Genomic DNA, 55612 nt, shown 5'->3' on the forward strand with positions numbered 1-55612 from the left:
GTTCGTCGACGTGGACATCCCGCCCGCGCTCGCCTTCCACGTCCTGGACGACGCCGGGCGGCTCACCACACACTTCCGCACCGTGGTCTGACCGCCCGATAGCGTGCCACGGTACGCCGATCCGAGCGAAGGGGGCCGCTCATGTTCGAACGACGCCGGCAGGACCCGGGGGGCACGGACGGGGTCGGTTTCACGGCGGGCCCGGTGCGGGTGGTCGCGGCGGCGGGCAGCGTGGTCGGCACCCGGTATCGGGCCAACTTCGACGTGTTCGGCCTGGACCCGGACCTGCGCCTGGCCGCCGTGGTCGACGGCATGGGCGACGGACCCGGGAGCACGGCGGCCGGACGGATCGCGATGACCGGGTTCACCGAGGCGGTCCGCCGCGCCGTGCGCGGGGGCGGCGCGGCAGGCCCCGCGGCGCTGCGGGCGGGCGTGGCCGGCATCCAGGACCGGGTGCTGGCCGCGGCCCGCGACCTGGACGGGGTCACCGGGTGCACGCTCACCGCGCTGGTCGCCAACGCGGGCGCGGGCAGCGACCCCGAGGCCGCCGCGTGGCTGGTCCAGATCGGTGATTCGCGTGTGTATCGCCTGCGGGCCGGATACCTCGAGTTGCTGACGGGAGATCACACCGAGGCGTGGTTGGGCGCGGTCTACGGCTGGTACGCGGCCGACTCGCCGCAGGCCGCCGCCGCGCGCTATCGGCTCGGCCGCTATCTCGGGCATCCGGGTCGGCCCGAACCGGACGTGCTCAACGTGACGTTGCGGCCGGGCGACGTGTACCTGCTGTGCACCGACGGTGTCGCCGAGCAGGTGGACTACCGCACGCTCGGGCGACTGCTCGCCGCGCCGGGGGCGCCGGCGGGCATCGTCGACCGCCTGCTCACCGCGACGCTGGACGCGGGCGGCCACGACAACGCGACCGCGGTCGTGCTCCGCGTGCGGGAGTCGGCGGCGGGGTCGACGCCCTGACCGAGCGGCGGCGCGAGGGTTGCCGTCGGCACCGGATCCGGCGCGGATTCGTGCGAGGATTCCCGGACATGCGGTAGTCGCCCCCGAGCGAAGGACGAACTCCCATGCACGACGACAAGATCGGCGAATATCTGGACCGCCTCGCCGACCGGGTGCCGGCCCCCGGCGGCGGAGCGGCGGCCGCGCTGCACGTCGCGCAGGCCACCGCGCTGCTCGGGATGGTGGCCCGCTACACCACGGGCGACCGGTACACCGAGCACGCCACGTCGATCGCCGAGGTGATCTCGCTGACCGACGAACTGCGTTCCAGGGCAGTGCGGTTGGCCGAGGCGGACGCGGCGGCGTTCACCGCGGTGACGGAGGCGTACAAGCTGCCCCGGGAGAGCGCCAAGGAGGTCTCCGACCGGTCGGCGACCGTGGCCCTCGCGCTGGTCCGCGCGGCCAAGCCGCCGGCCGAGGTGATCGTACTGGCCTCGGCGTGTGTCGAACTGGCCGAGAAACTGCTGCCGATCGCCAATCGAACGGTGGTCACGGACCTGGCCGCGGCGGTCGAGGCGGCGCGGGCGGCGGCGACCACGTCCAGGGTGAACATCGAGGTCAACCTCAACAGCATCAGGGACGAGCAGGTCCGCGCCGAACTCACCGCGCAGACCGCCCGCGTGGACGACATCACGACCCGCGCCGACGAGGTCACCAAGGCGGTGCGGGCGGCGGTATCGGGCTGAGCCGCGACCGGGGCGGGGTCGATTCCGGCTCCGCCCCGCGCACCTCACCACCTCGCGACGCGGCGTCCCTCGTACTCGTGCCAGCGGCCCGGGAGGTCGATGATCTCGGCGCCGGCGGTGATGAACCGGTCCGCGATGGCGCGGGCGCGCTCGGGGTCGAGCGAGAAGACCCACAGGCCGGGGATCAGGACGATACGGACCGCGCCGGCCAGCACATGGGCCAGCAGCTGTTCGAGGGCGGGCCGCTCCTCGCGCGAGGAGACGCCGTTGTCCAGACACACCACCGGCCGGCTCAGCCCGATGCCCTGCGCGTACGCCGTCAGCGCGTTGCGGTGGGCGGCCATCTCCCACGGGTCACGCGGGTAGCACCGCAGGTAGGCGACCGGCGCGCCGACGTGCGGAGGGGAGACGGTCGTCATGGCGACTGATTCCTTTCCGGCGATCGGCACGGACCCGCGGTCCCGCCTGAGCGCAAGTCAACACCGTCCCACCCCCAGAGGTCTATACCAATATTGTCATTCCTGGGTAACTCCCGGGCATCGGCCCACCCCGGCGGCCGTTGCGGCGGCCCCGTCGTCCCGCCCCGACACGTCGTACCGTGAAGGCATGAGCACCAACGACCCGGACGGCCCGGGTCCCGGGGGTGCCACCCCCGACGGGCCGGTCCCGTCCCAGCGCCGCCGCCGCAAGCGCTACTTCGTGATGATGGGCGTGTGCCTGCTGCTGTTCCTGCTCGCCGGCACGGTGGTCTACCGCTGGTCGTTCCCGGCCGCCGCCGGCATGACGATCGTCGCGATGGCGATCCCCCCGTTCGCCGCGATCGTGGCCAACCGCCGCGAGCGGGGCGACCGCTGGTGGGACGAGTGACGCACCCCGTCGGTCACGGAACGGTCCCGACGCGGTGACAACCCGGAAGGCGACGAACCATCGCCCCCTCCCGGTCCGTCCCTCCCGACGACCCGCGAACGCGCGGGGTGCGGGGGGAAGGGCGGAGATGGCCGGCAACGCGGGCGCACAGGCGGCACGAGGGGGCGGGACGACGCTCCGGGACGACCCGCTCGACCGAACGATCCCCGGCAGCCGAGGGATCCTCGGCGAGCGCGTCGACCCGGGCGCGGCGCGCCGACTCGGCCGCGCCGCCCGACAGGGGCTGCTCCTGCTGCTCCTCGTCGTGGTCGCGGCGGGCCTCGCCGCCGTGTACCCGGACCAGGCGCACCTGGCGTTCGACCGATCCCGCCCGGTCCTGGACCTGATGCTCGGCCCGCTCGGCGACGTGCGCTGAACCGGGCGCGCCGCATGGGCGTGGTTCGGCGGGAGAGCGGCAACCGCGCAGTAGGGTCGGTGGCCGAGCGGCCGGGCCGGGCCCGACCGCGCGAGTCGGGAGAGGACGTCGTCATGGCACCAGTCATCGCGGTCACCGGAGCGAGCGGGCAGATCGGCAACCGGGTCGCCCGGCGGCTCGCCGAGGCCGGCGCGACGCAACGATTGGTGGGACGCGATCCGTCCCGACTGCCCGAACTGCCCGGCGCCACCCCGGCACCGCCGGCGACCTACGCCGACGGCGAGGCGATGCGCCGGGCGCTGGACGGCGCGACCGTACTGTTCCTGGTCTCCGCCCGGGAGAGCGCCGATCGGGTCCGCGAGCACATCTCGGTCGTGGACGCCGCGGTCGCCGCCGGGGTCCGCCGCATCGTCTACGTGTCCTTCCTGGGCGCCGCCCCCGACGCCACCTTCACCTTCGCCCGCGACCACTGGCACACCGAGCAGCACATCCGCGACTCCGGCCTGCGCCACACCTTCCTGCGCGACAGTCTGTACCTGGCCGGCCTACCCGCCATGGTCGGACCCGACGGGATCATCCGCGGCCCGGCCGGCGACGGTCGGGTCTCGGCGGTGGCGCACGCCGACATCGCGGACGCCGCCGCGGCGGTCCTGCTCGGCGGCGACGCGCACGACGACCTCACCTACGACCTCACCGGCCCCGAGGCGATCACCCTGGCCGAGGCCGCGGCGGTGCTCACCCGCTTCGCCGGCCGGCCGATCGGCTACGAGCCCGAGACCCGCGACGAGGCCTACGCCTCACGCGCCCACTACAACGCGCCCGCGTGGGAGATGGCCGGGTGGGTGACCTCCTACGAGGCGATCGCGACCGGCGAGATGAGCAAGGTCTCCAACGCGGTACCGATGCTCACGGGCCGCCCGGCGCAGAACCTGGCCGGCTGGCTGACCACCCACCCGCAGTCCTGGAGCCACCTCGAGCCCTGAAGGCGGCCGCACCGGCGCCGTGCCGCGTCCGCTCCCCCGACCGGCCGTAGCCCGGGTGCGCGGCACCGGGGAGACGGGTCTGCTGGGGCTATGCACCCCACACACCCAATCATCGAGCTGACCGAGCTATTGATGCGCGAGACCGATCTGCCCCAGGATCGCGCGAACGCTCTCGTACGCCGCATCTGGGACGCGGGCGTGGCCGAGGGCACCCGGCGGATGATGGACGACCTCGCCGCCGCCAACCGCGAAAACGAGGAACTGCGCCGCGCCCTCGACGGCGAGTGAGCCCGCCGGCCCCGAGGGCGTGGTGTCCCCGCTCGGGGCCGGACCGGGACACCACGCCCGCCCGTGACGCGGGCGACGCGCCTACAGCGGCAGCGTGCCCGCGAGCTGGTTGACCTGGTTCAGGTTGTTGAGGCCGTCGGGATAGACCGAACTGGGCACCCCGGCGACCCGGCCGGTGTTCGGGGTGGGCTCCTGCGCCGAGGCGGCGGACGCGCCGAAGGTCACGGCAAGGGCGGTGCCCGCCAGAGCGGCGGCGGTGATGCGCTTGATCATGTCCCGCCCAACGAGGGGCCCGCCCCCTTGGTCACCGCGCCGCGCACCGGCGGCCCCCGGTTCACCTGTTCGGCGTCGGTAGCCCGTTGCCGAGGGGGAACCCGAGCACGGACACGGAGGAGGAGGGCCGATGCCGGCGGCGCACACGACCCACCCGGAACTGGCCGGATGGTGGCAGGACACCATGATCCGCGAGGGCCGGCTGCCGATGGCCCTGGCGTTCGCGTCGCTGCTGCTCACCTTCCTGATCACGCGCACCATCACCCGGCTGATCCGGGCCGGGCGCGGGCCGTTTCGCAACCTCGACAGCGGTGGGGTGCACATCCACCACGTGGTCCCGGGCATCGTGCTCGCCCTGTTCGGCGGCTTCGTCGGCGTCGGGACCGGCGAACACCTGGTCGGCCGCGCGGTCGCGGGGGTGCTGCTCGGGATCGGCGCGGGGCTGGTCCTGGACGAGTTCGGGATGATCGTGCACCTGGCCGACGTGTACTGGTCCGAGCAGGGCCGGATCTCGATCGAGGCCACCGTGTTGACGATCGCCGCGGTCGGCCTGGCGGCGAGCGGATTCGTGCCCTTCGACGCGCGGCCCGAGGGCGACACCGTCGACGATCGGGCGGTGTGGCTGGTCGCGCTGCTCCTGGACGTCATGATGGCCGCGATCACGTTCGCCAAGGGCAAGGTGGCCACCGGCGTGATCGGCGTGTTCATCCCGGTCGTCAACATCGTCGCGGCGATCCGGTTGGCCCGCCCAGGCTCCCCGTGGGCCCGCCGGCGCTACCGCGACCGCCCGCGAAGGCTGCGCCGGGCCGAGGCCCGGGCCGCGCGCCACGACGCCCGGTGGGGCCCGATCCGCCGCCGCTTCGAGGACACCATCGCGGGCAGCCTGCTCCCGACCCCGCCCACCCTCGCGCCGCCCCGAGAACCCCGCCGGCGGGTCACGGTGACCGGCACCCGGCACACCTGGAAGCGCCCGGCCACCGACCCGAACCGACGCCCGCCGCACACCGGTTGCTCCCGGCCGGCGGGGGACGTCTAGGTCCTGTCCGGGGCCGACGGGCGTCTGCGGGCGGCCAGGACCGCGATGTCGTCCTCCGGCTTGTCGGTGATCATCCGGGCGATCACCGTGTCCACCAGGCGCACCAGCGGGGTCTCAGCGGTCAGCCCCACCCGGGTCAGCCGCTGCAACGATTCGCCGATGTCCTCGCCCCTGCGCTCGACCAGACCGTCGGTGTACATCACCAGGACCCGGTCCGGATCGCTGCGCCGGCGCACCGAGCCGTAGCCGCCGAAGCCGGTGCCCAGCGGCGGTCCGACCGGCACGTCGACCAGTTCGGCCGCGTCGCCCGGGCCGACCAGCAGCGGCGGCAGATGGCCGGCGCTGGCGAAGGTGACCGTGTCCGTCGCCGGGTCGACCAGGACCAGCAGGCAGCTGGCCACGCGTTCGATGCCCGCCTTGGTGCTGGTGCGGTCCACCGCCGCCAGGATCTCGTGCGGCTCCAGGTCGGAGCGGGCCTGTACCCGCAGCAGCGCCCGGAACTGGCTCATCTCCACCGCGGCCTGCACGCCGTGTCCCATCACGTCGCCGACCGCGAGCAGGGTGCGGCCCCCGCTCAGCGCGACCGCGTCGTACCAGTCGCCGCCCACCTCGACGCTGCTGCCCGCGGGCCGGTAGCGCGAGGCCAGCTCGATGTCCGGGTGCGGCGCGTCGGGCGCGGCGAGCAGCGCGTGCTGGAGGGCGAGCGCGATGTCGTGCTCGTGCGCGTAGCGGCGGGCGTTGTCCACGCTGATCGCCCCGCGCCGGGCCAGGTCGCGGGCCAGGATCACGTCCTCGGGGGAGAACTCGTCGGCCGCGCCGTGCCGCGACATCGTGACCATGCCGATCGCGCTGCCCCGGGCGACCAGCGGCAGCGCCACCACCGAGTGCAGGCCCACCGAGCGGAACACGGCGAGGCGGTCGGGGCTGGACACCTGCCGGGCCATCTCCTCGTCGGCCGCCCGGTTGACCACCACGGGGCTGCGTTCGCTGAGCGCGCGCGGCACCATCGAGCCCTGCTGGTAGTCCACGTTCTCGCCGGGTTGGCGCAGGATCGCCGCCTGTTCGGACATCCCCGGCCGGTGCGACAGCGCGGCGCGCCACATCCGGACCATGTCGAGCGGCTGGTGCGGGGCGCCGTTGGCGCCCTCGACGGCGAACACGTCCACGGTCGCCACGTCGCTCAGCTCGGCGACGAACAACTCCGCCAACTCCTCGCAGGTCTCTACCAGATCGAGGGTGGTGCCGACCCGGGTGGCGGCGGCGTCCAGGACCGCGAGCCGGCGCCGGGCCGCGTCCAGCTCCAGCTGGGTGCGCCGGGACTCGGACACCTCCAGGAGCACGGCCGCCAGACCGACCACCTCGCCCTCGTGCTCCAGCCGGTGATAGGCGCCGTGCCACCAGCGGCGGCCGGGCGGGCCCGCGTGCGTGGTGCCGGAGGAGGTGGCCTCCCGGGGCACGCCGTCGCGCAGCACCGCCCGGAGCACGTCCTCCTTCGCGTCCAGGTCGGGCAGCACCTCGCCGATGGTGCGGCCCAGGTGCACCTCGGCCGGCAGGCCGTTCATCCGGGCCAGCGCCGGATTGACATAGAGGTAGCGCATGGTCGGGCTCATCACCCCCACCGCCGCCGGCGTGCCGTCGAGCAGGCCCTGCAATACCGCGTAGGCGCCGACATCGCGCACATCCCCCGCGTGTGTACCCACCAGTCGTGCCACGGCGCCGGTCACGGCGTCGACCTCCGGCACCATCATCGGCGGGTCCGTGTACTCGTCCAGCGCCACGCCTGTCCTCTCCGGCCCCGAGGCCGATCGGGCGCCCGGCCCCCGAAGCCGTCCCATCGGCTTCCAGTCTGGGCCACGGCGACCCGAACGCGCGAGCGGCAGGCCGCACTGCGTTACCTCATCGTGGCCAGGATCTCCTCGACCATCGCCATCGAGGTACCCGGGTGCAGGAACGCGAAGCGGGCCACGGTCTCCCCCTCCCAACCGGTCGGGGTGACGAAACCGACCTGGCCGGCCAACAGCCGCCGGGACCAGTCGAGGTAGTCGTCCGGACCCCAACCGGTGCGCCGGAACAGCACCGCGGACAGCTCCGGGTCGCGGATCAACTCCAGGTCGGGGGTGGCCCGGATCAGCTCGGCGGTGTCCCGGGCCAGGGTCAGCGCGGTCTCGATGGCCTCGGTGTACGCGTCGGTGCCGTGCACCGCGAGCGAGAACCACAGCGGCAGGCCGCGGGCGCGCCGGGTGAGGTGGTACGCGTAGTCGGTCGGGTTCCACTCCTCGGGCGCGTCGGTGTGCAGGACGTCGAGGTAGGACGCGTCCTGGGTGTGCACGCCGCGGGCCGGGCCCGGGTTGCGGTAGATCAGCGCCGCGCAGTCGAACGGCGCGAACAGCCACTTGTGCGGGTCGACGACGAACGAGTCGGCGAGTTCGATCCCGTCGTAGCGGGCGCGCACGCTCGGCGCGAGCAGCCCGGCGCCGCCGTACGCGCCGTCCACGTGGAACCACAGGTCGCGCTCGCGGGCCACCGCGCCGATCCCGGCCAGGTCGTCGATGATGCCCGCGTTGGTGGTACCGGCGGTGGCCACCACGCCGACCACGTCGTGCGCCTCGGGGTCGGCGGCCAGCGCGGCGCGCAACGCCTCGCCGGTCAGGCGGTGGTCGGTGGTCTTCACCACGAGTGCGTCCATGCCGATGATCCGCAGCGTGTTGCCGATCGAGGAGTGCGCCTGGTCGCTGACCGCGATCCGCAGCCGGTCCCGCGCGCCGGTGCCGGTGCGCCGCCGGCCCATGTCCCGGGCCACCACGAGCGCGGACAGGTTGCCCGCCGAGCCGCCGCTGACGAAGCAGCCGCCGGCGCTCGCGGGCAGCCCGGCCAGGTCGGCGATCAGCCGCAACACCTGGTTCTCCGCGGCCACCGCGCCGGCCGCCTCCAGCCACGAGATGCCCTGGAGCGACGCGCACGAGACGACCATGTCGAACAGCAGCGCGGCCTTGGTCGGCGCGGCCGGGATGAAGGAGAGGAAGCGCGGGCTGTCGCAGGAGATGACCGCCGGGGCGAGTTGGTCGGCGTAGATCGCCAGCACCTCGCCCGGGTCGTTGCCCCGCGCGCCGATCAGGCCGTCGAGCGCGCGGTCGAGCTTGTCCTTGCGGCCGGGGTGGTCGAGCGGGACCGGGTCCAGGGCGAGCCGTTCGCGCATGTAGTCGAAGACCAGGTCGGCGAGCGCCGGGTCGTACCGGTGCATGGACATGGACATGGGCGTGGGGGTGCTCGGCGTCGGCATGGCGGTGCTCGGCATTCTCTCGGCGCGGTCGCGGGGCGTCCCCGCCCGGGGGCGGCGGGGACGCTACGACGGATTTCGGGGCGCCGGGGGTCCGCACCGGCAGCTCTCACACTACGTACGGGTGTGCGATCCGGCCAAGAGCGTGATCATGCGTGTTCGCGGCGATCTATTGCGTCTCCACTCCCTGCCACGTCGTTCCATTGCGCCTGACCAGCCGGGAAAGCACGACACAGCTCTTGGAGCGCACCACGAAGGGCTCCGCCGCGATCCGCTCCAGGACCCGTTCGAAGTGTTGGACATCGGCCGCGAGCAGGTGGATCACCGCGTCGGCGTCGCCGGTGACGGTGCTGGCCGAGACCACCTCGGGGAACTTGGCCAGCGCGCGCCCGATCTCGCTGGGCGAGGTGCGCCCGACGCAGTACAGCTCGACGAACGCCTCGGTGGTCCACCCGAGTGCGGCGGGTTCGACCGACGCGGAGAAGCCGGTGATCACGCCGGCGGCGAGGAGGCGGTCCACCCGGCGCTTGACCGCGGACGCGGACAGGCCGACCCGGGTGCCGATCTCGGCGTAGGTCGAACGGGCGTCCTCGATGAGCGCGGTGATGATCCGGCTGTCCAGCGGGTCCAACGCCATCGGTGGCTCTCCTCGGTGCGGTCGAAGGGGTGGGGGTCGGGGGGTACGGGTGGGCGGCTCGGGGCGGGACTCGGGGGTGGGGAGGGTCGGGTTCGCTCGGCTCGCTCGGGAGTGCGGGCCCCGGTCCGGTGGGCCGGGCACAGTGACCGTAGCCCACGTGGGTGTCCGGATCCGATTCGTTCGCGGTAGCCGTTCGCCGCGGTCGACGCGGGCACGCCGGGGCTCGCCCGCGGCCGGTCGTCGGCGCGCCGCCGGCCCGAGCTCTCGTCGAGGCGCAATTGCCTTCCGGCGTGCGGCAGTTCACTTCACGGACGCACCGATGCGCATGGATCGAGGTCGGCTCGGGGTGCGATGCGACGGCATGGGCGAGGTGTTCGCGTGTCCGGGCGTCGATGCGGACGCCTTCCGCACGGTGGCCGAACACCGCTGGTCACTACTGCCTCGGCGGTCGACGGACAGGGGCGCCGGAGGTGGCGCGGGGAGTCCGCTTCGTGGCGTGAACGGCCATCAGCACGACGGTGCGCCCGCGCCTAGCGTGAAGTGGCCGGCAGCGCGTACGTGTGCCGGTTGATCATGAACTGGCCGGCAGATCGGGAAGGCACCGGCTTTTCCGGACATCCGATACGGGGAGACGACATGAGCATCAAGGTCACCGTGATCTATCACGACACCGACACGTGCGTACGCGCGCTGGCCGACGCGGTCGCCGCGGTCGCCTGGAACACCGGCGCCGACATCCGGCTGCGCAGATTGCCCGAGGCCGAACCGGCCGCGCCACGGGACGGGACCAAGGCCGACCCGCTCGCCACGGTGGGCGACCTGACCTGGCCCGACGTGGTGATCCTGGGCGCACCGGCACGCGACGGCGACGTCGTCGCGCTGCTGCACCGCCTCACCCGCTCGGCAACCGCGTCGGCGACCGACGCGGCCGCCCGGGACATGCGCGACTCCTGGCAGCGGCGATCCTGCGAACAGGTCTTCGGCGTCTTCGTCACCACTCCGGCCCCCGACACCCGCCACGGCGGCCTGATGCGCGACTTCGCGATCATCCGCCCCCGGTCCGCGACGGACGACGACCCCCACCCACGCCCGTCGATCGCCACCCTCACCGAACTCACCGCCCGCACATCCGCCACGGCCGACCCGACCCTGCTCTCCCTCGACCTGGCCAGAATCCAAACCCGCCGCTGCGTCGAGATGGCCGCCCTGCTCCGGGCCGAACGAGTCCTGGTGGCCTGAGACGCGAACGGGCGGCCCCGGCCGGTCGGTTGGATCCGCGAACGGCCGCCGGACGGCCCGGTCTTCGGTGTGGGACCGGGCCGCCTGCCCGCCTCCCTGCGGCGGGCTCGACCGGTCGCAGACTACGGCCGCCTCACATGATGGCCGATCGGTCCGACATCGGCGCCGGCGGACCCGGGGAAGCGGGTTCAGGCGCCGAAGAGCGAAGGCAGGTTGTCGGGTGGTTGTGGGGAAGTGACGTGATAGCGGCCGCAGTTCATGGACCAGTCGAGGTTGCCGCGGATCCAGGCGCCCATCCCGCGCACATAGCGGGCCAGGCGGGCGTCGCCCGATTCCAGGAGCGGGCGGGCCAGTCGGTCGAAGCGGCGCATCTGGTCCTCGTACATGGACACCGCCCTGCGCAGCGCCTCGTCGAGGGGGCAGTAGTAGTGGTCGGCGAGCACGGTGATCAGGTTGGTGTGGCCGGGCCAGTACAACTCGCGCATCCCGGAGAGGATGTCGTGGGTGTACGCGATGGCCCGGGCGGCGGCCTGTTCGCAGCGACGAACCTCGCGGCCGGCCCAGATCGGGCCCGGCAGGTAGCAGTCGTCGGCCAGTTCGATGACGACGAAGCACATGCCGCGCATCAGGATCGTGGACTCGCGCAGCCGCACGTACTGCCCCAGGCTCGGGGTGATGCCGCGGGCCCGATAGATCGCCTCCGCCGCCACCGCGCCCAGGTAGCGGTTGAAGCCGTCGGCGAAGCGCTCCACCTGTTCCGCGTTCGCGGCCATCCGGACGAGCCTGGCACGCAGGTCGATCAGGGCTTCCAGATACGGTTCGGGCACCGCCTCGATCCGACCGTGCAGGACGCGCTGCGACCACAGGATGTGTTCGGCCAGGTCCTCCAACCGGCCCTGTGCGGGCGCCAGTTCGGAGAAGCGGTCGTCCTGGAGGAACAGCCACACCATCAACTGCGCGGCCAACACCGCTCCTTCCGCGTCGCCGTGCGGATAGGTCAGCGCACCCAGTTCGCCGAACTGCGCGGCGCGCGCGGCGGCTTCCTCGGTGCGCGTGGTGATGTAGCCGAACCGCCGCATCCACGCGACCGTACGCTCGGTCACCTCGCGCGCGTCGGGGTGGCGGGCCGGCTCGACCGGGCACCACAGGTGCGGCACGGTGAGCCGGGCCGCCGGGTGCGCCGGGTCAGTCGCCGTCGGGGGATGGGGCCTCGGCGCGGGCGGCGGGGTGGACAGGGCAGTGGAGCGTCGCGGATTCGTCGGTCCGTGCATCGGCCGCCTCCTCGGGTGCCTGGGTCCGCGTACCGCGCGGCTCTACCGTCAACTCCAGGGGGACCGGGGAGAGCGTCATGCGCAGCAGGGGCCTCGGCGTGGGGGCGCCGGGTATCCGGGCCAGCGAGACCCTGGACATGATGCCCGCGGCGGCCAGCGTCGCCTCGGTGATTCCGTAGGCGTCGCCGATGCACTTGCGGGTGCCGGATCCGAACGGGATGAACGCCTCGCGCTGCGCCTGGGTCACCGCGCCCGGCAACCAGCGGTCCGGGTCGAAGCGTTCGGGGTCGGGGAACACGCTCGCGTCCCGGTGCAGGCAGTAGGGACTGAACATCACCTCGTCGCCCGGAGACAGGTGGATACCGTCGAGGGTGATGTAGTCGGTGACCCGGCGGCTGAGCACCGACACCGACGGGTACAGGCGCAGCGTCTCGGTCAGGACGCGGCTCAGCAGCGGCAGGCGCGAGATGTCGTCGTAGCCGGGCACCCGGCCGGCCAGTGCGGTGTCCACCTCGTCGTGCAGGCGCCGCTCCAGTGGGCCGTTGTGCGCCAGGACGCCGAAGGTCCAGGCCAACAGGTCGGCGGTGGCCGGGATTCCGCCGATCATCAAGGTGGCGATCTGGTCGCACACCTCGTCGTCGGTGAACGCGCGACCGTGCTCGTCCTCGGCGGCCATGATCGTGGACAGGCCGTCGGCCGGGTCGGCGCCGCGCACGCGGTAGGCCTCGACCATGCGCTTGATCAGCGAACGGGCCTGGACGCGGGCCGTTTCGAAGCGGCGGTTGGCCGGGGTGGGCGCCCTGTGCACGAGGGCGACGGGGATCACCATCTGCCACCACATGCCGGGCATCAGCACGGTGTACGCCTCTTCGATCCGGGCGGTCAGCTGCGCCTGGGCCGGATCGGAGAACAGCGTGCGGGTCAGCGCCCGGCCGGCGAGCAAACGCATCTCCCGGCATACGTCGACGACTTGGCCCGGTTGCCACGCGTCGACCACGTCCTGCGCACATGCGGTCATGGCGGAGGTGTAGGAGACGATGCTCGGCTGCCGGAACGCCTGGTTCATCAGGGGCCGCTGGTAGCGGTGGTCGGCCGCGGAGCAGGTGCCGAGGCCGTCGCCGATCAGGGTGCGGGCGGTGTCGACGAAGGGGCCGCCCTTGTCGAACCGGTGCTGCTCGGTGACCAGCGCCTTGCGGACCAGGTCGGGCCGGGTGATGAGGTAGGCGACCTTCGGGCCGAGCCGCAACCGTACGACCGGGGCGAGCGCGTGCTGCTCCAGCAGGAACGCCATCGGGTCGCGCCACATGGGCAGGGTGTGTCCGAGGATCGGGAGCCCTCTGCCGGCCACGGGTGGGACGCCGGGTGGGGTGAGGGTGGTCATGAAGCCCTCCTTGGTGATGCGTTCGCTTTCGGGTGGTGCCGGTGCCGGGGCAGGCGGGGGCGGTGGTGTGCGCAGGGGTTTCGGGAGCGGTCCGCGTGCTCGCCGCTTCATGCTTAGCGTTCGCCCGGCACGGCCGGTAAGGGCGCGCGAGTAGCGAACGCACGGCGCGAGGAGGCCGGTTGGGTGCACCCTGCCCAACCGGCGATCACCTCGGCACAGTGGTGGGGGTCACCGGCAGCCTGGTCCGACGTGAAGGGATGGCGTGTGCGCACCATCGAGGACGTACCCACCGCACCGGGCGCTCTGCCCGGCGTAGGACACCTCCACCGTCTGGCCGGTCAGCGGCTGCGCTTTCTCGAATCACTGCCCGGGGTGGGGCCGTTGGTCCGGATCAGACTGGGCACCGCGCCGGTGTACGTGGTGACGGACCCCGTTCTGGTCCATCAGGTGCAGTCGTCCAAGGGCCGCAGCTTCGGCCGGGGCAAACAGTTCGAACGCATGATCCCGCTCCTTGGACACGGCGTGATCACCTCCGACGGCGAGCTGTACCACCGCCAACGGCGGGTCATCCAGCAGGCGTTCACCCCGGCGCACATCGAGCGGCACGCTGCCTCGATCCGGCGGCGCACGCGGGAATTGTGCGCCGACTGGACGCCGGGTCGGCCGGTGGACGTCCTGGAGGTGATGAAGGCGCTCTCGGTGGCCGTGACGGCGGAGACCCTGTTCTCCAACCGTATGCCCGACGGCGTCCTGGCCCAGTTGCACCGGGTGTTGCCGGTGATCGAGCGGGCGGCGGTGGAGCGGCCGATGTTGCCGAAGGTGGTGGATCGGCTGCCGCTGCCGTTTGTCCGGCGCGGCGACGAGGCCGTGGCCCGGATGCGTGCGTTGGTGGGCGAGGCCGTCGCCGCGTGCCGCGAGCGGTCCCCGGAGGGCGACGGCGACGTGGTGGCGTGCCTGCTCGCCGCCCACGACCCGGACACGGGGCGGCCGTTGGCCGACGAGCTGATCTGCGACGAGGTCATCGCCATGCTGATCGGCGGGGTGGCGAACGTCCCGACCACGCTGTCCTGGGCGTGGTACCACCTGGCCCTGCGCCCGGGAGCGGAACGCCGGATGCTCGCCGAGATCGCCGAGTCCGCCGAACCGGGCGACGCCGTACCGACATCGACCGATCCGCAGGCGCTGCCGTACACGCGGGCGGTGATGTACGAGACGATGCGCCTGCACTCGGTACAGCTGGTGACCCAACGCACCACGGCCGCGGTGGAGTTGGGCGATGTCATGCTGCCGAGTGGCACCGATACCGCGTACAGCCAGCACTCCCTGCACACCGACCCGCACTTCTGCCACCGGCCCGAGGCCTTCTCCCCCGAACGCTGGCTCCCGGACAGCGGCTGGAAACCGCCGCGGCACGCCTTCGTGCCCTTCGGCGGCGGCCGGTTCAAGTGCGTCGGCGACAACTTCGCCCTCGCCGAGATGCTGGCCACGCTGGTGGCGGTGGGCAGTTCGTGGCGCCTGACCCTGCAACCCGACGCACGAGTGCGGACATCCGTACGAGAGCCCATCCCCGGCCCGAGGGGACTGATGCTGATCCCGAAGCCGATCTGACCCGCCACGGGCCGGCGGCTTCGCCGCCAGGTGTCGGCCCGGGGCCGGTGTTCGGCGGCGCCGGCCTGCCGTCGAAGAACGGCGAGCGTTGCCGCGCGGCAACGTCGTCGGTGCCGGGGAGCGACACGGAAGCGCTGCGGCATCGGTCGGGCCGGTAAACCGAACGGCCGCGTGGGCCGGTTCGTTTACCGGCCCGACGCCCCGCCGCCCGCGTGGGCGAGGGCGCTGGGGGTGCGGCAGCCGACGATCGCCGGGGCTTCCCGGACGAGTTCGTCGTCGGTGAGCGCCGTCACCATGAACAGGGCGAAGTCCACCCGGCGGGTGCGGTCGCTGGCCAGCACCGGATCGCCCACGTGCCGGCTCCATACGGGCAGGCCCTCGCCGTCCCCCTCCCTCAGCGTGCTGCCGCGCACCACCGTCCATCGGGTGTTGCTGTCGAACACCCGTCGGCACGCCTCGATCTGGTCGTCGATCTCCACGGCCCGGACGAGCCTGCCCAGCACGGCGGCGACCCGCACACCCAGGGTGAACAGCCGCGAGTAGCGGTCCTTGCCGTCGCGTGTGATGTGCCAACCGCAGGAGAAGATCAGCCGCGCGCCCGGTCGGGCGTGGTCGAGCACCGCCTGCGCCGTGCCGGACGCGTACTGCCGCACGCCCCACGGCACCAGCACCGTCAACACCCCGTCGCACCCGTCGACCGCCCGCCCAATCACGTCCGGATCGTTCGTGGGCCCGGGGACGACGGTCATCCTGCCCTCGAACGCGGCCAGCTTCGGCACACTCTGCTCCCGGCACACGCCGACCACCTCGTAGCCGCGCTCCAGGCACTGCCGGACCATGTACTGCCCGAGCTTGCCCGAGGCCCCGACGACGCAGACCTTCCTCATGCCTTCCGTACCCATGGCGCGGCCCTTCATCGGAATATCAACCTTATCTTGTAAGGCAAGTTAGCCTTATGTCGTAAGGTGGTCAATGGGAACGATCAAGGAGGGTGCATGAGCGAGGCAGCCAAGCGCCGCCGCGGCGGCTCGGCCCGCACGCCGCTCAGTCGCGAGCGGGTGATCGCCACGGCGATGGCGGTGGCCGACGAGAAGGGCACGGCCGCCCTCACCATGCGGGCCATCGCCGAACCCCTGGGCGTGGAGGCGATGTCCCTCTACCACCACGTCGCGGGCCGGGAGGAGGTCTTGGACGGCATGGTGGACGCGGTCTTCGCCGAGATCGAGCTACCGCCGCCCGGCACCGAGTGGAAGATCGCGATGCACCGCCGGGCGGCCTCGGCCCGCACCGCGTTGCGTCGCCACCCCTGGGCGGTGGCCCTCCTCGACTCGCGCGCCCACCCCGGACCCGCGACCCTGCGCCACCACGACGCCGTCGTCGGCGCCCTGCGCACGGCGGGCTTCTCCATCGCGATGACCGCGCACGCCGTGTCCCTGATCGACAGCTACGTCTACGGCTACGTCATCCAGGAACTGAGCCTGCCGTTCACCGGCACGGCGGACCTGACCGAGATCACCGACGAGTTCCTGCACGACCTCCCCACCGACACCTACCCCCACCTGACCGAACTGGCCAGGGAACTGGCCCGAACCCCCGACTACGACCCGGCCGAGGCATTCACCTTCGGCCTGACCCTGATCCTCGACGCCCTACACCCGACCGGCGCGTGCCCGGTCGTCGGCGTCGCCGACCAGTAGGGGGAGGAAGATCTCGTCGACGATCTCCTCGAGGGCCCGGTCGGGGGCGGCGGCGAAGGTGGTCAGGAATTCGTGGCGCAGCAGGTCGAATGGTAGGGACTTGATCCGCTCGGTGAGCCGCCCCGGGTCGATCTCGCCGCGTTCCACGGCTCGGTCGAAGAGGACGTCGACGGCCTCCTTGCGGCCGGTCACGAGCGGGTCGGTGATATCGCCGGGGCGGATTCCGGTCGCCTGGTAGTGGGCGGCCAGGTGTGCGATCACGATGGTGGCCAACTCGGCCCGGGTGCTGTTGATCTCGCGCATCAGGGTCAGCACGTCCTCGCGCAGGCTTCCCGTGTCGGGGATGGCCAGGCGGGCTTCCTTCATGGTGTGCGCGATGGTGGCCCGGACCAGTTCGTCGCGGTCCGACCAGCGGCGATACAGCACCGGCGGGCTGGTGCCGGCCCGCTTGACCACGGCGTCCATGGTGAATTTGGCGTAGCCGTGGAGGGTGAGTTCCGCCCAGGCCGCGTCCAGGAGCGCCTTCTCCAGTGCCGCCCCGCGGCGCCGCTCGGCCATCCGCGACCTCCTCTTCCTTCTCGGTCTTCCTCGTTTCCCATTGGATAGGTTGCCTATCTTATCGCGGCGCCCTACTCTGGCGATCGTAAGATAGAGAGCCTTTCTTAAGGAGTCGTCCATGACCGCCTCGGGCGCTCAGTCGCCACCCGCCGCCGCAGACCCCGACCGCATCGACCCGGCCCTGCGGCGCCTGACCTTCACCCTGATCATCGGCGCGCTCGCGGTCATGTTCGACGCCACGATCATGAGCGTCGCCATCGACGACCTCGCCGGGCAGATGCACGCCTCGGTGTCCACCGTCCAGTGGGTGAGCACGGCCTACCTGCTGGCCCTGGCCACCGTGATGCCGGCCGTCGGCTGGCTCCAGGCGGCCCTGGGCGGCAAACGCCTGTGGATCGCGGCGCTGGGTGTGTTCCTCGTCGGCTCGCTGCTGTGCGCCGCGGCCTGGAACGCGCCGAGCCTGATCGCCTTCCGGGTGGTCCAGGGCTTCGGCGGCGGCATCATGATGGTGCTGATGACCACGCTGATCATGCAGGCCGCCAAGGGCCGCAACATCGGCCGGGTCATGGCCTTGATCACCGTACCCACCGCCATGGGGCCGATACTCGGCCCGGTGCTCGGCGGCGTCATCCTGCACCTGGGCGACTGGCGCTGGATCTTCCTGTTCAACGTGCCCTTCTGCGTCGTCGGCGCCTGGCTCGCCGCCCGTGACCTGCCCCGGGACCGGCCCGTTTCCCGTCCCCGGCTCGACGTCGTCGGCATGCTGCTGCTCTCGCCCGGCGTCGCCGCCGTCATCTACGGCCTGTCCCGGATCGGCGGCTCGCAGGGGCCGGCCGACCCCACGGTATGGCTGCCCCTGGCCGCCGGGCTCGCCCTCCTGCTCGGCTACCTCGGCTGGGCGCTGCGGCGCGGACGGCGCGCCCTGGTCGACATCGGACTGTTCCGCCACCGCGCCCTGGCCTCGTCGTCGGTGCTGGTGTTCCTGTCCGGCGCGTCCCTGTACGGCACGATGCTGCTGCTGCCGCTGTACTGGCAGCAGGTACGCGGTGAGGACGCGCTCGGCGCCGCGCTGCTCCTGATCCCGCAGGGCGTGGGCACCCTCGTCTCGCGCACGCTCGCCGGGCGGTACATGGACCGCTTCGGCGCCCGCCCCGTCGCCGTCGTCGCGTGCGCTCTGGCCTGCGCGGCCACCGTGCCGTTCGCCTTCGTCACCGCGTCCACCGGCAATCTCGTGCTGATGGCCGTGCTGTTCGTGCGCGGCGTGGGACTCGGTGGCGCGATGACCACGATCCTGGGCGCCGCCTACATCGGACTCGCGCCCGAGGAGATCCCGCAGGGCTCCGGCATCAGCCGCCTCGCCCAGCAGATCGGCGGCTCGGCGGGCACCGCGCTGCTCGCCATGATCCTGCAGCGTGCCTCCGCCGACGCCCACACGCCGGCCGCCCTGGCCTCGGGATTCGGCGACGCCTTCTGGTGGGCCACCGCGTTCACCGCCGCCGCCGTCCCGCTGTGCCTGCTCCTGCCCGGCCGCCCCGCCGACCCGCCGTCGCGGGAGCGGGACGCCGCACCCGCCGGGGAACCCAGCGCGGTCTGAGCGATTCGCCCCCGAGGAGCCCGCCCGGAGCCCGGGTTGTTCGGGGCGGGCTCGGGACGGGCTCGACGGGGCCGGTCAGTGCGTGCCGACCCAGCGGAGCCTGGCCGTGGCGAACCGCTTCGTGGCCTCGGCCGGTTCGTCCGCCGCGTGCGCGGCCCAGATGACGATGCCGTCGGGACGTACCAGCAGGCTCGGCCGATCCGGCTCCGCGGTCGGGTCGGCGACGTGCACGATCCGGTCGTCGAGCAGCCGGACCGCGTCCGCGAAGCGACCGTCGGCCGAGCGGTCGATCAGGACGAAGCGGCCGTCGTGCGCGAAGTCGGCCAGGCGGCGGCCGGACGTCAGGAGGACGTCGCCCACGATGGACCCGACGGGCGCGGCCGCGTCGTCCGCGACGTCGTAGTGCTGCATGATGCCCGAGGACAGGGCGACCATACGGTTCGTCGCGCCCGGTACGGCGAACAGTTCGTCGCCGACGACCGCGCGCAGCTGCCTGGTCCGCTCGTCGCCGCGCATGAGGGCGACCTGGGCCCGGGTCCAGTCGAGCACCCAGTCGGCGATCGGGGCGCGCTCCGCGTGGTAGGTGTCCAGCAGGCCGGCCGGCGCCCAGCCCTGGATCGTCGCGGCCAGCTTCCACCCCAGGTTCACCGCGTCCCCGAAGCCGAGGTTCAGGCCCTGCGCGCTGAACGGCGAGTGCACGTGGGCGGCGTCGCCGGCGAAGAGCACCCGGCCGTGGCGGTAGCGTCCGACCCGGCGGGCGTTGTCGGACCAGCGCGTCGCCCGCCCCTGTATCCCCTTCAGGGTCACGTTCGTGCCGGTGACCTCGCGCACCGCCTCCTGGAGTTCGGCCAGGGTGACGGGCGCGTCGCGGTCCTCGGGCTGTGCGCCGAAGCGGGCGACGAGGATCCGGCCGGCGACGGGGCCGTAGGCGTAGACACCGGTGGGCGTCCAGTTCCACCCGTGCGCCAGACCGGTCGCGTCGAAGTCGGCGATGGCCTGGTAGCCGACCAACTCCGGGGCGGTGCCGATGAATTCGACGCCCAGCTGCTTGCGGATCGCACTGCGTCCGCCGTCGGCCGCGACGACCCAGTCGGCGCTCCACTCGCCCGCGTCCGTGTCGACGATGACGGCACCGTCGCCGTGGCCGCCGTCGCCGTCGCCGTCGCCGAGTATGTCGCCGCGCACGCCCTGCACCGTGACGCCCCGGCGCACGACGACCCCCAGCCGGGCGCAGCGCTCGGCGAGCAGCAGTTCCAGGTCGTACTGCGGCACCGCGATCCCCCCGGCCACCGCCGTGTGCGAGGCCAGCACCGGGTCAGCCTGGTCGACCAGGTCGTTGCGGAACATGATGCCCGCGAAGTGGCCCATCACCGGAAAGCGCGGGGCGCTGTCCTCGAACGCGCCGACCAGCCCGCGGGTGACGGCGGTACCGCCACCGGCGGTGAACCGCCCCGCGGCGGCCATCCGCCGGCGCTGAATCTCCTCCGCCGCCGGCAGCAGGCCGCGCCGGTCGAGGATCTCGGCGCTGGCCACGTTGATCGAGCCGGACTTGATGGTCGGGTCCGGCTCGGCGAGGCGTTCGAGCACGGTCACCCGTACGCCCTGAACGGCCAGTTCGCCGGCGAGCAGGAGCCCGGTGGGCCCGGCGCCGACGACGATCACATCGCTCCGCTGCTGCATGGTGCACCCCTTGGACTGAGTCCCTCGACTGTCTCGGTAGCCTTACTCAGCAAACTCACCGAGTAGATTGACCCAGTAGCCTTACCGAGTAAGCCTTACCCGGTAAATGTAACACGAGAGGTGGGCATGCCGAACCGAGGAGACCGAGGCGGCGCGAAAACACGCGCCCGGATCGCGGAGGTCGCGACGCGGATGTTCCTGGAGCGGGGCTTCGACGAGGTCACGGTCGCCCAGGTCGCGACCGCGGCAGGCGTCTCGAAGGTGACGGTTTTCTCGCACTTCGAGCGCAAGGAGGATCTCCTGCTCGACCGGCTTCCGGCCGCGATGGACACCCTGCGCACCGCGATCCGCGAGCGCGCCGAGGGTGTCGGCCCGGTGCAGGCGTTTCGTACCCTCGCCGTCACCCTCGCGGAACAGCGGCGCGCCCTGACCGGGCTCGGTGACGGCATCGAGCCGGTGCTGCGCACGGTCGCCGGCTCCCCCGCCCTCCTCGCCCGGCTCCGGGATTTCGAGCACGAGGTCGAGGCGGCGCTGGCGGACGACCTGCGCGAGGATCCGCGCTTCACCGGCAATGCGGACCTGGTCGCGGCGCTGATGGTCGCCGCCTATCGCACGGTCGCCGTGGGCACGGCCCGGCGCCGGCTCGCCGGGGACGATCGTGCCGAGATCGTCGCCGCGCACCTCGCACGACTCGACGAGGCGTTCGACGCGGTCGAACACGGGATCACGCCCGGCTGACCCCGGGCTCCTCGGCGTCGGGGGCGGTCGCCGAACCGTCCCCGACGCCCGGCGGGCCGGTCGACCGTCGCCGGGCGGGCACGGCGACCGGTGATCCCGTGCACCGGAACCGGGTTCGAGCTACCCGACCCGCCGCGCCAGCAGATAGCCGCGCCGCGTCTGCGCCTCCTCCGGATAGTGCGACCGCTCCAACCGCGCCTCCGGGGTGAAGCCCGCCGCGCTCAACTGCTCGACCACCGCCTCGATTTCGAGGTAGTGGAAGTCCATATCGACCTCCCGCCCCCACCACTGCGCCAGGTGCCGCACCTCGACGCCCAGGTGGAACGCCAGGAGCAGCCGCGCCCCGGGACGCAGCACGCGGTGCAACTCGACGAAGGCGGGCAGCAGTTCGCCGGCATCGAGGTGGATGATCGAGTAGAACGCGATCGCGGCACCGAACTCGCCGTCGGACGCGGGCAGACGCAGGAAGTCGCCCTCGCGGAACTCCGCCTTCGGGTGCTCGCGCCCGGCGATGGCGACCATGGCCGGCGAGAGGTCGATCCCGACCGCCCGCACGCCGCGCTCGGCGAGCCATCCGGTGATGTGTCCGGGGCCGCAGCCCACGTCCGCCATCGGCGCGTCGGGATCGCTCTGCTCGATCAGCGCGCTCAACAGCGCCCGATCCAGCGGCTTGTGGGCGAGTTCGTCGCCGATCCGCTCTCGATACTCCTCCGCCACGACGTCGTAGCTCCGCCGTACACGGCCGTGATCATTCGCATGGGACATGCCCGCCAGCATTCCACGCGGCCGAAACCCACGAACCGGTTCGCCCGGCCGACCACACGCTCGTCACCGCCGGCGGGACGCGGTGTCCCGGTCGCCCGGCCGTCCCCGCGCGGAGGCGATAATGCGGGCCATGGCGCGAAGTCCGTACGAAGGGGGAGTCGTGACCGAGGCCGAGCACGGCGGCACGCCCGCCGCCGACCGCGTCCTGTCCCGACACGCGGCGCTGTTGGCCCGCCTGTTGCCCACCGACCCCCCGGCCGCGTTGACGGTGCGTCAGGGCCAGTTCCACGACGTGGTGATGGGCGCGTCACGGGTGGTCTGCTTCGCCCGCACCGAGGCGGCCGAACGGCGGCTGCCCCGGCGCGCCGCGCTGATCCGGCTGCTCGGCGGGTTGTCGCTCGGCGTACGCACCCCCCGCTTGCTCGGCACGGGCAACGATCCGGGATACCTGCTGCTGGACCGGCTCCCGGGCGTTCCGCTCGCTCCCGACGCGGCCGTACCCGCCGGTGCCGCCGCGCAGTACGCGGCGCTGCTCACCGCCCTGTCCCGGGCCGCCGCGAACCCCGAGGTCCGCGCGGCATTCGCGACCGACGAGACCGAAGTGCCCGTGCCCGCCGCATGGACCGTCTTCGCCACCGACGTCCGCGCCGAGTTGTACCCGCTCATGTCGCCGACCGGGCGCAGCCGCGCCGACGCCGAACTCGCCGCCGTACAAGCCCTGTCCCCGGTGGTCTCCGCCCTGGTGCACGGCGACCTCGGCGGCGACAACCTGCTGTGGACGACCGTCGACGGTACGCGGCGGCTGAGCGGGGTCCTGGACTGGGACGAGGCCTCGCTCGGCGATCCGGCCGAGGACCTGGCCTCGATCGCCGCCACCCACGGCGACACCCTCGTCGCGGACGTCCTCGATCGGATGGGCCGGCGCGACGCCGCCACGGTGACCCGAATCGCCGCGATCCGGGGCACGTTCGCCTTACAGCAGGCGCTGTCCGCGCTCCGGGACGGCGATGGTGCCGAGTTGGCCGACGGGTTGAGCGCATACCGCTGATGCCCCACCGGGCCGCAACCGGTGCGAAACCACGCGATGGTGGGGACTGGAAGCACACGATCCCCGTTCGGGGTGGACGCACGCCGGCGTGATGCTTCCGCACTCGACTGTCGGTGACCGGTCGAGGTCTGTTGGGTTGGTCCGGGCGCCGACAAGTGCCCGCATCATGCGTCGCCCCCACCGCGCCTCGGCGTCGCGAGGCGGCGTGCCGGGGGCGACACAGGGGGTTCGCAAGCCGTGACCGAGACGACACCGCAGGTTTCCTCGACGACGCCGGCAGAGCAGTCGGGCCGGCAGGCGCATACGGCGACGTCGCCGCACAAACGTCGCCCGGGCCAACGGGCGCGCGCGGCAGGCGCGGTCGCCCCCGCACCCGGCCCGTACGAGCTGTGTGATCGCCCGGTGGTGGACGTACCGACCGTGCTGGCCGCCGAGTTCGCCCGCCGCTGGCCGAGCGACGCGGACGGGATGGACGCGGTGCACCGCTACGCGCTGCTGCCCACGGGGAAGTTGCTGCGGCCCGCGCTGGTGATGTACGCGGCGCTGGCGGTGGGCGGCGAGGTCGAGCACGCGCTGCCGGCCGCGGTGGGCATGGAGTGCGTGCACACCGGGAGCCTTGTCCATGACGACATCATCGACGCCGACGAGGAGCGGCGCGGACGGCCCGCGGTTCACCGGGCGTACGGCCCCGAGCGGGCCGTCATCGCGGGCAGCGGCCTGTATTTCGCCTGGTTCGGCACCCTCGCCGAGTGTGCCCGCAACGGGGTGTCGGCCGAGCGGATCGCGCGGGCGATGGCGGCCCAGGCCGAGGGCGGATACGCGATGTGCCGGGGCGTGTTCGACGAGTTGGGCTTCGCCGGGGACCTGGACTGCCCGGTCGAGGACTATCTCGCCATGGCCGGCGGCAAGACCGGCGCGCTGCTGGCCACATCGTGCCGGGTGGGGGCGATCCTGGGCGGCGGGGACGACGCGGCGGTGGAGGCGTTGAACGCGTTCGGACGCCATGTCGGGCTTGCCTTCCAGATCCGCGACGACCTGCTCCCCTACGCCGACGCCTCGGCCGCGACGATGGGCAAGCCCGCCGACAGCGACGTGTGCAACCACCGGCCGACCCTTCCGGTACTGCTCGCCCACGAGCGCGGCACCCTCGACCAGCGCGCCGCGATCCGACACGCGCTGCTGCACGAGCGCAACCCGGAGGTCGCGCTGACCCGCATGCGCACACTGGTCGAGGCGACCGGCGCGGCCGCCGACGCGCGGGCACTTGCCGAAAGCTACGAGCAGAGCGCCCGGGACGCGATCTCCTGGCTTCCGGTCAACCCGTACACGGAGGTCCTGCGCCGCTGGTCCCGGCGCGACCCGACGCCGCCCACCGGCGCCTGACCCCGCTCCCCGCACACCGTGCGCGTCTCCTCCGCGTCGCTGCGTCACCGAAAGTACGCTCCGGCATGGCGAAAGCGGCGTCGCGAACGCCCCTTCCCGGGTAGGTTGTACCGCGCCGACCGAGGTACGGACCGGCTTGAACAGGGCAATCGGGTGCATCCGGCCCGAAGTACCGTGATCGGCGCGGGAGTCGAAAGGTTGACCTACGTGACGAACCTGCCCGAACCGACTGCGCACCCGGTCGCCGGCGCGCCCAGGCGACCACCGGTCGCGGATCCGGGCGGCGGTCCGGACCCGAGCCGACTGCGGCTGCGGACCCGGGTCCTGATCCGGCTCGCCGACGACCGGCCGGCCGTGCGCGAGCGCCTGGCCGCGCTGATCGGCGCGTGCGCCGACATGGAGGTGATGGTCGACGGCGACGGGCGCGCAGCGCAGGTGGTGGTGACGGACGGGCGCGCACTCGGCCCGGACGGCGCCCCCGAGAGTCCCGCCGACGTCCTCGCCCGGCATCCGGGCGCCGCGTTGCTCGTGGTGTCCGCCGCCGCATCCGACCCGGCCGCACCCGGCGGCGCGTACGGCCGCCTGGCCGAGGACGCGAGCGGCGAGCGGATCGCGACGGCGATCCGGGACGCCGCACGCGGGCGGGCCGCGATCGACCCGGCGACGGTGGGACGCCCACGCCGTCGCACCGGGCACCCGGATCGGCTCACCGATCGCGAGGTGGAGGTGTTGTGCCTGATCGCGTCCGGTCTGAACAACGCGGAGATCGCCGCGACCCTGCGGATCGGCGCGGCGACGGTCAAGACGCACATCAACAACACGTTCGCCAAGATCAACGCCCGCAACCGCGGCGACGCGGTGCACTACGTCGACCGCCAGGGCCTGTCGCGCGGCTGAGAGCCGGGCCGAGGGGCCGAAGAGCCGACGGCGGCACCTGCCGGCGTACGGCGCCTATGCGGCCAGCGGCGCGAACACCGGCGACTCCGGCCGATCCGGGTCGTCGGCCACCGCGAGCAGGGGCGAGGTGATCACGAAGTCGGCGGTCGCCCGGTTGCAGGCCACCGGGATGTCCGCGAGCACCGCGAGGCGCAGCAGCGCCCGCACGTCGGGCTCGTGCGGCTGGGGGCTGAGCGGGTCCCAGAAGAACACCAGCAGGTCCACGTCGCCCTCGGCGATCCGCGAGCCGATCTGCTGGTCGCCGCCCAGGGGACCGCTGCGGAACCGGATGATCTCCAGGTCGAGTTCGTCGGCGAGGATGCCGCCGGTGGTTCCGGTCGCGTACAGGCGGTGCCGGGTCAGCGTCTCGCGGTGCGTCCGGGCCCAGGCGAGCATCTCCGGCTTGCACCGGTCGTGCGCCACCAGGGCGATGCCGCGCTCGCGCGGCTCCCGGGCCGCCTCGGGGGCTTCGCGCGGTTCGTGGTGCCTCGGGTCGAGCAGGTCGTTCGGTCGGGTCACAGGCATCTCCGATGTGTCGGTGTTTCGCATGCCCTCAGTCTGACCGGCCCGTGTTGCCGCGCCGTGGCCACGACATGACGACCACGAGAAGTCGCCCGGATCACGAGACACCGCACGCGCGGACTCACCGCCCCCGAGTCCCCGACGCCCGACGAGGGCCGGGCCCTGATGCCACCGCCGCCCGCCTTCGCACATCGCCCGCGCCCACCGTCGTGCCGGCCGGGATGGGCGGCGCCGGGACGGGCGGGGCACATACCGGCAGCCGGGGAAGGCATCCGCGTGTGTCGCGGCGGTCGGCGGCGAGGAGCGCTTGGCCGAGGATGCCTTCCGCCGGCGCGCACGCCTGTCCGGTACCGGGTCCTGGAACACCCGGTGGCCGGCGCCGCGCAGCCGACCGTACAGTCCCTGGTGATCCGCAACGGGGTGGTCGGGCCGCGCTTCGTGACCCGCGCGGGCGACGGGAGGCGGCCGGATCGTGCGGGTCGACCGGCGCGGCAACGACACGGTGTGCCGTCAGGTGCCGACGTACCCGGAGTACGCGAGGTCACCTCGATCGCACGGCCCCTCGGTCCCGCGGGGTCCGCGCGGCCCGTCGAGCGCGCCCGGCGCGCACCGGGGCCTCGGCGGGCTCACCGCCGGCGGCGGTGACCACCCGCACCGCCGGCCCCTCCGGAAGCGTGCGCAGCGCGCGGATCGGCGAGCAGAACACCGGCAGGAAGGCCAGCGCCATGCACACGGCGCCGACCCACATCGCCGCGTGCACCCCCGCGAACTCGCCGATCAGCGCCGCCGCCACCGCCCCGATCGCCGCCGCGCCGGTGAGCAGGCAGCGGAAGGTCGCGTTCATCCGCCCGAGCAGCGCGTCGGGGGTCAACCGCTGCCGCAGACTCACCCCGAGCACGTTGTCCACGCCCATCCGGGCCGTGCACAGGAACCACCCGACGCCCGCGACTCCCAGCCACGGCCCACGATCGAGCAGGGGGATCACCAGCGCGGCCGGCGCCAGGCACAGTCCGGCCAGACCCATCGTGCGGCCGTAGCCGAACCGGTGCGAGATCGGCCGGGCGGACCGCGCGCCGACCAGGATGCCCACCCCGCCGATCGCCAGGAACAGCCCCAACGCACCGGAAGGAAGGTCGAGTTCGCGAACGAAGAGCACCGGAAGCAACACGGTGACCAGTTGTGAGCCGAAGTTGGTCAGCGCCGCCGTGCACATCAGCGCGCGCAGTTCCCGACCGCGCCACACGTGCCGCAGCCCCTCCCCGATCTCGGCGCGCAACCGGCGGGCGGGGCCGTCGGCGGCGGCCGGGGCGCCGTCGGTACGGATCCGGGCCAGCCCCAGCCCGGACGCGAGGTAGCCGACGACGGTGGACACCACCGCGAACGGCGCCGCGACCACCTGCACCAGGAACCCGCCCGCGCCGCGCCCGGCGATGTTGGCCGTGGCCATCAGGCTGACGATGGCGGCATTGGCCGGCACCAACGCCTCGCGGCCGACCAGGTGGGGGACGAAGCTCTGCGAGCCGACGTCGAAGAAGACCGTCGCGCACCCGTTGAGCAGGACCACCGCGTACAGCTGGGGCAGCGTCAAAACGTCCAGCCACCACGCGAGCGGGATCGAGCCGATCAGCGCGGCGCGGACCAGGTCGGCGACCATCATCACCCGGCGCCGCCGCATGCGGTCCACCCAGGCGCCGGCGGGCAGGCCGATCAGCAGGAACGCCACCGTGCCGAGCGCGGCCAGCGCGCCGACCTGGCCGGGGCTCGCGTCCAGGGCCTCGACGGCGATCAGCGGGATGGCGACGTAGCCGATGTTGGTGCCCAGTTCGCTGAGCGCCGCCGCGGTGAACAGCGTGCGGAAGTCGGCGACCCGCCAGGGAGAGTGCGCGTGGCTCATGCCGGCAGCCTGCCTGGCTCCCGCACCGACACCGCAATGATTTAGCCGGAGCTGAATCCTCGTCGGATTCTTCGGCCGAGTCCTCGGCTCGCTCCCCGGCCGATCCCTTGCCGCCGCGGGTAGCCTGAACCGGGTGATCGAGATCGAGTTCACCCCGGAGGACGTGGCCCGCACCCGCTTCGCGATCTCCCCGCTGTGGGAGGTCGTGGCGAGCGTCCGCGTCCTCAAGGGCGCCGACGAGCAGGGCATCCACCGGGTCTGGACCGAGCAGGTGCGCGACCGGCTGGCCGCCGCGAAGGTCGACCTGACCCCGCTCACCGACCTGATCCCGGTCCCGACCCTGGCGCTCGCGGGTTTTCTGGCCCCGCCGCCGACCACCCCGCTGACCTCGCTGGACGTCGAACTGGCGGCGCTGCGCGCGACGCCGCCGGAACTGCTGCGCACGTCCTCCGCGATCACGCCGCAACGCGTCGCCGAGATCCGCGCCGACCCGGATCGTGAGCTGGGCCGGCTCTCGGAAACCATCCAGGCGTATTGGGAGGTGGCGCTCGCGCCGTACTGGCCGCGCATCCTCGCCTTCCTGGAGGGCGACATCCTCTTCCGGGCCGGCCGACTCGTCGAGGGCGGCGCCCGCGGCCTGTTCCACGACCTGGACCCGCAGGTCGCCTGGGACACGGGCACGCTCCAGGTGCAGACCCGGTTCTGTCGCGATCGACGCACGCTCGGCGGTCGGGGGCTGCTGCTCGTACCGTCGGCGTTCGTCTGGCCGCGCGTGTTCTCCGTGCTGGACGGGCGCTGGCAGCCCACGCTGCGTTATCCGCCGCGCGGCATCGGCACGCTGTGGTCGGCCGCGCCGGCGCCTTTGGCGGTGCCCGACGCGCTCGCCGGCGTACTGGGCCGCTCCCGCGCCACGCTGGTGGCCGAACTCACCACGCCGGCCTCGACCACGGACCTGGCCCGGCGTACCGGATTGACCCCGGGCGGCGTTTCGCAACACCTGTCCGCGCTGCGCGCGGCGGGCCTGGTCGGCGCGCATCGGGCCGGGCGGGTGGTGCTGTACGCCCGCACACAGGCGGCGGAAACGCTGCTGGCGGCGGCCGGTTCGGCGTAGGACCCGCCCCGACACGCGATCGGTGCGCGGATCCATCGCGGCCATCCCCTCGCCGTAAGCGCGTCCCGCGCTAGGGGGTACCCGATGCGGTCGTCGCGATGCCGCCGTCCACCGGGATGATGGCGCCCGTGAGGTAGGCCCCGGCCCGGCCGGCGAGAAACACGGCGATACCCGCCATGTCGTCGTCGCGACCGATCCGGCGCAGAGGGGTGGCCGCCGCGATCGTGTCGCCAATGGCATCGAGCGTGGACGCCATCATCTGCGACGGGAACACTCCCGGTGCGACCGCGTTCACCGTGATGTGCTGTGGGCCCAGTTCCCTGGCGAGCACTCTGGTGAGTTGATGGAGTGCCGCTTTGCTGCCGGCGTACGAGTAGTTGGGCGCCTGGGCGACGTGGATGGCGGCGATACTGCCGATGTTGATGATCCGCGCGGGATCATCGGCGGTGCCCGCTGTGCGAAGTGCGGGGAGCAGCGCCTGCACCAGCCGGAACGGAGCCTTGAGGTTGAGGTCGATCACCGCGTCCCAGCCCTCGTCCGGGAAGGTCGCCAGCGGCTCGCGCCACATCGCTCCCGCATTGTTGACAAGAATGTCCAGGCATTCCGAGTCGGCCTTGACCAGATCGGCGAGGCGCACACACTCGTCGCGCCTGGACAGGTCGGCGGGAATTGCTCGAACGTCGCCGAATTCGGACAGCAGACGCTGTGCCTTTGCACACGCGTCCGCCGTGCGTGAGCTGATCACGACGCGGGCGCCCGCCTGGAGAAGGCCGCGCGCCATCATCATCCCGATGCCCTTGGTACCGCCCGTGACAAGGGCGTACTTTCCACTCAGATCGAATAGTTCTCGATGAGTGGTGAATTGCTTGTCCGCCATTGGTCTCCGTCGTTTCTGTTTTCGGCGCTTTCGACTCGACCAGGCTGACAGGGGTTCGAGACGTCCGGGAGATCCTGGTGACACAGGTACCGTGAGAACCCCCTCGCCGGTGGTTCGCCAAGCCACGGGCCGAGACCGAGTCGGAGGAAGCGCAGCGATGAACGAGCCGGGGGATGCCGTCGTGGTGGTGGAAGGCGGGAGTTCGGGCGGAGGGTCGCACGAGCCCTCGAAGGAGGCGCCGCGCGAGTTCGTCGAGGACATCGTCGTCGTCCACGAGGGCGGCGGCATGGTGCACTTCCTGTTGATCACGTACGCACCCGGCGACTCGGCCAACGCCGCGGGGTACGTCTTCCGGCGCCCCGTCGGCAGCGACGAGCCGGCCGAGAACATCCTGGCGACCAACGACACGCTCCGCGAACTGTGGTGCTCGCCGCAGGGCCATGTGTGGGCGCGAGCAGCACCGGTCTGGTCTGGACGAGCGCACCCGTGCCCTGGACGGACACCATGCCGCCGGACCTGGAGTTCGACACGCCCGAAGGCGGGGTGACCTGGCGCCACACCGCGCTGCCCACACAGGCGCACAACGACGGTCGGCCGAACCCCTCGGCCGTGTGGGGGACTTCGGACGACGACGTCCACATCGCCACCTTCGGCGGCGTGCTCTACCACTGGAACGGCGCCGACTGGTCGCAGTTCCACTCGGGGATCGGCGCGCCGATCGGCGCCGTCCGAGGCCGCGCGGCGAACGACGTCTACGCCGCCGGCCACAACGGCACCCTGCTGCACTTCGACGGCACCGCATGGACACGGATCGCCGATCCGGACGGCCCCGACACGACCGACCTGCTGACGGGCATCGCCTTCGACGCCGACGGCGACGTGTACGTCACCGGCAGATCGCGCGGCGGCCGCGTACTTCGCGGCTCCGCGCGACGCGGCTTCACGGTGGCCGTACGCGACCGGGTCGCCGCCCTCGGCGTGGCGTTCGTCGAGGGACGGCTGTTGTGTGCCGTGGGGAAGGGCGGCGTCGTGGAACCGACCGCCCAGGGCCCGAAGACGCTGCGCGACGACATCGCGGCCTGGTCGATCGCCGAGGGCGAGGGCCGCGTCTACGTGACGGAGACACCGGGAGAGGCCGCGTACTCCGAACTCGACCTCGCCACCGGGCAGTGGCACCGCCGCTACTACTGACCACCGTCCCGCGCGGCCCCGACCATGACGTCACCGCCGGGCAGGTGGGATTCGCTCGGACATGTGCCGGCGGTTCACTCAGTGGATCGGACGCTGTCCGGACGTCCCCCGGCCGTGTCACGCTCGGAACCGCTCGCGGTGCGTGCCGAACCACACACGCACCGCGAGCAAGGCATCCGAAAGCGAAAGGAACTCCCGTGAGATTTCCATCGTTTCGCCGTGACGCGACCGCCTTGCGGCGTGGCGCGCGCACGTTACCCCGCCTGGCGGGCCTGGCGGTCGCCGTCGGGTTGATCGCCGGGTTCCAGCCGGCCGTCGCGGCGTCGGCCGCGACCTCGGCCGACGCCGCCGTCGTCGCGGTCCCCTCGGACGCGAACGCGGCGGCGACCACCAAGGCCGCCGCGGCCCTGGGTGTACCGGGCGGCGGGGTCGCCCTCGCGAAGCAGGCGGACAACGTCCTCACCGCCGTGTTCATCGACACCGACGGCGCCCTCAACGTCGCGTGGGAGGTGAACAACGGCGCCTGGAACGCACCCGTCAGGATCAGCGACTCGGTGGGCGTACCGGGTGGCGGGGTCGCCCTGTCGAGGCAGAACGCCAACAGGTTCACCGCCGCGTTCGTCGACAAGTGGGGCAGGCTGAACGTGGCCTGGCTCGACAACGGCAAACCCTGGAGCGCGCCCCAGCCCATCAGCGACCCGATCGCCAAGCCGGGCGGATCCGTCGCCTTGGCCCAGCACTTCGACCGCGAACTGACCGCCGCCTTCGTCGACACCCAGGGTGCGCTGCGCATCTCCACGGCGGTGGGCAACGACTGGTGGACCTACCCGACGGCGATCAGCGGCTCGGTCGGCGTCTCGGGTTCCCCGGTCGCGCTGGCCCGATTCGGCAACTCGATGTACGCCGGGATCATCGACACCTCCGGAAGGCTCGACATCGCCTTCCAGTCGTACTTCGGGGCGGCGTGGACCTCGCCCTTCGGGGTCGGCAACCCGGTGACCGTCGCGGGCGGGGGCGTGGCCCTCGCGCAGCAGAACGACAACACGTTGACGGCCTCGATCCCCGGGAACGGATCGACCTGGGTGGCGTGGATCAACAACGGTGGCCCCTGGAACGGGCCCGTCGACATCGGCGGGTGGGGCGCCGCGCCCGGCGCCGGGGTCGCGATGTCCAAGCAGACCGGCGACATCCTGGTCTCGGTCGCCGTCGACCGATGGGGTGTCTTCACCGTCGCCTGGGTCGTGGACGGGGCCGCCTGGCACCCGCCGGTCCAGGTCGGTGGCGTCCTGGCCCCGAACGGCGCCCGCGTCGCGGTGGCCAAACAGGACAACACCATCCTCACCGCGGCGTTCCTCGGCAACGACGGCAAGCTGAACGTCTCCTGGGTCGAGGGCACCGGCGGTTGGCGAGGGCCCGTACCGATCAACTGACCCTCGACCTCGCGCCGTGACCCGAACCGTCATACGACAGCCGAGCCCCCCGACGACGCCCGTCGTCGGGGGGCTCGGTATCCGCCTGCCGATCAGGGGTGGTCGGGCCAACTCCGCATCGCCAGTTCCGCGACCCGCTCCAGCCGCTCGCGGCCGACGCCGTCGACGGCCTGGGTGGACATGCCCTGGACGACGGCCGCGTAGTAGGTGGCGAGGTCGTCCGGATCGGTGTCGGCGGGCAGTCGGCCGGCCGCCACGTCGGCGGCGATCCTGCGCCGGAACGCCGCCTTGGACGCCTCGCGCAGCGCGCGCAGTTCGGCCTTGACCTCCTCGGCCGCCGCGGTGCAGTTCACGGCCGCCGTGATCACCATGCAGCCGGGCGGGTGGCCGGGCTCGGTGTAGGCCTCGGCCAGCGCGTACAACATGCGCTCCATCCCCCGGCGGGCGTCCGGCTCGGCGTCGAGCACCCGGCCGGCGACCGCGCCGTAGGTGGCCCCGTAGCGCTGGATCGCCTCGCTGAACAGGGTGCGTTTGTCGCCGAAGGCCGCGTACAGGCTGGGCGGCTTGATGCCCATCGCGGTGGTCAGCCCGGACACGGAGGTCGCCTCGTAGCCGTGCTGCCAGAACTCGAGGACCGCACGATCCAGCGCGGCCTCGCGGTCGAAGCCGCGCGGGCGGCCTTGGGTACCGGACATGCGCACCATTCTATAGCGCTCGCTATGGAACGCGGGAATCTCTGCTACGGTGAGATCTGTAGCGACTGCTACGAAACTCGTTCGCGCATCTTCTCCAAGGGGCTTTCATGTCCGTCACCACCGTCACCACCGTCGGCACCGCCACCCGCACCACCCCCCGCGCCGCCGCCCTGCCCGTGCCGACCTTCGCCCGCACCGTGCGCGGCTCGGGCCCCGGCCTGCTGCTCGCGCACGGCGCCGGCGGCGGTGTGGCCGCCAACTACGGGCCGATCCTGGACGGCCTCGCGGCCGAACACCGGGTGGTCGGCGTCGACTTCCCCGGCTCCGGCGAGACCCCACGCTCGACCGGACCGCTCGACCTGGACGAACTGGCCGACCAGTTGGTCGCGGCCGGTGTCGCCGAGGGCCTGGAGACCTTCGCGGTGTCCGGCTACTCGCTCGGCGGCGCGGTCGCCGTCCGCGCCGCCGCCCGGCACCCCGAGCGGGTCACCTCGCTGATCCTGACCTCGACCTTCGCGCACGCCGACGCCCGCCTCCGGTTGGCCGCGCGGGTCTGGCGCGGCCTGTACGAGTCCGGCGACCGGGCAACCTTCGCCGCCTTCCTGGCCCCGCTCGCGCTCGGCCCGGCCGCCCTCGACGCGCTTTCGCCCGAGGACCTGGCGGGCGTACTGCGGATGACCGCGAAGACCCCGCCGCCCGGCACGCCCGAGCACACCGAACTGATCGAGCGCGTCGACGTGCGCGCCGACCTGGCCACCATCGAGGTCCCGGCGCTGGTGGTGTCCACCACCGGCGACCGCCTCGTCGAGCCGAACCACCACCGTGCCGTCGCGGCCGCGCTGCGCAACGCCCGCGTGGTCGAACTCGACTCGGGCCACCTGCCGTTCGCGGAGCAACCGGCGCAGTGGCTGGCGGCGATCGTCGGCTTCCTGGGCGAGGTCGAGGGCGACGCGGCTCGATAGCGGGCGGCGGTTCACGCCTTCGGGAACGGCGCGGCCCACTCCTCGTCCGGCAGTCGCAGTGCGTTGGCCACGTAGGCGATCGTGCGGTACCAGCCGGCCAGGACCAGCACCTCCACGATCTGCCGATCCTCGAACCGGGCCCGGAGTTCGGCCCAGGTGCCGTCGGTGAGGTCGGCGCCGTCGTGCAACTCGTCGACCACGCGCACCAGGATCGCCTGGCGCGGTGTCCAGGCGGCCTCGTCGTCGACGACGGTGGCCCGGAGCTGACGCGAAGTCAGGCCGACCCGCTCCGCGAACACCTCGGCGTGCACGCCCCATTCGTACGAGCAGCCGGCCCGGGCGCACACCCGCTGCACCACGGTCTCCCGCTCAACGGCGGGCAACGTACCGTGCCCCAGCAGCCCCGACCCGAGCACCCGCATCCGCGAGGCCAGATCGGGGTGATGCTCCAGGACCCGGAACAGGGCGAGGGGTTCCCGGTCTCCGGCGGCGCCCATCCAGCGGGCCAGGGACGCATGCGTCTCGGGAGCGTAGGGCGGGGACAGTGGTGTGATCCGCGACATGGGTGTGCTCCTCCGTCGACCGGGACGGCCACGCGTGCGCCTCGGCGGCCGGCCACTCGGGTGCTTCGCTTTCAAAAGCACTATGCTGCTTTCGAAAGCGAAGCACAAGGAGGTGGCCGTGGACCGGCACGACGAGGCGGGCATCCCGCGTCCCGGAAGCCCGGTGCGCGGGTCGACCACGGGCCGGGCCCCGATGGCCGCCCTCGACCTGCTCGGCCGGCGCTGGATCCTGCGCCTGATCTGGGAACTGAGCCGGGAACCGGCCGGATTCCGCGCCCTGCAACGCCGGTGCGACGACATGTCCTCCAGCGTGCTGAACAACCGCCTGCGGGAGTTGGTGGACGCCCGGATCGCCGCCCAGGACCCGACCGGCCGCTACACCCTCACCCCCACCGGCACCCGGCTGGTCGCCGCCCTCGCCCCGCTGCTGGAGTGGTCGGCGGAGTGGGCGGACGAGTTGGACCCGGATCGGGGCTGACGCGCGTCACCACCCGCCCTCGAAGAAGGCCGCGAGCGCCGGCTTCGGGTCGGCCGTGGTGCCCACGTTCGCCATCACCACCACGAGCACGACCAGCACCGACGCCACCGCGAGCACCCCGAACCACCCCAGCAGGCGCCGGGCGCGCCGATCGGCGGCATCGGTCGCGGCGAACCGCCGCCACACCACCACGGCGAGCCCGATCAGCACGACCGCCACGAGCGCGGCCACCACGGCAAGCGCCGCGTGGTAGCGGGCGAAGTCGTCGATCATGAGGTCGAGGGCGGGTGGGGTGCGCTCGCTCGCGGGGGCGTCCAACCCCTCCCGCACCTGGCGGAGTGTCTCGCCCAGTTCGCCCTCGGCCGCGCCGCTGGGCAGCAGCGTCAACAGCGACGAGAACGGCGCCACCGCGCCCTGGATGTTGGCCATCGTCGTCGCCAGCGCGCCGGCCCCGAGCATCGTGACGAACACGCCCGCCGCCGCGAGGCCGGCCCGGCGTCCCGTACCGAGATCGCGCGCCCGCAGGAACGCCCGCCACACGAGCATGCCGAGCGCGACGACCACGACCAGCAGGATCGCGGCGATCACCGCCTTGACGACGTGGAATCGGAACCAGTAGTCGACCGCCCGGTCCATGCCCGGGGTGAAGTCCCGCCGACCGGCACCCCAGTACTCGACGAACGCCGCGCGAAAGGACGCGGCGAGATTGTCCTGATCGACGGAGCCGTCGCCGGCGATGTGCTCCGCCAGAACGGGCGGGACGACGAACAGGGCGGCGATCAGGGCCACCACGGCGCCGACGAGGACGGCGAGCGGGCGCGCGGGGATGCCCGCGCATCGCGACGGGGCCGCGGGGCGCTGCCGCCGCCGGCCCGGGAGGTGAGGCGTTGCTGTCATGCCGACCACGCTTCCGCAGCGGCGCCGCGCGGTCACCGGAGCAGGCCGGACACCCGGGGGTATGGCGGGCCACACCCCCGGGACGAATCGGGCGCGGTCCGGCGCTCAGCCGCCGAGATAGGTGAGTACGGCGAGCACCCGGCGATGGCGGGCGTCGTCGTCGGCCGGCAGGCCGAGTTTGGCGAAGATGTTGCCGATGTGCTTCTCCACCGCACTGGCCGAGACCACCAGCCGCCGGGTGATCGCCGCGTTCGAGCAGCCCTCGGCCATCAGCGCCAGGATCTCGCGTTCGCGGGCGGTCAGGGTGCTCATGCCGCCGTCCCGGCGACGCGCGGCCAGCAGCTGGGCGACCACCTGCGGATCGAGCACCGTGGCGCCGTGCGCGACCCGGTCCAGCGCGTCCAGGAACTCCTCGACCCTGGCCACCCGGTCCTTGAGGAGGTAGCCGACCGAGCCCGAGCCGTCCGCGAGCAGGTCGCCGGCGTAGGACGCCTCCACGTACTGACTGAGCATCAGCATCGGCGCGCCGGGCACGTACGAGCGGGCGCTGATCGCCGCGCGCAGGCCCTCGTCGGTGTGCGTCGGCGGCATCCGTACGTCGACGATCGACACATCCGGCCGGTGTTCGAGCACCGCCGCGACCAGGGCGGGTCCGTCACCGACCGAGGCCACCACCCGGTGACCGTCCTCGACGAGCAGGCGGACCAGGCCCTCGCGCAGCAGTACCGAGTCATCGGCCACCACGATCCGCAGCGAGCGGCGATCGGCGCGGTCCGGCGGCTGGTTCGGGGCCTGCTCCGGCGCCGTGTCCGGGGTCAGTCGCATGGCAGTACGGCGGTGATCGTCGTCGGGCCGCCGACCGGGCTGTCCACCCGCAACCGCCCGCCGACGGCGAGCGACCGCTCCGCCAGACCGCGCAGTCCGTGGCCCTTGGCCAGGGCCGCGCCGCCGATGCCGTCGTCCGTGACCCAGACCGTCAAGTCGCCCCCGTCGTGCCGTAGTCCGAGCACGCACCGGTGTGCGTGGCTGTGTTTGGCCACGTTGGTCAGGGCCTCGGCCACGACGAAGTAGGCGGCCGTCTCGACGCCGGCGTCGAGGCGCCGGTGCGGCGCGACGATGTCCAGGTCGGCGGGGACGGTGGACAGCGCGGCCAGGGCGGCGAGCGCGTCGGGCAGGCCGCGATCGACCAGGATCGGCGGAGCGATGCCGCGCGAGAGGGCGCGCAACTCGTCCAGCGCCTCCTGGGCCTGGACCATCGCGTCGGCCAGGGCCGCGCGGGCGGTCTCCGGCCTGCGGTCGAGATGGTGCTCGGCCCGGCCCAGTTCCATGGCCAGGCGGACCAGGCGCTGCTGCGGGCCGTCGTGGATGTCGCGTTCGAGCCGGCGCAGCGCGCTCGCCTCGGCCGTGACGGCGGCGACGGTCTGCGCGCGGGCGGCGTCGCGTTCCTGTTCGAGGCCGAGGATCCGGCGGTGCAGGGCGGATGCGTCGGAGAGCAGCGCTTGGCCGAGGCCGGTCTGGGCGGTGGTGAAGGCGCGGGTGACCAGCGGCAGGGTGCACAGGAGCAGCAGGCCGACCGTGGTCCCGAAGGCGACCCGATCGACCGGCGAGAGCAGTCCGAGGCTCACGGTGACGTGCGATTGTCCGCCGCCGGCGTTCAGGGACAACGGCCGCAACGGCTCGGACGCCGCGTACTCGTAGCGCAGCGCACAGGTGACACAGGCCACCCCGACGAACCACCACAGCGCGGTCACCAGCGCCGTGACCAAGGTGATGGGGAACAGCACCACGGCATGGGCGGCATCAAGCCACGGCCCGGGTCCGGGTCCGGCACCGTCGCCGGACGCACTCGCCGCCGGCTCGGCACGCGCGACCCCGGCGCCGGCATCCCGCACCTTGGCAATCCGCCACCGCTCCAGATCGGCACACCACCGCGCGGGCGCAAGCGCACGAGCCACCAGCGTCCCGCCACCGGGCAGCACAAGCCCGAGCACCGCGAAGAACACCCCGCCCAGCACCACGAACACCCCGACGGCGGCAAACAGCGGCGCGGTCAACAGGTACACCGACTGCACCAGCGTGCGCCGCCCCACACGCGAGAGCGCCCCGACGCCCGGCCACGATCGACCCCGGACGGCGGCGGAGAGCGATTTGGTCATGCCCCCAAGCTAATGCAGCGCCGCGCCGATCCTTCGTGGTTCATGCGGGATGGCAGCGATGCGACAACCGTGCGATTCTCGCCGCTGTGACGACCTACTACTGGGACTCGACGCCCCTGGCCGACCCGGAAACAGCGGCGGCGCGCGACACCCTGGTGCGCCATTCGCGTGGGCCCGAGTTCACCGATGCCTTCCTCAAGCTTTTGCGAAGCGGGCAGCGCGTGCCGGTCGCCATCGCCCTCGCCCGCTACCAATACTCCGAGGCCGAGAGCAGATGGGGTTCCGACAACCCGGCCGAGTCCGTCTCGGCAGAAGTTTTGGACCGGGCCCGCGCACTTCTCTCGTACCCGCCGATGAAGGCGTTCGAGTCCGGGGCCACCCGCGACGAGGCCGACCACGCCAGTGCGCTGTCGGCCATGATGAACCTCGCCGACGTGCGGGACGCCGATCTCATCGCGAATGTGATCGAACGCTCGTCCGAGCCCGAGGTCTTGGCCGCGGCGTCGATGGCGGCCCACCGGCCGTTCGAGTTGGCCGAGGTCCCCAATCCCCGCCTGGTCGAGGCGATCGGGCGTCGGGCGACGGATGAGTCGCTCGGCCCGGACATTCGCGCCGAGGTACTGCGGGCGCTCGGTTACGCACACTGCGCACGGGGCTTGGAGATCGCGCTGGGTCTCGCCGAGTCGTGCGATGTCACGCTGCAAGTCGCCGCCGCGCAGGTGCTCGCGGCAGCACATCTGGCGACACATCGCGACGTCGTGGAACGGCTCCGGGCGTCGTGGCCGGAAGGGACGATCGACGTCGGCAATGTCGACATCCTCTTGCAATGGTGACTGATCCCGGGTTCAGCGCGGCATCGCACCGGTGCCGCACCGCGCCCACGCCCCGGAAGCCGCCCGTTCCAGGTAGACCAGCGCCGTCACGGTCGTATGGTCCGGCCCGAGCCCGTGCTCGGCGCAGTCGCGATCCATCCAGTCGTCACACCGAAACCGGGCCCGCTTCTCCAGCGAGCAGAACGCCACCTCCCACGCGGAGGCAAGCCGATCCACCAGCAGCAACCCACGCTCCGCCCCGGCGTCGACTCCGGGCGAGCGAGGGCACAGCGCGGTCCGCGCGCCGGCGGGATGGTTGACGTAGTCGTACTCCCGCCCGATCCGGCCCAGATCCGACACCCGCACCATCGCCACACTCGGCCCGGTGTCGCCCCCGACGCTCTCCACCACGAACACCTCGACGGTGAACTCGGCCGACCCCGAATGCCGCACGGCGTTGGTGGCCAGTTCGGTGACGATGAACCGGATGTCGTACGAGATCGCCTCCGGCACCTCGGCCTTGGCCAGGGCCCACCCGACGACGCGGCGCGCCTCACCGACGCTGCGCTCGGTGGAGGGGTAGGCCCGGCGTGAGTGGGCGATGAGCAGGCGGGCGGGGGAAAGGATGGTCATGGTCCGGCTCCCGAGCTCTGGTGATCAGTGCTCGTGACGGTAGAAAACCGACATGCCGGGAACCAGACGTGCTGCGCGCCGGTTTCGGCGGGCGGGGCACGAAGCCACCGCGCTACGCGGTAGTCATCCGGTTACGCCGAGGTGATCGGCCAATTCGCGCATGTCGGTGGTCAAGGTGCGCTTGCGTTTTTTCAGGACCAGTCGGACCACGTCTCGGGCCAGGCTCTGGTGACGCAGCCATTCCGGTGCGGCCTGTAGGACGGTCTGCATCTCGGTCATCGCCTCGCCGTATTCGCCGACGTGGGCCTGCGCCAGGGCAATGTCCAGGCGGTGTCGGTTCTGCGTGTTCGGGCTCGGGGCCGGACCGGTGATCGGCTTCGGGGTGCGCTCGACGCCTCGGAGCAGCCCGCGATGGTCGCCGACGACCGCGAAGTCCTCGAGTGTCTTCAGGTGGGCCGTGACCGGCCCGAATGAGCACCACTGCATGCTGCGGTCGAGGTACTCGACCCCGACGGCGGTCGCCGCGGTGCCGGCCATGCGGCGGGCCTCCCGGGCGACATCGGGGTTGTTGTTGCGAACGGCCGCTGCGGCAACTCGCTGGAGCAATTCGCCCCACCCCGCGATCTCGCCCACGGTGGCCCTCGACAGGCGCGGCTCGATGCCGTCGGCCGTCTCCGCCGCCAGGTGTTCGCACTCGTCGAAACGACCCTGGCGCAGCAGCAGCCAGCACAGGCCGCCCACTCCGACGGCCGCGAGGTGGACCCGACCCATGGCCCGGGCATCGCGGATGCTCTCCGAGAACGCGTGGTAGGCGAGGTCGTATTGGCGAACCTGGGTGAGGTACTTCCCGGCCACATGCAGCGCCGCCACCCGCACCTCGCCGACACCCTCGGGCCCCTCGGCGGAGGGCACCGCCCGCAGGATCGCGGGAAGTTCGTCCGCCATCGACTCGTACCGGTCGGCCTGATACAGCGCGTGGGCCCGATCGATCCGGGCCTGGACGGCGGCCAGGCGCTGCGGGGTGAGTTCGGCGGAGTCGGCGCGGTCGACCAGGCCGACCGGTGGCGTGAGTGCCTGGCGCAGCGCGATCAGCTGGATGCGGGAGCCCACTTCGTCGTGCACGGGTTTGGGCACCGACGGCGCGAAGAGCGCCGACGTGGGCAGATCCAGCGCTCGCGCGAGCACGTGCAGCGTGGCGATCCGAACGTCGCCGCCCTGTTCGACCTTGGCGACCGTCGACACGCCCAGGCCGGCCGCCTCCGCCAGTTGCTCCTGGCTGAGTCCGGCCACCCGTCGATACCGCCGGACGTTGTCCCCGAGTCCGCTCACCGCGTACCTCTCACCCTGGGAGGTGGCACTCACCCATGCCGATCCCAAACTAGCGCGGCAAAGGCCCGTTCGGGATCGGGAAATGCGCGGCGGCGACCCGTACTCGCCTCAGTCGAGAGTGTGTAGCACGACGTCGCTGATTCGGCCCGCCTCGGCCGTGAGGGTCATGTACGTGTGATGCGGTTGGCGGCGCCGATCGGTCGGCGAGCCCGGATTGAGCAGGCGCAGTCCCGTGTCCGTGAACGTGTCCCACGGGATGTGGCTGTGTCCGAACACGAGGACGTCCGCGTCGGGATACCGCGCCGCGCAGCGGCGTTCGCGGCCCTCGGCCGGGCCCGTCTCGTGGACCACGGCGAAGCGCACGCCGCCGAGTTCGACCCGGGCCACCTCCGGCAGCCGTGCCCGCAGGTCCGGCCCGTCGTTGTTGCCGTAGACCCCGACCACCCGATGTGAAGAAGCCTCGAACAGGTCGAGCACGTCGGCGTCGACCCAGTCACCCGCGTGGATCACCACATCGGCGACCGCCGCCTCGACCAGCACCTGCTCGGGAACGGCCCTGGCACGGCGGGCGACATGGGTGTCGGAGACCAGCAGAACGCGCATGCCCACCACGGTACGACTCCGACGCCGCCTCCGGGACGTCCCGACCTCGCCCGGTCAGGGAGTCGTTTCCGGTTGCGGCGCCCGCTTCGGGGCCCGCCAGGCGGGATTCCTGCGGATGCCGACCTGTTCGAGTTCGAGCGTGTCGCCGGTCTCGGTGCGGAGTTCGACGTGGACCGGTACGCCCGTTTCGTGGTCGACGTAGTGCAGCGGCGCCGTGCCGCCCTGGAGGTGCCGGTCGCCCCACTGCATCAGGGCCACGATCACCGGGAACAGCTCGCGGCCCATGTCGGTGAGCACGTATTCGTCGCGCGTGCGACCGCCGTCCTCCCGATAGGGGCGCTTGGCGAGCAGGCCGGCCTCGGTCAGGCGGCGCAACTGCTGGGCGGCGGCGCGGTCGGTGATCCCGATGCGGTCGGCGAAGCCGCTGAAGCGGGTCGTTCCGTAGCAGGCCTCGCGCAGGATCAGCAGCGCGGAGCGGGTTCCGACCACCTCCAGCGCCTTGACCAGCGAGCAGTGATCGGTCTTCCACGCGCCGAGATCGGCGAGCGCACCCTCCATGACAACCGGCATGGGCCCATCGTACCCACCCCGACTATCACCTTGTATAGCCAGGCTCTGGCTACCTATACTCCAGGAAAGTCAGCCCTTGCCGCGAACTGCTTGAAGCGGACCGCACAGCGCTGCCCTCGACCGGACCATCCGACCCGCATCCCAGGGGGATCCCCATGGCCTCGCAGGCCACACAAGCCGCGCCGGACGCCGACAAACGGCGGCAAGTCCCCGGTGGACCGACGGCCATCACGTTCGTCGTGTGTTCCGCGGCGTTCATGGCGATGCTCGACGTGTTCGTGGTCAACGTCGCCTTCACCGACATCGGCGCCGAGTTCGGCGCACCACTCGCGGACCTGAGCTGGGTCCTCAACGCCTATGCCATCGTCTACGCGGCGCTGCTGATCCCGGCCGGCCGGCTCGCCGACCGGCACGGCCGCAAACCGGCGTTCCTCGCCGGACTGGCCCTGTTCACCGTGGCGAGCGCCGCGTGTTCGGCGGCACCCCAGTTGTGGTGGCTGGTCTTCTTCCGCGGACTCCAGGCGGTCGGCGCGGCCGTACTCACCCCGGCGAGCCTCGGCCTGCTGCTGACCGCGCTGCCGCCGGAGCGCCGGGCCAAGGCGGTCGGAATCTGGGCCACCACCAGCTCGTTCGCGGCCGCGATCGGCCCCGTCGTCGGCGGCGGTCTGGTGGAACTGTCCTGGCGGTGGGTGTTCCTGATCAACATCCCCGTCGGCGTGGCGGCGTTCGCGGCGGCCCGCCGCGTGCTCCCCGACGTGCGGGAGGCCTCGGCCGTGCGCATGCCGGACCCGCTCGGCACGGCCGCGCTGATCGTCGCGTTCGGCGCACTCTCGCTGGGCCTGGTCAAGGGCCAGGACTGGACGTGGACCGGGGCGGCGACCCTCGGCACCTTCGCGGTCGCCGCCGGCGGGATCGCGATCTTCGTCGTGCGGATCCTCACCCACCCGGAACCGGCCGTGGATCCGGCCCTGTTCCGCACCTCGACGTTCGTGTGGGCCAACATCACGGTGTTGACGTTCTGTACCGCCTTCGGCGCGGTCTTCCCGTCCGTGGTGTTGTGGCTCCAGGGCCCCGGCGGTTACTCGACCCTGGTCACCGGGCTGGCCATCGCGCCGGGCCCGCTGATGGTGCCGCTGTTCGCGATCGTCGGCCGACGGCTGGCCACGCGGGCGCCGATCGGGGTCCTGGTGGCGGCGGGCAACCTGCTGTTCGCCGGCGGCGCCCTGTTGTTGGCCGCCGGCGCGTCCGCCGATCCCCGGTACACGACGCAAATCCTGCCGGGGTGGCTGGTCATCGGCGTCGGTATCGGCCTGGCCATGCCCCTGATGCTCTCCCGCGCCACCGCCCGGCTGCCCGGTGACCGGGCCGCCACCGGCAGTGCCGTGGTCAACACCAGCCGCCAACTCGGGTACGTGCTCGGCGTCGCCATCGTGGTCGCCGTCCTCGGCACCACCGGCACCGCGCCCGATCCGACGCGGACCTTCCAACACGCCTGGTGGTTCATCGCCGCCACCGCCGGCGGATCCGCCGTCACCGCCCTCGGCATCACCGGCCGCACCAGGAGCTGATCACCGTGACCGTCATGGCCTCCGTGGCATCCGTCGACACCGTGCGCCTGCGCCCGTGGCGCCCGGACGACGCCGACGAACTCGGCCGAGCCGCCGCGTACTTCTCGCCGCGCGCACTCGCCGCGCGATTCGGCGCGGCGAGCACCACGATCCCGGACTGGTACCGGGCCCACATCGTCGAGGCCCGGGCGCGCGGCAGGTGGAACGCGTGTGTGGCCCACAGCGGGGGCCGCATCGTGGGCTGGGCGGAGTACGGACTCGACGATGACCCCGCCCACGCCGACATCGCCGCCCTGGTCGGCGACCGGTACCAGGGAAACGGCCTCGGCACCCGGTTGGTCGGGCAGGTCGCGTCCCTGGCCCGGGCGGGCGGGGTACGCGTCCTGCACGCCCAGATCCGGGTGGACAACCCGGCCGCCCGCAAAGCGCTGTACGCGGCGTTTCCGAACCTGCGCTACACGGAACTGCAGGACGGACAGTGGCACTACGCCGTCGACCTGCCGCACGCCTCGAACCGGCCGGGCTCGATGAGCCGTGGCCGGTCCGACGACATCACCCTCGCTCCGCGACCGTCCTCGTCGCCCACCACCTGATGCGGGACGAACTGCGGGGCGGACGCGATGTCATGACGACGTGTCCGCCCCCGCGACGGGCGCCTTGGCAACGGGTGTTTTGGTGGCGGCCGCTTTCGCGGTGGCCGGCCCGGCGGCGGCCGGCCCGGTCGGTGGCTTGACCCCGTTGGTGGCGCCGGTCGTCGGCCGTGCCGTGCCGGGTGGCTTGACGCCGTTGGTACGGCCGGTCGGTGCGCCGCCGTGCGCCGATCGGGTGTTGCCCTCGGGCCGGTCACCGTGGCGGCGGGCCGGCTCCGGCGCCGTTTCCCCGGGCATCCCCCCATCCCGGAAGTCCGTTGCGCGTCGCCCGAGTTGCCCGTTGTCCCCGTTGTCCCCGTGCATGCTTGTTCGCTCTCCTCGATTCCCGCGAACCGTGCGATCGCCCGGATCCCTGTCCTCCGAGCGACCGCCCCCCGATCCGGTTGATTCCTGGCCTTGCGGATGTTGTCGGAAATAGCCGAGTGACAATACGCCACATAGTCAGATACGTACCAGGGCCACGAGCGGTTCGGCGTTCGCAGGACGAGATTGTTCGCGAGACGAGATCTGCGAACCGGACGTGTCAGGTCGTCGGCGTCACCTTCGCCAGACCCGCCGGGGCGTCCGGGTTCGCGCCGCGACGCAGGGCGAACGTACGGGCCAGGTTCTGCAGATGCACGGTGGTGGCGATGGCCCGGGCGGCTTCCGTACGCAGGCCGCCGAGTTCGGGGGCCACCGTCGCGTGCGGGATGCCGTCGGCGACCAGGCGCTCGCGCAGTGCAGCGATGTCGGGCGCGGTGGGGCCGCCCAGATCGATCAGCAGCACCGGAACCCGGGCGCCCAGTGCGGCGATCGGGCCGTGCAGGAGGTCGGCGACCGAGATGCCCTCGGCGAATACGCCGGAGGTCTCGCGGATCTTGAGCGCCCCCTCCAGCGCCACCGCGCCGCCGAGACCCCGCCCGGCCACGACCAGGCGGTCGTGGTGCGCCCAGTCGGCGGCCAACCTCTCGCACGCCTCGGCGTCGGCCAGCACCCGGCTTACCGCGTCGGGGAGTTCGGCCAGGTCGGCGAGATCGGCGACGGTCGGCGGCAGCGGGCCGAGGGCGAGCGCGATGCCGACCACGGCCAGGAGTTGGGCGGTGACGGTCTTGGTCGCCGGGACCGCGATCTCGGTGCCGGCGTCGGTCGCGACCAGGACGTCGGCCTCGGCGGCGAGCAGGCTGTCCGCCTCGTTGGTGATCGCGACGATCCGGGCGCCCTGTTCGCGCGCGGCCCGGACGGCCGTGACGATCTCGGGGGTGCGGCCCGACTGGCTCAGCGCGGTGACCAGGTAGCCGGAGTAGTCGGTACGCGCGCCGTAGCGGGTCACCAGGCTGGGCGCGGCCAGGCCCGCCGGGCGGCCGGACGCCGGCTCGTACAGGTAGCGGCCGAACACGGCGGCGTTGTCCGACGATCCGCGCGCGATCAGCGTCGACCCGAGCAGCGGTGTGGGCAGCGCCGCCCGGACGGCCTCGCCGAGTTCGGGCAGGCGGGCGACCAACCGGCCCAGGACGTCGGGCTGTTCGGCCATCTCGGCGGCCATCACCGCCCCGGGGGCGGCGGGGTGGTCGGTGGTCGGCGTGCTCGGGGTTGCGGGGGTCATGGTGTTGGTCCCTTCGGTCGGCTTCGCTTCGGTCGGCCTTGCTTCGGTCGGCTTCGCTTCGGTCCGCGCTGGGTCGATCGGTTCGGGAGGAGCGGTTCGAGGGCCGGGCTCATCGCGTCACCAGCGCCCACTTCGGGCGTTCGCCGCGGGCGATGTCCCAGGCCAGGGCGGCGGCGCCACGCAGCGCGCCGTCGTGGATGTGCCGCGCCGCCACGATCACCTCGCCGGGGGCGGCGGCGCCGGGCGCGTGCTTGGCGACGAAGCCGCGCAGGACGTCGAGGACCCGGTCGGCCGCGGCCATCAACCCGCCGCCGAGGGCGATCCGGGTCGGGTCCAGGGCCAGGTACAGGTTGAGCACGTGGCCCGCGAGCACGTCGAGCGCCTGATCGGCGATCGCGCGCAGCCGGGGGTCGGTGGAGGTCAGGATCGCCGCCGCGTCGGGGGCCGGACCGGTGCCGCCGAGCGCGTACAGCGCCTGCGTGCGGGCAAGCAGCGGGCCGCCGCCGATCAGCGATTCCAGGTCCGGCTCGTCCGGGCGGCCGGGCGCCAGCGCGTAGCCGATCTCGCCGGCCACGCCCCGGGCGCCGCCCACGACCCGGCCGCCGACGGTGAGCGCGGCGGCGACGCCCGTACCCAGATTGACGAACAACCCGGGATCGGCATCGACGAGCGCGCCGGATCGCACCTCGGCCAGCCCCGCCGCCTTGACGTCGTTGGCCACCACCACCGGCAGCGCCCCGAACGCCTCCCGGGCCCGGCCCAGGACGTCCACGCGCTCGATGCCGGGCAGGTTCGGCGACAGTTCGACCCCGGCCGAGGTCACCGTCCCGGGACACACCAGGCCCACGGCCACCACCTCGTGCCGCCCGTCGCGGTTCGCCGCCGCGACCTGGTCCCGGGCCGCCCCGAGCAGTCGATCGAACGCGCGCCCCATGTCCTCGCCGGGAGCGCGCGTGGGCACCCGCCGCCCCGCCGACATCGCCCCGGCGGCATCGATCGTGGCCATCGCGGTCTTGGTGCCGCCGATGTCCAGCGCGACTATCGCACGCGCACCACGCGTCACGACGCGTCCTCCACGATCCGCGCCTCCGCGTCGTACCTGCTCCCCCACACCGGCGCGCCCCCCGCCGCGTGCAGCCCGGAGACCGCCTGGGTGCGCCCGCGCGTGACGAACGCCTGCGGCCGGAAGCACATCACCACCGTGTCGCCGGGCCGGATGTCCAGGCGCCGTGCGTCCCGGAGCACCGTGTAGTAGTGGATCGCCCCGTCCGGCGCGGTATCCACGTGCGCCACCCGCTCGCCGCCGGTCGCGGTCGCCGCGTCCCGGCCGACCAGCGCGGTGAGCCGGAAGTCGCCGAGGACCTTGTCGATGTAGTGCCCGGCGGCGAACGCGTACGCGTCGTCCCCGTCCGCGTGCGACACCTCGGTCACGTACACGATCGCCGGCTGCTCCGGCGCGTCCTCGGAGAACACGTGCAGCGGCGTGGTCCCGTGGATCGCGTTGCCCGGCTCGACGTGCGTGGCCCCGGCGTCGGCGGCGATGGCCAGCGAGCGGGCCGAGGTGGTGCCGGGCGCGTTGACCTGCCGGATGTCGAACCCGGCCGCGCGCAGGCGATCGGCGGCCGCGACGAGTGTGGTCAGGTTGGGGGTGGCGGCGATCCGCCGGTGGTCCGGGTCGGCGAGCAGGGCCGGGAACGTGGTGACGCCGTGTACCGCGACGCCCTCGATCGCGTCCACCGCCCGCGCGGCGGCCTCCACGTCGGCGGCCGGGAAGCCGCCGCCGTGGCCGAAGTAGAACCGGTCCCCCTCGCCGTGCACCCGCAGCAGCACCGACACGGGCGGGCCGCCCCGACGCAGCGCCGCCGCGCCGATGCGGCGCGCGGCGTCGAGCGAGAACACGGTGACCACCTCGGGGGCGGCGCCGACCACGAAGTCCTCACTGCCGCGGTGCGGTTGCACGAGGTGTCCGACGTGGCCGACCGGCAGCCCGTGGCGCACGGCCGCCGACACGCAGGCGGTGTCCACCGCGACGACGGGGCCGAGGCCGGCCTCGATCGCGGTGCGGGTCACGTCGGGGTTGCGCCCGTACTGCTTGGCCATCACGTAGGTGGACAACCCGCGCGACCGGGCCGCGTCGGCGATGGCGGCGGCGTTGCGGGCGACCGTGTCCAGGTCGACCACGTAGGTGTTGGCGAGCAGTTCGCCGGCCTGATGCGCCGTCACGACGGCGTCGATCAGCGGGCGGTTGTGGGCGAGCAGGCGGTCCAGGAACATCGGGGTCTCCTTGGCGCGGGCGGGACGGGGACGATCTGACAGGTGTACGGATCAGGTCCGGCCGGTCGACACCGGCACCACCCCCGTCGACGCGGCCCGGGACGCCCCGGTCGCAGCGTCCGATGCCTGCGCCGCGTCGTCGCCCGGTTCGTCCTCGAACACCCGTCCCATCGCGGCCAACACCTCCGGTCGCGAGCGGTGTGCCCACACCAGATACGCGGCGCCGAGCACCATCCAGCCGACGATCACGTACGGCACGAGGTTGTTCGGATGCTCCGGCACCGGCCACAACTGGCCGTAGATCGGCAGCAGCATCAGCAGCACCGTCGCGGCGGGCAGGATCCCGTGCCGCAACAGGGCGAACTCGCCCCGGTGTTCGCGCAGGTAGAAGCGGATCACCGCGATGCTCATCAGGATGTAGATGATCACCATGCCGAGCCCGAGAATGGTGCCGGCGAACCCGTACACGCCCAGCGGGCCGAGGTCGCCGCCGAAGCCGCTGCCCAGGGCCAGCGCGAACACGAGCGAGAAGCCCAGATACGCGGTGATCGCCGACTGCGGCACGTGGCGCTCGTTGGTCCGGCCGAGGAAGCGCGGCAACACCCCTTCGCGGCCCATCGAGAACAGCACCCGCACGGCCGCGTTCGAGCCGGAGACGACGTTGGCGAACTGGCTGACGATCACGGTCAGCGCGAGGATCCAGGTGACGCCCCAGTAGCGGTCGACCAGTGTGGTCAGCGGCGCGGCGTCGCCGGCCAGGTCCGAGCCGTGCGCGGAGCCGAAGCCGATCGAGGTCGAGTAGGCCATCAGCACGTAGAAGGTGCCGATCACCGCGACGGCCGTGAACAGCGCGAGCGGGATGCTGCGCTTGGCGCCGCGCGCCTCCTCGCCGAGGGTGGCCACCGACTCGAAGCCGATGAACATCAGGATGCCCCAGAGCATGCCGGTACCCAGGCCGCTGAACCCGTCGATGGAGTTGGCCGGGTTGAACGGCGCGACCGACAGGCCCGAGTCGCCGCCGTCGCCGAGGATCACCCCGGCCAGGCCGAGCAGTACGCCGACCTCCAGGACCAGGAAGATCAGCGCGGTCTTGGCCGAACTGGACACGCCGAGCGAGTTGACGCCCCACACGACGGCGGCGAACGCCAACGACATCACCTGCCAGGGCACCCGGATGTCGAACTGGCTGTCCAGGAAGTCGTGGCTGTACCCGCCGAGCGCGGCGAACAACATCGGCCCGACCATGCCGTAGGTGAGCAGCAGCAGCCACCCGGACAGGAAGCCGCCAGACTTGCCGAACCCGTGGCTGTTGTAGGTGTAGGCGAAGCCGGCCGCCGGCAGCTTGCGGGCGAACGCGGCGATGGTGTTGGCCACCAGGAGGCTGGCGACCATGGCCAGCACGATGGCGAGCGGCAGCGCGTACCCGGCGCCGGCCGCGGCGGGCGGCGTGTTGAACGCGACGCTGGTGGCGGGGCCCATGAAGGCCATACACATGGCGACGGCGCCGAACACCGACAGTGTGTTGCGGCGGAGCGAGCCGCCTTTCGGGTTCGGGCTCGCGGGCGGCGAGGGCAGTGCGGTGGACATGGGTGGTACTCCAGGCGGTTCGGTGGGGCGGGACGGGCCCCGGGGGGTGCGGGAGGGTGGGGACGCGCGCCTGTGGGGTGGGGTCGGTGCGCTCGCGGCGCGAAAGTGCCGGCCGGAGGGGTGGGGCTTCGGGCTTCGGGCGTCGGGTTCAGTGCGCTCGGGGTGGCAGCAGCGCCGCGAGGTCGAGGTCGGCTCGGACCGCCGCCGCCGCGTCGGGCGCGACGTCGAAGCGCACGCGCAATGCGGTGAGGCCGCGCGATACCGCGCCCAACGCGCCTGCCAGGTCGGCCAGTTCGGAGTGCACCAGCTCGGGGCAGGCGGGCAATCGTCGGCGTACCCGCTCGCGCAGCCGGGTGGTCATCGCGGTGTCGATGGAGGCGGAGACCCGGCCGCCGAGGACGACCAGTTCGGGCTCGTACGCGATGGTGACCGCGGTCAGCGCGATGCCGAGGGCGCGCTCGAAGCGTTCGACCACGGCGCGGGCGGCCGGCGCGGTCTCGGTGAAGACGTCGGCGGCGGTGGCCACGTCGAGGCCGGCCTCGCGGGCGGCACGCATCAGGCCCTCGGCGCCGACCAGTTCCTCCACGGTGTGGTCGTCGGAGTCGACGGGCAGGAAACCGAATTCGCCGACCAGGCCGGTGGGTCCGCCCCGGATGTGCCGGTCCACGGCCACACCCGCGCCGAAGCCCGCGCCGACCGTGAACATCACGGCGGTGTCGGCGGTCCGCGCGGCGCCGTGCCGGAGTTCGCCCTCCAGGGCCAGGTCGGCGTCGTTGCCGAACGCGACGGTGCCCTCCAGGGCGCGGCGCAGCCGGCGGGTGAAGAGGTCGCCCTCGATCTGCGGGAGATTGGTCGCGCCGCGCACACCCAGCCCGTCGGCCGCGACCGCCCCGGGCAGCCCTATCACGCCCGCCCGCAACACGTCGGGGGCGGCGGCACCGGGGGCGTTGTCGTACAGGGCGCGAACCCGCTCGACGAGCCAGTCCGCGAGGTGGTCGGCGGCGAGGTGTCGGGGCGTCGGCTCCTCGTGGTAGCGCGGCGAGCGGCCGAGCAGGTCGGTGGCCAGGAACCGGCAGGTGGTGCCGCCGAGGTCGACCCCGACCGCGACACCGCGTTCCGCGGCGACCTCGATCACCACGCCCTGACGACCCCGCCGGCCGGTCTGGAGCACGGCGCCCTCACGGACCAGGCCCTCGTCCAGCAGCCCTTCGACCACCCGGGACACGGTGGCGGCGCTGAGCCCGGTCTGCTGGGTGAGACCCGCGCGACTGTGCTGCCCACCGGCCAGCAACACCGCGAGCAGGCTGGAACGGTTGGCCCACCGGGCATCCGCCGTCTCCGCCATGTTCACCTCTCAGAGTGAAAATATTTCAGAGTGAGAGAAAATTAAGCCTGGAGAAGAGAGGTATCAAGAGTCCATCAAGACGACACCGAATCCAGACAAGACCGAACATGTCCCCAAACCCCCGCGCCGACTCCAGCGGCGGAGCCCTAGGCCCCTACCACCGAAACGACGCGAGAGCACCCATGCTCAAACCGGCCGTCACCGGTCGCCGCTCACCGGTCGTCAGTCACCGCTCGCCGGTGAACCGGCTCAGGCGAAGGGCCTCCGCCTCAATCTCCGCATCGATCTCCGCCGCCGAGCGGCCGCCGAACTGGAGACAGTCATACTCGTCGTCGAGTTCGGCGAGGCGCTCCGTAAGGGCGAGTTCGTGGCCATGGAGCCGGTGGACCCGGGAGGCGAATTCCCGAGGTGACAAACCGACAGCCGTCGACCAGGACCTACAGGGTCGCGGCCACGCCGTCGGTAGGGACATCGTCGACCACGCCTCGGCAAAGAGCCGGGTGGTTGCACAACCTTCGGTCCAACCGCGTGAGCAGGGAATTGGTCGTCCTACCGAGGTATGCGCTATTGGTGGCGGGTGGCCGGTGCGGGGCCGGTCCGAGTCGATGATGGGCCGCCGCCGGCGTGCGGGGCTCCAAGACTCAGGGCTCCCGACGAGACCAGCGCCTTGCTCATCGAAAACCGGCTGGCAGCGGCGGGCAGGGAGGGCGCTCGGGTCGAGTCCGCCGGGGAGCCTTTCCGAGTGGGTCGGGCGGTCCCGACGAGCGTTGCGCCTTCGGTGGCGGGTGGCCGGTGCGGGGCCAGTCCGAGTCGGTGGTGGGCCGCCGCCGGCGTACGGGGCTCCAAGACACAGGGCTCCCGACGAGACCAGCGCCTTGCTCATCGAAAACCGGCTGGCAGCGGCGGGCAGGGAGGGCGCTCGGGTCCAGTCCGCCGGCGAGCCTTTCCGAGTGGGTCGGGCGATCCCGACGAGCGTTGCGCCTTCGGTGGCGGATGGCCGGTGCGGGGCCAGTCCGAGTCGGTGGTGGGCCGCCGCCGGCGTACGGGGCTCCAAGACACAGGGCTCCCGACGAGACCAGCGCCTTGCTCATCGAAAACCGGCTGGCAGCGGCGGGCAGGGAGGGCGCTCGGGTCCAGTCCGCCGGCGAGCCTTCCCGAGTGGGTTGGGGCGTTTCGGGGGGGTGGTTGCGGAGAGATTGGGGTTCGAAACCGGATCACGGCGGGCGATTGTGGGCTTCGAGCTTCGGTGACCTGCGGGTTCGTGGCGTCGGGGCGGTGAGTCGAGTATCGAGTGCCGGTTTCGTACCGCCCCGGCTTTCTCCGCGCCGGCATGGAGGCCGAAACCGCCGAGTCGGGGTCGACTTCGTACGCTCCGGCCGCAAGACGGACCTCAAGGAAACCGGAAGTGCCCAGTGGGGGTCAAAACCGGATCCCAAGACACTCCGAAACGCCCCTCACCGCTGCTGACCAGCGGTTTTCTCTACCCTGGGTGCTGCGAAACCCCACGCCATCCGGTTTCGGGGTCGCCCACGGCGTCGCTGTAGCAGCTGTGCGACGACCGCACGATGTTGCGCAGCCTTGCGATGACTGCGGTTCTGTCTGGGCTCGAGAAGGTTCATCGTGATCGGTTGTTCTGGAGACCCACGCTCCAGCTGAACCTAAATTGCTTCGTCTGCGAGCGGGTCGGTCGCACCACCACGCTGGAGCGGGGGGTCCGAGCGGGCCGTCTGCTGGAGCGGCGGGAACGAGCAGCACTTCACTGCGGCTCGGATCACTGCGTTCGACCTGACGAGCCAGGACGACCGGCTGGCGTTGCGAACGGTGGTGGACTTCCGGTGGGCGCCGTTCAAGGACACCAAGCGGGGCGGCAACGCAACGCCGTTGAGCAATTGGGTCCGCCGGCACTACGGCAACTACTGCCCCCACCAGGAGACATCCAGCGAAGGCTCGATCCAGACGAACGTGCGGCGTCCCACGAGACGGAGATCACGGTGGACGCGGAGGTTCCGTCGATTCGGCTGCTGGTGTGAGTCTTGTGCCGAGAAGAGCTTCATGGCCATGAGGCCCATTTCGTCTCCCATCCGCAGGCAGGCATGCCGAGGTCGACCCGGCTCTTGGCAGCGAGACAGGGTGCTTGCTCGCGCTTGCCGTTGAGGAAGGTGAGGGTGAGGTCGATGCCCTCGATCTCAGCGCGCCATCCTTCGGCTTCGGCGCGCGCTCGCGGCGGCTGAGGAGATCGGACTCGATCTCGGCCGGCCGGTCGAGCATCTTCGGGTCGACGTGGAGCATGGGGTAGCGGATGCAGGTCTATCTGAACCAGTCCGGAGGGCCTGGCGGGGTCGGATCGTAGTCGAGTTGCTCAAAGTAGTGGGCAACAATCGCGGCGCCGGCGCACATTGGACGTGTCGCGCCGCCGACTCCGACCGGCCTGGTTGCCCTTCAACAGGCGTCCGGAGACGGGGGAGAATGCAGCACATGGATAACGCGTTCACACTCCTTCGGCGGGCCGTCGATCTGCTGCCGGAGGACGCAGCGGCAGAGAACGGACAGACGGTCGGGGATGTGCGCGAGGACATCGTGCGCCAGGACTGGGAGATGGTGCTCGGCGTTCTCATCGAGATCGGGGATGTCCACCCCGTGTCCGTCGACTTCTGGGAACTCCTCGCCGAGGCCGCTCGCCAGCTGATGCTCGACCGCAGTCGGCGGTGGTGCGAGTGGCGGGGCTGGGAAGTCCGACACGGCACCGTCCGGGCGACCTTGAGCCTGGTGGGTGCGGAGGAGGGCCGACGCCGGACTGCCTTTGCCGCAGACGGGCGGCTGAGGCCGATGTGGGACATCGGCAACCGCACCGCCGGCGGGGAGCGAGAACTGAACATCGCCCGATTGTGGGTGGAGTATGCGCAGGAGCTCGGCCCTGGAGAGACCGCCGACGTTCGGCTGGCTCCTCTGAGCCCCGATCAGTGGAGGCACCTGAAGTGCGGCGATGTGATCACCATGTACGAAGCCCAACCTGTTGCCGGAACGGCCACCGTGATCGAGGTCCTGCCGCCGCGCGCCTGAGCTCATCTCGCGTCAGGCGAGCTCCGGCTGCAGCCAGGTGATCTTCGAAAACTGTCCGAACTCGGCTGGCTAAACCCGTACGGTTCCAGCGAGATGCAGCCGGATGGCATGAGGCTGGGGATCGAAGCAGCGCGCCTTCTCGCCGTTGCCGGACTGCTGCGAGACAGCGCCGGGTCTGAGCAAGATCGAGCTCCCCCGCATGTACCCCGACCCGCCCCACTCGAGAACGTTGCTCAGCGCACCCGACCCAACCGCCCCCTGCCCGTCACTGCCGGCCGGTTTTCGATGAGCAAGACGCTCGTCTCGTCGGGAGCCCTGTGTCTTGAAGCCCCGCACGCCGGCGGCGGCCCACCACCGACTCGGACAGACCCCGCAGCGGCCACCCGCCACCGAAGGCGCGAGTCTCGTCGGGACCGCCCGACCCACTCGGAAAGGCTCGCCGGCGGACTCGACCCAACCGCCCCCTGCCCGCCGCTGCCAGCCGGTTTTCGGTGAGCAAGGCGCTGGTCTCGTTTGGGGCTTCGGGTCTCGGAGCCCCGAACGCCGGCGGCGGCCCATCACCGACTCGGACCGGCCCCGCAGCGGCCACCCGCAACCACAAGCGCAACGCCCGCCGGAAACACCCGACCCACTCGGAAAGGCCCCCGGCGTGTTGCGGGCTCGGTTGCGCTGTGTGGGCGGCTCGGGCCGGATCGGTTGGGTCGGCTGGACACGTGTGTGTCCCGAGATATGGCCTGGGGGCGGGGCGCGCTCGGTGTGGGCGCGGGTGGGGGCCCGCTGTGGCGTCAGCCCTGTCGTCGGCCGGTCTCGAGGTAGATCCGCAGGTGGTCGAGGCCGCGTTCGAGGATGTCGCCGACGGCCAGGTCGGTGTCCGCGCCGGCCGCTCGGTGTCGGGTCAGGGCGTCGACCGACAACGCCTCGCCGCCCTTCTTGCCGCCGAACTGGGCCGAGTCGTGGACGCGCTCGCGCTCGACCGCGCCCGGATCCAGCGGATCCCGGCCGTCCTCGACCATGACGGTGACGATGCTGTCGATGTCGCTGGGGCCGTCCTGGATGATCACGATGCCGGTGTACGGCGTACCGCGCACGGCCCACTCGATGCGGGTGCCGGGGCCGTCCCGGTCCAGGTCGACCTCGGCCGCGACGGACTGCGCGGCCTCGCCGGCGGTCACCACGACCGCGTGGGCCGAGGTGGTCCGGACGGCGGTCACCGGCGGGAAGTACTCGGGGAGCCTGTCGGTATCCGACAAGAGCATGTATGCCTGGTCGGTGGACGCTGCGACCTGCACGGAACGCGTGTGAAGAACCATGCGCGTACTGCTATCCGTTCGACGGGTGTTCCATTCGCGATCATGGTCGGACGGGCCGACAGGATCCGGCGCGGCGTCCGGGGTTGGGCCGACGTCACACCGAGACGCATCGCCCAGAGGCCCGACCTCGGGCCATCACCGCGCC

The 55612-nt window shown here is 72.4% G+C and carries 55 protein-coding genes (1 of these 55 running past the window's edge); 26 read left to right on the forward strand and 29 right to left on the reverse strand.

The annotated features are described in order from the left end of the window. The 3 genes from B4N89_RS32540 to B4N89_RS32550 form a co-directional block, all read left to right on the forward strand. A protein-coding gene (locus B4N89_RS32540) for a metallophosphoesterase (RefSeq protein ID WP_078980060.1) crosses the window boundary here: on the forward strand, positions 1-91 show its 3' portion. Its footprint begins 662 nt before the window's first position; the window shows 91 of its 753 coding nt (coding positions 663-753); its start codon lies off the left edge, out of view; the stop codon is at positions 89-91. Positions 92-141: 50 nt separating this feature from the next. After that, positions 142-969, forward strand: coding sequence for a PP2C family protein-serine/threonine phosphatase (locus tag B4N89_RS32545; protein ID WP_078980061.1), 828 nt, complete (start codon positions 142-144; stop codon positions 967-969). Between the two features lie 104 nt (positions 970-1073). Continuing rightward, positions 1074-1694, forward strand: a complete 621-nt coding sequence (locus tag B4N89_RS32550) for a cyclodeaminase/cyclohydrolase family protein (protein ID WP_078980062.1) — start codon at positions 1074-1076, stop codon at positions 1692-1694. A gap of 44 nt (positions 1695-1738) precedes the next feature. On the opposite strand, the gene B4N89_RS32555 is transcribed toward B4N89_RS32550, so the two are convergent. Further along, positions 1739-2113 (reverse strand): recombinase family protein, encoded by a 375-nt coding sequence (locus B4N89_RS32555; RefSeq protein ID WP_078980063.1) that lies wholly within the window; start codon positions 2111-2113, stop codon positions 1739-1741. A gap of 187 nt (positions 2114-2300) precedes the next feature. Between B4N89_RS32555 and B4N89_RS52745 the strand changes: the two genes are divergently transcribed. From B4N89_RS52745 to B4N89_RS49185, 4 genes are all read left to right on the forward strand, one after another. After that, positions 2301-2561 (forward strand): DUF3099 domain-containing protein, encoded by a 261-nt coding sequence (locus B4N89_RS52745; RefSeq protein WP_078980064.1) that lies wholly within the window; start codon positions 2301-2303, stop codon positions 2559-2561. A gap of 127 nt (positions 2562-2688) precedes the next feature. Then, the gene (locus tag B4N89_RS32565) at positions 2689-2976 is read left to right on the forward strand and encodes a hypothetical protein (protein ID WP_078980065.1); all 288 of its coding nucleotides are present in this window, start codon (positions 2689-2691) and stop codon (positions 2974-2976) included. A 113-nt stretch (positions 2977-3089) separates the two neighbouring features. After that, complete coding sequence (locus tag B4N89_RS32570) at positions 3090-3959, forward strand: NAD(P)H-binding protein (protein ID WP_078980673.1); 870 nt, start codon at positions 3090-3092, stop codon at positions 3957-3959. 90 nt (positions 3960-4049) lie between these two features. Beyond that, entirely contained in the window at positions 4050-4247 is a 198-nt protein-coding gene (locus tag B4N89_RS49185; RefSeq protein WP_143658161.1) for a hypothetical protein, read from the forward strand. Between the two features lie 81 nt (positions 4248-4328). On the opposite strand, the gene B4N89_RS32575 is transcribed toward B4N89_RS49185, so the two are convergent. Further along, positions 4329-4520, reverse strand: a complete 192-nt coding sequence (locus B4N89_RS32575; protein ID WP_078980066.1) for a hypothetical protein — start codon at positions 4518-4520, stop codon at positions 4329-4331. Positions 4521-4650: 130 nt separating this feature from the next. Between B4N89_RS32575 and B4N89_RS32580 the strand changes: the two genes are divergently transcribed. Further along, positions 4651-5556: a hypothetical protein gene (locus B4N89_RS32580; RefSeq protein WP_321170733.1), complete on the forward strand. Its 906-nt coding sequence runs from the start codon at positions 4651-4653 to the stop codon at positions 5554-5556. On the opposite strand, the gene B4N89_RS32585 is transcribed toward B4N89_RS32580, so the two are convergent. The 3 genes from B4N89_RS32585 to B4N89_RS32595 form a co-directional block, all read right to left on the reverse strand. Further along, positions 5553-7334 carry a SpoIIE family protein phosphatase gene (locus B4N89_RS32585; protein WP_235619045.1) on the reverse strand — a complete coding sequence of 594 codons (1782 nt, stop codon included), beginning with the start codon at positions 7332-7334 and terminating at the stop codon, positions 5553-5555. The two genes, B4N89_RS32580 and B4N89_RS32585, sit on opposite strands and share 4 nt — an antisense overlap. Before the next feature lie 113 nt (positions 7335-7447). Beyond that, a complete protein-coding gene (locus B4N89_RS32590) occupies positions 7448-8809 on the reverse strand; it encodes a pyridoxal phosphate-dependent decarboxylase family protein (RefSeq protein ID WP_235619046.1) in 1362 nt (453 codons plus the stop codon). Between the two features lie 193 nt (positions 8810-9002). After that, positions 9003-9470 carry an Lrp/AsnC family transcriptional regulator gene (locus tag B4N89_RS32595; protein ID WP_078980067.1) on the reverse strand — a complete coding sequence of 156 codons (468 nt, stop codon included), beginning with the start codon at positions 9468-9470 and terminating at the stop codon, positions 9003-9005. A 636-nt stretch (positions 9471-10106) separates the two neighbouring features. Between B4N89_RS32595 and B4N89_RS32600 the strand changes: the two genes are divergently transcribed. Next, positions 10107-10709: a hypothetical protein gene (locus tag B4N89_RS32600; RefSeq protein ID WP_078980068.1), complete on the forward strand. Its 603-nt coding sequence runs from the start codon at positions 10107-10109 to the stop codon at positions 10707-10709. A 188-nt stretch (positions 10710-10897) separates the two neighbouring features. Here the strand turns inward: B4N89_RS32600 and B4N89_RS32605 are convergent, their stop codons facing one another. After that, on the reverse strand, positions 10898-11980 hold the full coding sequence (locus B4N89_RS32605; protein WP_143658162.1) for a terpene synthase family protein: 1083 nt from the start codon (positions 11978-11980) through the stop codon (positions 10898-10900). Then, on the reverse strand, positions 11895-13361 hold the full coding sequence (locus B4N89_RS32610; protein WP_078980070.1) for a cytochrome P450: 1467 nt from the start codon (positions 13359-13361) through the stop codon (positions 11895-11897). The genes B4N89_RS32605 and B4N89_RS32610 overlap by 86 nt, the downstream gene beginning before the upstream one ends. 264 nt (positions 13362-13625) lie before the next feature. On the opposite strand from B4N89_RS32610, the gene B4N89_RS32615 reads away from it, so the two are divergent. Then, positions 13626-14969 carry a cytochrome P450 gene (locus B4N89_RS32615; RefSeq protein ID WP_161500895.1) on the forward strand — a complete coding sequence of 448 codons (1344 nt, stop codon included), beginning with the start codon at positions 13626-13628 and terminating at the stop codon, positions 14967-14969. Positions 14970-15154: 185 nt separating this feature from the next. Here B4N89_RS32615 and B4N89_RS32620 read toward each other — a convergent pair whose 3' ends face one another. Next, entirely contained in the window at positions 15155-15871 is a 717-nt protein-coding gene (locus tag B4N89_RS32620; RefSeq protein ID WP_078980072.1) for an NAD(P)-dependent oxidoreductase, read from the reverse strand. A 93-nt stretch (positions 15872-15964) separates the two neighbouring features. Here B4N89_RS32620 and B4N89_RS32625 point away from each other — a divergent pair, with 93 nt between their 5' ends. Beyond that, positions 15965-16666 carry a TetR/AcrR family transcriptional regulator gene (locus tag B4N89_RS32625; protein WP_414646437.1) on the forward strand — a complete coding sequence of 234 codons (702 nt, stop codon included), beginning with the start codon at positions 15965-15967 and terminating at the stop codon, positions 16664-16666. Here the strand turns inward: B4N89_RS32625 and B4N89_RS32630 are convergent. Then, on the reverse strand, positions 16619-17224 hold the full coding sequence (locus B4N89_RS32630) for a TetR/AcrR family transcriptional regulator (protein WP_078980073.1): 606 nt from the start codon (positions 17222-17224) through the stop codon (positions 16619-16621). The two genes, B4N89_RS32625 and B4N89_RS32630, sit on opposite strands and share 48 nt — an antisense overlap. Positions 17225-17342: 118 nt before the next feature. Between B4N89_RS32630 and B4N89_RS32635 the strand changes: the two genes are divergently transcribed. Then, entirely contained in the window at positions 17343-18818 is a 1476-nt protein-coding gene (locus tag B4N89_RS32635) for an MDR family MFS transporter (RefSeq protein WP_078980074.1), read from the forward strand. 75 nt (positions 18819-18893) lie between these two features. Here B4N89_RS32635 and B4N89_RS32640 read toward each other — a convergent pair whose 3' ends face one another. Beyond that, a complete protein-coding gene (locus tag B4N89_RS32640) occupies positions 18894-20498 on the reverse strand; it encodes an FAD-dependent monooxygenase (RefSeq protein ID WP_078980075.1) in 1605 nt (534 codons plus the stop codon). Positions 20499-20624: 126 nt separating this feature from the next. On the opposite strand from B4N89_RS32640, the gene B4N89_RS32645 reads away from it, so the two are divergent. Continuing rightward, positions 20625-21236, forward strand: a complete 612-nt coding sequence (locus tag B4N89_RS32645) for a TetR/AcrR family transcriptional regulator (protein ID WP_078980677.1) — start codon at positions 20625-20627, stop codon at positions 21234-21236. A 120-nt stretch (positions 21237-21356) separates the two neighbouring features. Here B4N89_RS32645 and B4N89_RS32650 read toward each other — a convergent pair whose 3' ends face one another. Then, positions 21357-22001, reverse strand: coding sequence for a class I SAM-dependent methyltransferase (locus B4N89_RS32650; RefSeq protein ID WP_078980679.1), 645 nt, complete (start codon positions 21999-22001; stop codon positions 21357-21359). A gap of 130 nt (positions 22002-22131) precedes the next feature. Between B4N89_RS32650 and B4N89_RS32655 the strand changes: the two genes are divergently transcribed. The 3 genes from B4N89_RS32655 to B4N89_RS32665 all read left to right on the forward strand — a co-directional run bounded on the left by B4N89_RS32655 (position 22132) and on the right by B4N89_RS32665 (position 25329). After that, on the forward strand, positions 22132-23049 hold the full coding sequence (locus B4N89_RS32655; protein WP_078980076.1) for a phosphotransferase family protein: 918 nt from the start codon (positions 22132-22134) through the stop codon (positions 23047-23049). Positions 23050-23451: 402 nt separating this feature from the next. After that, entirely contained in the window at positions 23452-24432 is a 981-nt protein-coding gene (locus B4N89_RS32660; RefSeq protein WP_235619047.1) for a polyprenyl synthetase family protein, read from the forward strand. A gap of 207 nt (positions 24433-24639) precedes the next feature. Beyond that, positions 24640-25329 (forward strand): helix-turn-helix transcriptional regulator, encoded by a 690-nt coding sequence (locus B4N89_RS32665; protein ID WP_143658163.1) that lies wholly within the window; start codon positions 24640-24642, stop codon positions 25327-25329. Between the two features lie 54 nt (positions 25330-25383). Here the strand turns inward: B4N89_RS32665 and B4N89_RS32670 are convergent, their stop codons facing one another. After that, positions 25384-25893: a methylglyoxal synthase gene (locus tag B4N89_RS32670; RefSeq protein ID WP_235619048.1), complete on the reverse strand. Its 510-nt coding sequence runs from the start codon at positions 25891-25893 to the stop codon at positions 25384-25386. Positions 25894-26431: 538 nt separating this feature from the next. Continuing rightward, positions 26432-27784, reverse strand: a complete 1353-nt coding sequence (locus B4N89_RS32675) for an MFS transporter (protein WP_078980079.1) — start codon at positions 27782-27784, stop codon at positions 26432-26434. Between the two features lie 133 nt (positions 27785-27917). Here B4N89_RS32675 and B4N89_RS32680 point away from each other — a divergent pair, with 133 nt between their 5' ends. Continuing rightward, a complete protein-coding gene (locus B4N89_RS32680) occupies positions 27918-28895 on the forward strand; it encodes an ArsR/SmtB family transcription factor (protein ID WP_078980080.1) in 978 nt (325 codons plus the stop codon). Between the two features lie 70 nt (positions 28896-28965). Here B4N89_RS32680 and B4N89_RS32685 read toward each other — a convergent pair whose 3' ends face one another. After that, positions 28966-29772, reverse strand: coding sequence for an SDR family oxidoreductase (locus B4N89_RS32685; protein ID WP_078980081.1), 807 nt, complete (start codon positions 29770-29772; stop codon positions 28966-28968). A gap of 157 nt (positions 29773-29929) precedes the next feature. On the opposite strand from B4N89_RS32685, the gene B4N89_RS32690 reads away from it, so the two are divergent. The 3 genes from B4N89_RS32690 to B4N89_RS50130 all read left to right on the forward strand — a co-directional run bounded on the left by B4N89_RS32690 (position 29930) and on the right by B4N89_RS50130 (position 32393). Further along, entirely contained in the window at positions 29930-30319 is a 390-nt protein-coding gene (locus B4N89_RS32690; protein ID WP_078980082.1) for a hypothetical protein, read from the forward strand. After that, positions 30259-30963: a hypothetical protein gene (locus B4N89_RS32695; RefSeq protein ID WP_143658164.1), complete on the forward strand. Its 705-nt coding sequence runs from the start codon at positions 30259-30261 to the stop codon at positions 30961-30963. Before B4N89_RS32690 ends, B4N89_RS32695 begins: the two co-directional genes overlap by 61 nt. Positions 30964-31160: 197 nt before the next feature. Continuing rightward, positions 31161-32393 carry a hypothetical protein gene (locus tag B4N89_RS50130; RefSeq protein ID WP_161500896.1) on the forward strand — a complete coding sequence of 411 codons (1233 nt, stop codon included), beginning with the start codon at positions 31161-31163 and terminating at the stop codon, positions 32391-32393. Between the two features lie 92 nt (positions 32394-32485). On the opposite strand, the gene B4N89_RS32705 is transcribed toward B4N89_RS50130, so the two are convergent. Continuing rightward, positions 32486-33088, reverse strand: a complete 603-nt coding sequence (locus tag B4N89_RS32705; protein WP_078980681.1) for a TetR/AcrR family transcriptional regulator — start codon at positions 33086-33088, stop codon at positions 32486-32488. Between the two features lie 107 nt (positions 33089-33195). Between B4N89_RS32705 and B4N89_RS32710 the strand changes: the two genes are divergently transcribed. Continuing rightward, positions 33196-34050: an alpha/beta fold hydrolase gene (locus B4N89_RS32710; RefSeq protein ID WP_078980085.1), complete on the forward strand. Its 855-nt coding sequence runs from the start codon at positions 33196-33198 to the stop codon at positions 34048-34050. Between the two features lie 11 nt (positions 34051-34061). Here the strand turns inward: B4N89_RS32710 and B4N89_RS32715 are convergent, their stop codons facing one another. After that, the gene (locus tag B4N89_RS32715) at positions 34062-34613 is read right to left on the reverse strand and encodes a carboxymuconolactone decarboxylase family protein (protein ID WP_078980086.1); all 552 of its coding nucleotides are present in this window, start codon (positions 34611-34613) and stop codon (positions 34062-34064) included. 82 nt (positions 34614-34695) lie between these two features. Between B4N89_RS32715 and B4N89_RS32720 the strand changes: the two genes are divergently transcribed. Next, positions 34696-35091 carry a winged helix-turn-helix transcriptional regulator gene (locus B4N89_RS32720; RefSeq protein WP_078980087.1) on the forward strand — a complete coding sequence of 132 codons (396 nt, stop codon included), beginning with the start codon at positions 34696-34698 and terminating at the stop codon, positions 35089-35091. A 6-nt stretch (positions 35092-35097) separates the two neighbouring features. On the opposite strand, the gene B4N89_RS32725 is transcribed toward B4N89_RS32720, so the two are convergent. The 3 genes from B4N89_RS32725 to B4N89_RS32735 form a co-directional block, all read right to left on the reverse strand. After that, positions 35098-35988, reverse strand: a complete 891-nt coding sequence (locus B4N89_RS32725; RefSeq protein ID WP_235619049.1) for a hypothetical protein — start codon at positions 35986-35988, stop codon at positions 35098-35100. 105 nt (positions 35989-36093) lie between these two features. Further along, the gene (locus B4N89_RS32730) at positions 36094-36741 is read right to left on the reverse strand and encodes a LuxR C-terminal-related transcriptional regulator (RefSeq protein WP_078980682.1); all 648 of its coding nucleotides are present in this window, start codon (positions 36739-36741) and stop codon (positions 36094-36096) included. A 62-nt stretch (positions 36742-36803) separates the two neighbouring features. After that, positions 36804-38144, reverse strand: coding sequence for a sensor histidine kinase (locus B4N89_RS32735; RefSeq protein ID WP_078980089.1), 1341 nt, complete (start codon positions 38142-38144; stop codon positions 36804-36806). A gap of 35 nt (positions 38145-38179) precedes the next feature. Between B4N89_RS32735 and B4N89_RS32740 the strand changes: the two genes are divergently transcribed. Beyond that, positions 38180-38977 carry a hypothetical protein gene (locus B4N89_RS32740; protein WP_161500897.1) on the forward strand — a complete coding sequence of 266 codons (798 nt, stop codon included), beginning with the start codon at positions 38180-38182 and terminating at the stop codon, positions 38975-38977. Between the two features lie 12 nt (positions 38978-38989). Here B4N89_RS32740 and B4N89_RS32745 read toward each other — a convergent pair whose 3' ends face one another. From B4N89_RS32745 to B4N89_RS32760, 4 genes are all read right to left on the reverse strand, one after another. Further along, positions 38990-39589: an ATP-binding protein gene (locus tag B4N89_RS32745; RefSeq protein WP_078980091.1), complete on the reverse strand. Its 600-nt coding sequence runs from the start codon at positions 39587-39589 to the stop codon at positions 38990-38992. A 123-nt stretch (positions 39590-39712) separates the two neighbouring features. Then, entirely contained in the window at positions 39713-40951 is a 1239-nt protein-coding gene (locus tag B4N89_RS32750) for a helix-turn-helix domain-containing protein (RefSeq protein ID WP_235619050.1), read from the reverse strand. A 75-nt stretch (positions 40952-41026) separates the two neighbouring features. Next, on the reverse strand, positions 41027-41521 hold the full coding sequence (locus B4N89_RS32755; RefSeq protein ID WP_078980092.1) for a metallophosphoesterase family protein: 495 nt from the start codon (positions 41519-41521) through the stop codon (positions 41027-41029). A gap of 54 nt (positions 41522-41575) precedes the next feature. Further along, a complete protein-coding gene (locus tag B4N89_RS32760; RefSeq protein WP_078980093.1) occupies positions 41576-42091 on the reverse strand; it encodes a winged helix-turn-helix transcriptional regulator in 516 nt (171 codons plus the stop codon). A 155-nt stretch (positions 42092-42246) separates the two neighbouring features. Between B4N89_RS32760 and B4N89_RS32765 the strand changes: the two genes are divergently transcribed. After that, a complete protein-coding gene (locus tag B4N89_RS32765) occupies positions 42247-43659 on the forward strand; it encodes an MFS transporter (RefSeq protein WP_078980094.1) in 1413 nt (470 codons plus the stop codon). 14 nt (positions 43660-43673) lie between these two features. Further along, a complete protein-coding gene (locus tag B4N89_RS32770) occupies positions 43674-44252 on the forward strand; it encodes a GNAT family N-acetyltransferase (RefSeq protein ID WP_143658165.1) in 579 nt (192 codons plus the stop codon). A 580-nt stretch (positions 44253-44832) separates the two neighbouring features. Here B4N89_RS32770 and B4N89_RS32780 read toward each other — a convergent pair. The 5 genes from B4N89_RS32780 to B4N89_RS32800 all read right to left on the reverse strand — a co-directional run bounded on the left by B4N89_RS32780 (position 44833) and on the right by B4N89_RS32800 (position 51097). Then, positions 44833-45891 carry an SIS domain-containing protein gene (locus B4N89_RS32780; protein WP_201261045.1) on the reverse strand — a complete coding sequence of 353 codons (1059 nt, stop codon included), beginning with the start codon at positions 45889-45891 and terminating at the stop codon, positions 44833-44835. 109 nt (positions 45892-46000) lie between these two features. Next, positions 46001-46954 carry an ROK family protein gene (locus tag B4N89_RS32785; protein ID WP_078980097.1) on the reverse strand — a complete coding sequence of 318 codons (954 nt, stop codon included), beginning with the start codon at positions 46952-46954 and terminating at the stop codon, positions 46001-46003. After that, positions 46951-48165, reverse strand: coding sequence for an alanine racemase (locus tag B4N89_RS32790; RefSeq protein WP_078980098.1), 1215 nt, complete (start codon positions 48163-48165; stop codon positions 46951-46953). Before B4N89_RS32790 ends, B4N89_RS32785 begins: the two co-directional genes overlap by 4 nt. Positions 48166-48216: 51 nt before the next feature. Next, positions 48217-49752, reverse strand: a complete 1536-nt coding sequence (locus tag B4N89_RS32795) for an APC family permease (protein ID WP_235619051.1) — start codon at positions 49750-49752, stop codon at positions 48217-48219. Between the two features lie 148 nt (positions 49753-49900). Then, entirely contained in the window at positions 49901-51097 is a 1197-nt protein-coding gene (locus B4N89_RS32800; protein ID WP_078980099.1) for an ROK family transcriptional regulator, read from the reverse strand. A 2466-nt stretch (positions 51098-53563) separates the two neighbouring features. Between B4N89_RS32800 and B4N89_RS32815 the strand changes: the two genes are divergently transcribed. After that, positions 53564-54157 (forward strand): hypothetical protein, encoded by a 594-nt coding sequence (locus tag B4N89_RS32815; protein ID WP_078980101.1) that lies wholly within the window; start codon positions 53564-53566, stop codon positions 54155-54157. 785 nt (positions 54158-54942) lie between these two features. Here B4N89_RS32815 and B4N89_RS32820 read toward each other — a convergent pair. Next, entirely contained in the window at positions 54943-55467 is a 525-nt protein-coding gene (locus B4N89_RS32820) for an SRPBCC family protein (protein WP_078980102.1), read from the reverse strand. Positions 55468-55612 lie beyond the last annotated feature (145 nt).

The sequence above is a fragment of the Embleya scabrispora genome (genome assembly GCF_002024165.1).
GTDB lineage: Bacteria > Actinomycetota > Actinomycetes > Streptomycetales > Streptomycetaceae > Embleya > Embleya scabrispora_A.

Coding starts and splice junctions, on each gene's coding strand:
- B4N89_RS32570 (WP_078980673.1), top strand. CDS start 3,090: ATGGCACCAGTCATCGCGGTCACCGGAGCGAGCGGGCAGATCGGCAAC.
- B4N89_RS32760 (WP_078980093.1), bottom strand. CDS start 42,091: ATGCCGGTTGTCATGGAGGGTGCGCTCGCCGATCTCGGCGCGTGGAAG.
- B4N89_RS32565 (WP_078980065.1), top strand. CDS start 2,689: ATGGCCGGCAACGCGGGCGCACAGGCGGCACGAGGGGGCGGGACGACG.
- B4N89_RS32720 (WP_078980087.1), top strand. CDS start 34,696: ATGCTGCTTTCGAAAGCGAAGCACAAGGAGGTGGCCGTGGACCGGCAC.
- B4N89_RS32800 (WP_078980099.1), bottom strand. CDS start 51,097: ATGGCGGAGACGGCGGATGCCCGGTGGGCCAACCGTTCCAGCCTGCTC.
- B4N89_RS32575 (WP_078980066.1), bottom strand. CDS start 4,520: ATGATCAAGCGCATCACCGCCGCCGCTCTGGCGGGCACCGCCCTTGCC.
- B4N89_RS52745 (WP_078980064.1), top strand. CDS start 2,301: ATGAGCACCAACGACCCGGACGGCCCGGGTCCCGGGGGTGCCACCCCC.
- B4N89_RS32580 (WP_321170733.1), top strand. CDS start 4,651: ATGCCGGCGGCGCACACGACCCACCCGGAACTGGCCGGATGGTGGCAG.
- B4N89_RS32715 (WP_078980086.1), bottom strand. CDS start 34,613: ATGTCGCGGATCACACCACTGTCCCCGCCCTACGCTCCCGAGACGCAT.
- B4N89_RS32735 (WP_078980089.1), bottom strand. CDS start 38,144: ATGACCAAATCGCTCTCCGCCGCCGTCCGGGGTCGATCGTGGCCGGGC.
- B4N89_RS32765 (WP_078980094.1), top strand. CDS start 42,247: ATGGCCTCGCAGGCCACACAAGCCGCGCCGGACGCCGACAAACGGCGG.
- B4N89_RS32780 (WP_201261045.1), bottom strand. CDS start 45,891: ATGACCCCCGCAACCCCGAGCACGCCGACCACCGACCACCCCGCCGCC.
- B4N89_RS32795 (WP_235619051.1), bottom strand. CDS start 49,752: ATGTCCACCGCACTGCCCTCGCCGCCCGCGAGCCCGAACCCGAAAGGC.
- B4N89_RS32640 (WP_078980075.1), bottom strand. CDS start 20,498: ATGCAGCAGCGGAGCGATGTGATCGTCGTCGGCGCCGGGCCCACCGGG.
- B4N89_RS32675 (WP_078980079.1), bottom strand. CDS start 27,784: ATGAGCCACGCGCACTCTCCCTGGCGGGTCGCCGACTTCCGCACGCTG.
- B4N89_RS32745 (WP_078980091.1), bottom strand. CDS start 39,589: ATGACCATCCTTTCCCCCGCCCGCCTGCTCATCGCCCACTCACGCCGG.
- B4N89_RS32555 (WP_078980063.1), bottom strand. CDS start 2,113: ATGACGACCGTCTCCCCTCCGCACGTCGGCGCGCCGGTCGCCTACCTG.
- B4N89_RS32545 (WP_078980061.1), top strand. CDS start 142: ATGTTCGAACGACGCCGGCAGGACCCGGGGGGCACGGACGGGGTCGGT.
- B4N89_RS32755 (WP_078980092.1), bottom strand. CDS start 41,521: ATGCGCGTTCTGCTGGTCTCCGACACCCATGTCGCCCGCCGTGCCAGG.
- B4N89_RS32600 (WP_078980068.1), top strand. CDS start 10,107: ATGAGCATCAAGGTCACCGTGATCTATCACGACACCGACACGTGCGTA.
- B4N89_RS32790 (WP_078980098.1), bottom strand. CDS start 48,165: ATGTTCCTGGACCGCCTGCTCGCCCACAACCGCCCGCTGATCGACGCC.
- B4N89_RS32770 (WP_143658165.1), top strand. CDS start 43,674: ATGGCCTCCGTGGCATCCGTCGACACCGTGCGCCTGCGCCCGTGGCGC.
- B4N89_RS32725 (WP_235619049.1), bottom strand. CDS start 35,988: ATGACAGCAACGCCTCACCTCCCGGGCCGGCGGCGGCAGCGCCCCGCG.
- B4N89_RS32625 (WP_414646437.1), top strand. CDS start 15,965: ATGAGCGAGGCAGCCAAGCGCCGCCGCGGCGGCTCGGCCCGCACGCCG.
- B4N89_RS32705 (WP_078980681.1), bottom strand. CDS start 33,088: ATGTCCGGTACCCAAGGCCGCCCGCGCGGCTTCGACCGCGAGGCCGCG.
- B4N89_RS32655 (WP_078980076.1), top strand. CDS start 22,132: ATGGCGCGAAGTCCGTACGAAGGGGGAGTCGTGACCGAGGCCGAGCAC.
- B4N89_RS32650 (WP_078980679.1), bottom strand. CDS start 22,001: ATGTCCCATGCGAATGATCACGGCCGTGTACGGCGGAGCTACGACGTC.
- B4N89_RS32630 (WP_078980073.1), bottom strand. CDS start 17,224: ATGGCCGAGCGGCGCCGCGGGGCGGCACTGGAGAAGGCGCTCCTGGAC.
- B4N89_RS32690 (WP_078980082.1), top strand. CDS start 29,930: ATGAACGAGCCGGGGGATGCCGTCGTGGTGGTGGAAGGCGGGAGTTCG.
- B4N89_RS32550 (WP_078980062.1), top strand. CDS start 1,074: ATGCACGACGACAAGATCGGCGAATATCTGGACCGCCTCGCCGACCGG.
- B4N89_RS32620 (WP_078980072.1), bottom strand. CDS start 15,871: ATGGGTACGGAAGGCATGAGGAAGGTCTGCGTCGTCGGGGCCTCGGGC.
- B4N89_RS32595 (WP_078980067.1), bottom strand. CDS start 9,470: ATGGCGTTGGACCCGCTGGACAGCCGGATCATCACCGCGCTCATCGAG.
- B4N89_RS32610 (WP_078980070.1), bottom strand. CDS start 13,361: ATGACCACCCTCACCCCACCCGGCGTCCCACCCGTGGCCGGCAGAGGG.
- B4N89_RS32815 (WP_078980101.1), top strand. CDS start 53,564: ATGCAGCACATGGATAACGCGTTCACACTCCTTCGGCGGGCCGTCGAT.
- B4N89_RS32635 (WP_078980074.1), top strand. CDS start 17,343: ATGACCGCCTCGGGCGCTCAGTCGCCACCCGCCGCCGCAGACCCCGAC.
- B4N89_RS32670 (WP_235619048.1), bottom strand. CDS start 25,893: ATGCCTGTGACCCGACCGAACGACCTGCTCGACCCGAGGCACCACGAA.
- B4N89_RS32645 (WP_078980677.1), top strand. CDS start 20,625: ATGCCGAACCGAGGAGACCGAGGCGGCGCGAAAACACGCGCCCGGATC.
- B4N89_RS32590 (WP_235619046.1), bottom strand. CDS start 8,809: ATGTCCATGTCCATGCACCGGTACGACCCGGCGCTCGCCGACCTGGTC.
- B4N89_RS32710 (WP_078980085.1), top strand. CDS start 33,196: ATGTCCGTCACCACCGTCACCACCGTCGGCACCGCCACCCGCACCACC.
- B4N89_RS49185 (WP_143658161.1), top strand. CDS start 4,050: ATGCACCCCACACACCCAATCATCGAGCTGACCGAGCTATTGATGCGC.
- B4N89_RS32605 (WP_143658162.1), bottom strand. CDS start 11,980: ATGCACGGACCGACGAATCCGCGACGCTCCACTGCCCTGTCCACCCCG.
- B4N89_RS32685 (WP_078980081.1), bottom strand. CDS start 29,772: ATGGCGGACAAGCAATTCACCACTCATCGAGAACTATTCGATCTGAGT.
- B4N89_RS32820 (WP_078980102.1), bottom strand. CDS start 55,467: ATGGTTCTTCACACGCGTTCCGTGCAGGTCGCAGCGTCCACCGACCAG.